Source organism: Streptomyces sp. NPDC052773 (assembly GCF_044547145.1).
Taxonomy (GTDB): Bacteria; Actinomycetota; Actinomycetes; order Streptomycetales; family Streptomycetaceae; genus Streptomyces.
In genome coordinates, this window is record NZ_JBITZX010000004.1 from 452,563 (window position 1) to 510,233 (window position 57,671).

Sequence of the window (57,671 nt, forward strand, 5' to 3'; positions counted from 1 at the left end):
GCCGCCCTCGGCGTCCTCCTCGGCACCGCGATCGGCGTCCTGCCCGGCATCGGCCCCGCCATGGCGGTCGCGCTGCTGCTGCCGGTGACGTACGGACTCGACCCGGTCGGCGCGTTCATCATGTTCGCGGGCATCTACTACGGGGCCATGTTCGGCGGCTCCACCACCTCCATCCTGCTCAACACCCCCGGCGAGAGCGCCGCCGTGGTCGCCGCCATCGAGGGCAACCCGATGGCGAAGTCCGGGCGCGGCGCACAGGCGCTGGCCGCCGCCGCCATCGGCCACTTCGCCGGCGGCATGGTCGGCACGCTGCTGCTGGTCGCGCTCGCCCCGACCGTCGCCGACCTCGCCGTCGGCATCGGCGCGCCCGACTACTTCGCCCTCATGGTGCTGGCGTTCATCGCGGTCACCTCGGTGCTGGGCGCCTCCCGGATCCGCGGCCTCGCCTCGCTGCTCATCGGCCTCACCCTCGGCCTCGTCGGCCTCGACCAGATGACCGGCCGGCAGCGGCTCACCTTCGGCTCGCTCCAACTCGCCGACGGCATCGACGTGGTGATCGTCGCCGTCGGCCTGTTCGCCATCGGCGAGGCCCTGTGGGTGGCGGCCCACCTGCGGCGCACTCCCGGCGAGCCGATCCCGGTGGGCCGCCCGTGGCTGGGCCGCGCCGATGTGCGGCGCACCTGGAAGTCCTGGCTGCGCGGCCCGTTCATCGGCTTCCCGTTCGGCGCCATCCCGGCGGGCGGCGCGGAGATCCCCACCTTCCTGTCGTACGTCACGGAGAAACGCCTGTCGAAGCACCGGGACGAGTGGGGCAAGGGCGCCATCGAGGGCGTGGCCGGACCCGAGTCGGCGGCCTCCGCCTCGGCGGCGGGCACCCTCGTCTCCATGCTGACCCTCGGCCTGCCGACCACCGCCGTCGCCGCGGTCATGCTGGCCGCGTTCCAGCAGTACGGCATCCAGCCCGGACCGCTGCTCTTCGAACGCGAACCCGACCTCGTGTGGGGCCTGATCGCGTCCCTCTTCGTCGGCATGGTCCTGCTGCTCGCCCTCAACCTGCCGCTGGCCCCGCTGTGGGCCAGGCTCCTGCGCATCCCCCGCCCCTACCTCTACGCGGGCATCCTGTTCTTCGCGGCGGTCGGTGCCTACGCGGTCGGCGGGGAGGTCGTCGACCTCGTCATCCTGCTGGTCATCGGCCTCATCGGTTTCGGCATGCGCCGCTACGGCCTGCCCGTGCTGCCCGCCGTCATCGGCGTCATCCTCGGCCCGAACGCCGAGCAGCAGCTGCGCCGCGCCCTCCAGATCAGCGACGGCAGCGTCACCGGGCTGGTCGGCACGCCGTTCGCGGTGACGGTGTACGCGGTGATCGCGGTGCTGCTGGCGTGGCCGCTGCTGCGCGGGCTGACGCGCGGGCGGCGCACGGAGGGGTGACCGTCGTCAGGCCACGCGCCGCACTTCCTGGCTGGTCAGCTCATATCGGGCGCCGACGATTGCCAGCCGCCCGTCCGCCACCCGCTCGGCGAGATCCGGTTCCGCGGCGAGCCGGGACCGGACGAGCCGGACGTTGGCGTCGATCGTCGCGTCCACGCGGGCGTCGCCCTCCGTGGCGCGGTCGATGGCCGGGGCTATCCGGTCGGCCAGGTACTGGATGTGCGCGGGCAGCCGCCCACCGGTCGCGTCGGCCTCCACGGCGGCCCGCACAGCCCCGCAGGACTGGTGCCCCAGCACCATCACCAGCGGTATCCCCAGCTCCAGCACCCCGTAGGCGATGCTGCCGAGCACCGCCTCGTCCAGCACCTCCCCGGCGCTGCGCACGGTGAGCAGATCGCCGAGCCCCTGGTCGAAGATCAGCTCCGGCGGCACCCGCGAGTCGACACAGCCCAGCACGATCGCGAACGGATGCTGGCCCGAGGTCAGGCTCTGCCGCACGGCCAAGGACTCGTCCGGGTGCCGCTCCCGGCAGGTACGCCAGCGCAGGTTCCCGGCGGCCAGTGCCCGCAGCGCCTCCCGCGCGGTGGTGGGCCGCGGGCGGGAGGCGGGCGGTGTCGAGGCGGGCGGGGCCGCGGCGGGTGGGGCCGCTGCGGCGGGGGAGACGTCCAGGGCGAGTCCGGCGCCGGCCACGGCGGCTCCGGTCACGGCGGCGCGCAGCAGCGAGCGGCGCGCGGGAGCCGCGTCGGCGGCTCGGCGAGTGGTGTCGGCGGCTCGGCGAAGGGTGTCATCGAGGGTCACGGCGACGAACGTAGGTCCGAAAACCGGGTCGTTCGCCGGGCGCCGCCGAATCATGACCCGCTCATGACCCGACATGGCCGAGCGCTGGCCGGCCGTTGAGCCGCCCTTGGCGGACCCGAGGGCGGCTCTTGACGACTCAGGACGAACGGCCCGGCGGGCTTCCCCGTTCGTCGTCGGGTTCCGTCTCGTCCCAGGTGCGGGTCGAGCGCGGCTCGGTGTACGGCTCTGCCTCCGGCGGATGGCCTCCGGCGATGGCCCGCTGACGGGCGGTCTCGGCGTCGAACTCCAGGCCCAGCAGGATCGCCAGGTTGGTGATCCACAGCCAGACGAGGAAGACGATGACGGCGGCCATGGTCCCGTACGTCTTGTTGTACGAGCCGAAGTTGGCGACGTAGAACGCGAACCCGGCGGAGGCGATCATCCAGATCACCAGAGCCAGGAAGCTGCCCGGGGTGATCCAGCGCCAGCCGCGCACCCGCGCGTTGGGACTGGCCCAGTACAGCAGCGCGATCATCAGGGTGACCAGCAGCACCAGGACGGGCCACTTGGCGATGGACCACACCGTCAGCGCGGTGTCGCCGAGGCCCAGGAGGTCGCCCGCCCGGCGGGCGAGACCGCCGGTGAAGACCACGATCAGCGCGCTGATGATCGCCATGATCATCAGCGCCACGGTCAGCCCCAGACGCACCGGCAGGATCGTCCACACCGGCCGCCCCTCCGGGATGTCGTAGACCGCGTTCGCCGTGCGCATGAACGCCGCCACATAGCCGGAGGCGGACCAGACCGCCAGGACGAGACCGATGATCGCCATGAGGGAACCGGTGCCCGCGTTGCCCTGCAACTGCTCGACGGCCCGGGTGATGATGTCGCGCGCCGCGCCGGGAGCCAGCGACTCCACGTTCTGCAGCAGCCTGTCCGTCGTCGACCGGCCGGAGATGCCGAGCAGCGACACCAGCACCAGCAGCGCCGGGAACAGCGACAGCACCCCGTAGTACGTCAGGGCCGCCGCGCGGTCGGTCAGCTCGTCGTCCTTGAATTCGCGGAGACTGCCCTTGAGCACCGCACGCCAGGCCCCCTTCGGCAGCCGGGTCGGCGACTCGGGAGCCGCCCGCTCCACCTCCGGCCCGGGTCCGGCCTCCTCGGGGGTCGGCCTCCGGCGCTCGTCGTGCCGCTCCTTGTGCCCGGGACGCCCGGGAAGATGCAGCTTCGTCATGAGCCCCGAGTAACCCCCGGACGGGAGGCTCACTCACCGCCCCCGCACATACGACGGTGGGGCACCCCGCAGGATGCCCCACCGTGTACGTCCGTTCCGGCGCCGTCAGTCCTCGGCGACCAGCGCGGGCGTCGACCCCGTGAGGGTCTTGCCCTGGAAGAACGCCGGGCTGCGCCACCGCATCACGTACATGATCACGACGCCCAGGAGGAGCAGACCCACGCCGATCACGAACACCGAGCCCACGCCGAGGACGGAGGAGCCGCTGCCGTACGCCGGGTCCCACATGTCCACCAGCGTCTTGGCGAACACCGCGCTCAGCAGCACGCCGCCGACCAGCGGGAAGAGGCCCTTGAACAGCAGGTCGCGGCCGGAGCGCAGCAGGTCGGCGCGGAAGTACCAGACGCAGGCGAAGGCGGTGAGAGCGTAGTAGAAGCAGATCATCAGGCCGAGGGCGTAGATCGTGTCGACCAGCACGTGCTCGCTGACCAGCGTCATCACCGTGTAGAACACGCCGGTCGCGATACCGGCCATGACCGTGGCGCGGCCCGGGGTGCGGAACCGCTCGTGGACCTTGGCGTAGGAGGCGGGCAGCGCCTCGTACGTCGACATCGCCAGCACCGTACGGGCGACCGGGATGAAGGTGGTCTGCAGGCTCGCCGCGGCGGAGGCGAGGACGGCGACGAAGAGGGCGATGCCCAGTGCCGGGCCCATCACCGGACCGGCCAGCGCCGCGAAGACGTTGTCGGAGGTGTCGGGGTTGGCGAGGCCCAGCCCCTTGTCGCCGGAGCCGACGATCATCTGCGCCGCGACACCCGTGGCCAGGTAGGAGCCGACCAGCACCACCATGGCGAGCAGCGCCGCGCGGCCCGGGGTCTTGGTGCTGCCCGTGGTCTCCTCGTTGGCGGTCAGACAGGCGTCCCAGCCCCAGTACATGAAGATCGACAGGGACAGACCGGCGGTGAAGGCGCCGAACGACTGCACCGCGAAGGGGTTCAGCCAGGACCAGGAGAAGTCGGCCGAGGTCGGGAAGTCGGCGCTGCCGGCCTTGCCGAAGGCCATCACCACGAAGACGGCCAGCACCGCCAGCTGGAGCCCGACCAGCGCGTACTGCACGCCCTTGGTCGCGGTCATCCCGCGGTAGCTGATCACCGTCGCGATGGCGACCAGCGCGAGGCAGGTGACGATGTGCACCGCCTTGTTGCCGTCGAGGGCCGCCACGTCGTCACTGCCGGTGATCTCCCCGGCGAGCAGCCAGAAGTACGACGTCGCCACGCCGGCGAGGTTGGAGAGCACGATGATCGTCGCGATCACCAGACCCCATCCGCACATCCAGCCGACCTTCGGGCCGAAGGCCTTCACCGTCCAGGTGAAGGAGGTGCCGCAGTCCGGCATCACCTTGTTCAGCTCGCGGTAGGCGAAGGCGACGAGCAGCATCGGCAGGAAGCCCGCGAGAAACACCGCCGGCATCTGCAGACCGACCTCGCCCGCGGTGGACCCGAGGGTGGAGGTGAGGCAGTACACCGGGGCCACCGTCGAGACGCCGATCACGGCGCTGCCGAGCAGCCCGACGGAGTTCCCGCTCAGCCCCTTGGCACGCATGCCGTCGGCGGGGCCCCCGTCGTTGTTTCCGGCCAGCGGCCGTACGTCCAGCTGAGTCATGAACAGGACGTTAAGTGCTGCGGTTTTCGCGGCAACGGTCTGTGACATTCAGGTGTCGAAGCTTCATGATCCGCCTATTCGAGGGTGTGGCTGCCGTCACGGCCTGCGTTTCGAAGGGCGTTTTGGGGCGTGGAACTTCTCTTCCAAAACAGTGGAGCTGCTGTTCGATATTCGGTAATCGCAGCCGAGCCCGGAATGCCCGGTTCCAAACCTTCCTGTGTGAACTGCGTCACATGCTTGCGGTGGCCGATATTCGACGTTCGGTAGCGAGGTTGTTCGGCGCCTGTCGGCATCCGGCCATATCGCCTGTCTCGTCCGTACAGATCTTGGTCTCCTGCGCGCAAGCTTCTCCTCGCAGCATCGGCATGTCCTCGACACCGACGAAGGAAGCGCTTGTGAGAACGCACCGCACGCCGCGCAGAGCCGCCACCCTCGCCCTGGGCACCGCCCTGCTCGCCCTGCTGACCGCGGCCCCCGCCGCGGCCGACGACGACCGGGGCCTGCCGACGGTCACGCCCACCAGCGAGACCCCCGCCCTCTACGACGACGAGGCGGGCGGCAACTCGGACGCGGACGACCCGGCGATCTGGCGTAACGCGGCCGACCCCGACCGCAGCCTCGTCATCGCCACCGCCAAGGAAGGCGGCCTGCGGGTGTACGACCTCGACGCCCGCCTCGTGCAGTCGCTGCCCGCCCCGCGCCCGCCCGCCGAGGACGACGCCCCGGGCCGCTTCAACAACGTCGACCTCGTCACCGGCCTGCGCACCTCCACCGGCCGCGCCGACGTCGCCGTGGTCAGCGACCGCGGCAACGACCGCCTGCGGATCTACCGCATCGATCCGGCCAAGCCCGGCGCCCCGCTCACCGACATCACCGACCCGGCCGCCGCCCCGGTCTTCTCCGCCGACCAGGCCGAGATCAACGACCAGCGCACCGCGTACGGCCTCGCCACCTGGCAGGACAAGGCCACCGGCCGCACCTACGCCCTGGTCAGCCGGCGCGAGCGCACCCGCGTCGCGCTCGTCGAACTGACCCCCACGGCGAACGGCACCGTCGGCTACCGCAAGGTCCGCACCCTCGACCTCCCGTCGGCCTTCCGTCTGCCGAACGGCACCACCTGGTCCCCCTGCGCGGAACCCGGCGAGCTGCCCCAGGTCGAGGGCATGGTCGTGGACCCGGCCACCGGCACCCTCTACGCCGGCCAGGAGGACGTCGGCATCTGGCGCGTGCGCGCCGACCTCACCACCACGCCGGTCCTGGTGGACAAGGTCCGCGAGTACGGCGTCCCCGGCGTCTACGACGAGGCCACCGAGGAGTGCACCGCCGGCGCCGACCCCGGCTACGGCGGCGAGCACCTGTCCGCCGACGTCGAGGGCCTGACCCTGTTCCAGGAGCCCGACGGCGACGGCTACCTCCTCGCCTCCAGCCAGGGCGACGACACCTTCGCCCTCTACGACCGCGAGGTGAGCGAGGACAACGAGTACGAGGGCGGCTTCCGCGTCGGCGCCGCCTCCGCCACCCTCGACGGCTCCGAGGAGTGCGACGGCGCCGCCGTCCTCAACGCCCCGCTCGGCAGCCGCTACCCGAACGGCCTGCTGGTCGTCCAGGACGGCCAGGAGACCCCCGAGGTCCCCGACGGCGAGGGCGGCACCCGCACGGCGACCGGCTTCAAGTTCGTCGACCTGGGCGACGTGGTGGACGCCGCGGACATGTGAGGTCCGCCGCAGACACGTGAGGTCCGGGACCGCGGTCACATGACGTCCACCGCGGCGGTGACACGCCGCACGACCGCCGGGCACCGACACGGGCCCGGCGGCCGTCGCGCGGCGCCGGCCCGGACACCTCCGGGGGAAAACGTTTGACGCGTGCCGGTGCGCGGCGGTCGGATGACCACCCATGAGCACCGCGCAGACGCACCCCGACGGGCTCCCGGCGGGCGCCCTCGTCGACGACGGCCTCGTCCGCCGGCTGATCGCCGGCCGGTTCCCGCGCTGGGCCCGGCTGCCGCTGAAGCGGGTTCCGTCCGGCGGCACGGTCAACGCCATGTACCGGCTGGGCGACGACATGGTGGTCCGGCTGCCGCTGGTGGCCGGCGGGGCCGAGGACGTGGCCCGCGAACGGGACTGGCTGCCGCGCCTCGCACCCCTGCTGCCCACGCCCGTCCCGGAAGTGCTCGCGGCCGGCGAGCCCGCCGAGGAGTATCCGTGGCCGTGGTCGGTGTACCGGTGGCTGCCCGGGGAGAACCCCGTGGAAGGAGCCCTGAGCGAACCCGTCCGGCTGGCCGAGGAGCTGGCCGCGTTCGTGGCCGCGATGCGCGGCGTCGGCCTCCCGGGAGCGCCGCCCGCCCATCGCGGCGGGCCACTCGCCTCACTCGACGCCGAGACCCGCGCCGCGATCGAGGAACTGCGCGGCATCCCGGAGGAAGGCGTCGACTGCGACACCGTGACCGCCGTCTGGGACGACGCCCAGCGGGCCCCCGACCGGGACGGGCCGCCGGTGTGGCTGCACGCCGACTTGATGCCGGGCAACCTTCTGATCGCCGGCGGCCGGCCGGTCTCCGTGATCGACTTCGGCTGCATGGGCGTCGGCGACCCCGCCTGCGACCTGTTCCCGGCGTGGAACCTGCTGCCCGCCGGGGCGCGGAAGGTGTTCCGCGACGCCCTCGGCGAGGACGACGCCTCATGGGCCCGCGGGCGGGCGCGCACGCTCTCCCAGGCCCTGATCGCGCTGCCGTACTACCGGAACACCAACCAGGCGATGGCGCGGAACGCCCGCCATGTGATCCGTGAGGTACTGGCGGAGGTCCGGGCCGACGGACGGGGTGACACCTGATCAGGGCCGAACGGCCCTGGTCGACCGGCCCCCGGGGGACGAGGATCCTGGACAGGGGTCCCGCCCTTTCGGGACCAGGACGAGGAGAGAGCGATGGCGGACGGCGAGCGGCCCGGCCCCGGCGGCCCGGTCCGGGTGTTCCTGCTGGACGACCACGAGGTCGTACGGCGCGGGGTACGCGACCTGCTGGACGACGAACCGGACATCGACGTCGTCGGCGAGGCCGCCACCGTCGAACAGGCGCTGGTGCGGGTGCCCGCCCTGCGCCCGCACGTGGCCGTCCTCGACGTCCGCCTCCCCGACGGCGACGGCGTCACCGTCTGCCGGGAACTGCGCTCGGCGATGCCCGGACTGGCATGCCTGATGCTGACCTCCTTCGACGACGAGGAGGCCCTGCTGGACTCGATCATGGCGGGCGCCTCCGGTTACGTCCTGAAGCAGATCCAGGGCTCCGACCTGGTCACCGCGGTCCGCACGGTCGCCCGCGGCCAGTCCCTGCTCGACCCCAGCGCCACCACCCGCCTCATGGCCCGGCTGCGCGGCGCCGAACAGCCGCCGGACGAGCCCGACCCCCTCCCCGACCTCACCGCGCGCGAGCGGGAGATCCTCGCCCTGATCGGCGAGGGACTGACCAACCGCCAGATCGGGCAGCGCCTCTACCTCGCCGAGAAGACCGTCAAGAACCACATCTCCCGCCTCCTCGCGAAGCTGGGCGTCGAACGCCGCATCCAGGCCGCCGTCATCGCCACCCAGGCCCAGGACCGGCTCCGGCCCGGGGACCGCGGAGGCCTCTGAGCCCGGGCACGCCCGCCCCCGCGGGGACGGATACGGTGGCAGAAGAGGGCGTCCGGCCTGGGACGCGACGGCGAACGGCCTGGGAGGGCACACCGGTGGACGCGGAGTCCCGGGAGGCACGCATACGGCTTCCCCAGCTGCGCCTCGACGAGCTGCTGGAGGAGGTGCAGGCCCGGCTCGACGCGGCGCGCGGCACCCGCGACCGGGTGCACAGCCTGCTGGAGGCGGTCCTCTCGGTCGGCCGCGAGCTGGACCTCGAACAGGTCCTGCGCAGCATCGTGCAGGCCGCCGCCGCCCTGGTGGACGCCCGCTACGCGGCCCTCGGCGTGATCGGCCCCGACGGCAGGCGGCTGTCCGACTTCCACACCGTCGGCGTCACCGACGAGCAGATCACCGAGATCGGCAACTTCCCCGAGGGCCACGGCATCCTCGGCGAGCTGATCCGCCGGCCCGAGCCGCTGCGGCTCGCGAAGCTCTCCGAGCATCCCGCCTCGTACGGCCTGCCGCCCCACCACCCGCCGATGAACACCTTCCTCGGCGTCCCCATCCGGGTACGCGACCAGGTCTTCGGCAATCTCTACCTGACCGAGAAGCGGGGCGGCGCGCAGTTCGACGAGGAGGACGAGTCGGTGCTGTCCACCCTGGCCGTGGCGGCCGGCGTGGCCATCGACAACGCCCGCCTGTACGAGGAGTCCCGGCTGCGGGAACGCTGGCTGCGCGCCAGCGCGGAGATCACCCACAGCATCCTGTCCGGCAGCGACCGCGGCGAGGTGCTCGGGCTGATCGCCGAGCGGGCCCGGGAGATCACCGGGGCCGCCCTCGCGGTGGTCGCGGTGCCCGTGGACGACGCCGACTCCCTCACCGTGGAACTGGCCTTCGGGCCGGAGGCCGACATCCACCAGGGCCTGGTTTTGCCCGTGAACGCCGGCCTGATCGGCCGGGCCTTCGCCGGGGCCACGACCGTGACCAGCGCGGACATCACCCAGGACGACCGGGTCTCGGTCGGCCCGCCGCGGTTCGCCGGGCTCGGACCCGCCGTCGCCGTACCCATCGGCAGCGGCGACGGCGTACGCGGTGTGGTGCTGCTGGTCCGGGAGGCGGGCCAGACGCTCTTCACCGAGCAGCAGACCGAGCCGCTGCAGTCGTTCGCCGGCCAGGCCGCGGTCGCCATGGAGCTGGCCGAGCGGCGCCACGACGCCGAGCGGATCGCGGTGCTCCAGGACCGCGACCGCATCGCCCGCGACCTGCACGACCTGGCGATCCAGCGGCTCTTCGCCACCGGAATGACCCTCCAGAGCGCGGGCCGCTTCATCGAGCACCCGGGGGCCGCCGAGCGCGTCACCCGCGCGGTGGACGACCTCGACGAGACCATAAAGATCATCCGCTCCACGATCTTCGGACTCCGCTCCCGGGAGACCGGCGCCGGAACCGGCCTGCGCGCCCGCGCGGTCCGCGTCGCCGGAGAGGCGGCCCCGGTCCTCGGCTTCGCGCCCGGCCTCCGCATGGACGGCCTGCTGGACACCCGCGTCCCCAAGGAGACCGCCGACCACGCGATCGCCGTCCTCTCCGAGGCCCTGGCCAACGTCGCCCGCCACGCCCACGCCGCCCGCGCGGACGTCGTTCTTGCCACCGACGGCCGCGAACTGCGCCTGGAGGTCACCGACGACGGCGTCGGCATCCCGCCCGAGGGCCGCCGCAGCGGCCTGCGCAACATGGCGGAGCGGGCCGAGCACCTGGGTGGCGAACTGACCTGGACGACACCGGCGTCCGGCGGGACGAGTCTGGTGTGGCGGGTGCCGCTGGCGCCCTGAGCCGCCGGCCGCGCACGGCCGGCGGGACGGCGGCGTGCGTCAGGCGGCGTCCGCCTGCCACAGGTCCGGGCCGAACACCTCGTAGCGGACGCGCCGGGCGGGGACTCCGCGCTCCAGCAGCGCGGTCCGCACCGAGCGCATGAACGGCAGCGGGCCGCACAGGTACACGGTGGCGTCCGTGGGGACCGTCACCTCGGAGAGGTCCATCAGACCGGTGCGGGCGTCGGGGTCGGCGAGGCCGGGGCGCTCGTACCAGAACACGGTCTGCGCGTGGGGCAGACGGTCGGCCAGCCGGCGGGTCTCGGCGCGCAGGGCGTGGTCCTCGGGGGAGCGGTCCGCGTGCAGCACGAGCACGGGCCGGTCGGAGCCAGTCGCCGCGAGCCGGTCGAGCATCCCGACCAGGGGAGTGCAGCCGATGCCCGCCGAGACCAGGACGAGCGGGGTGTCGTCCTCGTCCAGGACGATGTCGCCGAACGGCGCGGACAGTGTCAGTTCGTCCCCCACCCGCACGGTCCGGTGCAGCAGGTTCGACACCTCGCCCGCGGGCGCGCCGTCGCCGCCCGCGACCCGCTTGACGGTGATACGGCGCAGCTGGCCCCCCGGGTCGCACGACAGGCTGTACTGGCGCAGCTGGCGCACCCCGTCCGGCATGGTCATCCGCACGCTCACGTACTGCCCGGCCCGGGCCGCCGGCACGGGCTCGCCGCTGGCGGGCCGCAGCAGGAACGACACCACGTCGGGGGTCTCCTCGCGGCGCTCCACGACCGTCCACGGCCGCCATACGCCGCCCGGTTCCACCCCCGCGGCCCGGTAGAGCCGCGCCTCCCGGGCGATCAGCGCACCGGCCATCAGCCAGTACACCTCGTCCCAGGCCGCCGCCACCTCCGGCGTCACCGCGTCACCGAGCACCTCGGCGATCGCGCCGAACAGGTACTTGTGGACGACCGTGTACTGGTCCTCGGTGACGCCGACGGCGGTGTGCTTGTGGGCGATCCGCTCCAGCAGGGCGTCCGGCCGGGTGCCGGGGTCCGCGAGCAGCGCGCTCGCGAAGCCCGCCACCGCTCCGGCCAGGGCCCGGCGCTGGGTTCCGGCGGCCTGGTTGCCGCGGTTGAACATGCCGTCCAGCAGTTCCGGGCGGTCGCGGAACATAGCGCCGTAGAAGCGCTCGGTGATCTCGTCGAGCGCGCCGGACACGGCGGGCAGGGTGGCGCGTAGGACGGCGGCGGACTCTGCGGACAGCATGAAGCCTCCCTGGACGGGACGGAGAAGACACGGGGACGACCGCCGCGAGCGAGCGGCCGGCCGCCCCTGTATAGCAACCGGATCCGAGTATTCCGGGCCGCTGCGGGGCTCCGACCGGCAACGCGGGACCAGCGGCCCCCGACAAAGGGACCTTCGGCCCCCTGACCGAGGGCCGACCGGGCCCGGGGTTGCGGGCGGGGCCTCGGGACGGAGGGGTCACGGGGCCGGGGGCACCCGGGCCGGCCGGCTGCGGTGCTCCCCGCCGCGGGAACTTCTCCCGGCTGCGGTGCTCCCCCCCCGCGGGAACTTCTCCGGCCGCCGCTCGGGCGGAGCCCAACGGCACCCCACTCAGGGCCGCTCGGCCCAAGCCCCCGGCCGTCCCCCTGCCCGAGGCTGGACGCAGGTGCCGTAGAGCGGCGGGTCGGGGGTCCGGCCGCCGCACGAGGAGGTGCAGTCATGACCACCACGACCACGCCCCGTCTGACCCGGTCCCTGCCCGCCGAACACCGGGGCACGCTGATGGCCCTCGCCCGCGAGGTGAGCATTCCGCAGGGCAGCCGGCTGTTCGACGAGGGCGGGCGGGCCGACCGCTTCTGGATCGTCCGCACCGGGACCGTCGCCCTCGACGTACGCGTCCCCGGACGCCGCCCGGCCGTCATCGCGACCCTCGGGTTCGGCGACCTCGTCGGCTGGTCCTGGCTGTTCTCACCGCGCGTCTGGCACATGGGCGCCGAGGCGGTGACGCCGGTACGCGCCTGGGAGTTCGACGCCGGAGCCGTCCGGGAGCTGTTCCGCGCCGATCCGAGGTTCGCGGAGGCGGTCGCGCGCTGGGTCGGCCTGGTGCTCTCCCACCGGCTCCACGCGGCCCGGGTCCGCCTGCTCGAGCTGTACGCCCCCCACGGCAGCGGCATCCCCGGCTGACCGGCCTCGGTCAGGGCCAGACGCCGGTGAAGTCGATCTCCCGGGCCCACTCGGGGTGGTCGATCAGCGGGTTCCGGTTGCCCTGGAGCTGGGCGATGGCCGCGTTGCGGTGCAGCTCGTACTCGGTGACGGCCTCGGTCTCGTGCCAGCGCAGCAGGACGGGCAGCCGGTCCTTCGGGAACTCGCGTTCGGCGTCGCCGACCTCGCGCGGATAGCGGAGCAGGAAGTACAGGGTGGCGCGGGCGGCGGCGCCCTTGCCGTTCTCGGGCTCGAACCCCACGTTCTCGCGCATCCCGCAGTCGTCCCGGACCGCCTCCATGAAGTGCGGGAAGTCGAAGAACGGGAAGTTGCCGCGGAAACTGTTGCAGCCCACCTCGCACGCGAACAGATGGTGCAGGTCGCCCCGCATCGGCTCGCGGTGGGCGAACCACGACTGCGGCACCACGTGCTCGCAGTTGAACGGCATCGACTTCTCCAGAGCGTCGAACTCCGCCGCGAACTCGGCCGGTCCCGCGGTGCTCTCCTGGAGCAGCAGTTCCCGCACGCGGGCCAGCCGGGCCTTCGCGACGGCCGCGTCGGCGCGGATGAGTTCCTCGGCGGTGAAGGTCCGGCCGGAGTAGATGCTGCGCAGCTTGCGGTCCTTGTGCAGGTCGACCCAGGGATACACCATCCTCGTCGGGTCGTAGCGGGGCCGGGGAGTGTGGGTGCTCGTCAGCAGGTCGGTCAGCGCCCGGCGCAGCGCGTCCCCGTCGCCGGTGCGGACGTCCGCGTAGTACGCCTCGCGTGCGGCGGCGTCCGCGGGCCCGTCGTAGTAGGGGCGTTCCTGCGCGAGCCGGTGGTTGAGGAGGGCCGCTTCCGCGCTCCTGTCGACCGACGACGCGATGTCCGCCGGCCCGGCCGGGGGCGGCGGGGGCGCGGTAGTGGGCGCCGTGGGCGGTGGCGGGGCCTCGGTGGTCAGCGCCGGTGAGGGTGCCGGTGCGCGCAGGGTGGCGAGGAGGGTGGCCGGCGGGGACGTGGGGGTGTCGAAGCCCACGGTGATCCGCAGGGGGAGCGTGAGCTGGGCGGTGCCGTCGGTGGTGCGGGCCCGTTCCCGGGCCTGGCCCTCGGTTCCGTCGGTGCCCGGGAGGGTGGGCGTGAGCGGGGGAGCGGGCGTCGGCGTGGTGGGCGCGGGCGGGGGCGGCGCGGTCGTCACCGGGGAGGCGGTGAGCCCGGCGGTGAACACCTCGTCCCGCAGCCGGGCCGCGTCACCGGTCAGCGTCACCTTGTGCAGCGCCTCGAGGACACGGCTGATCCGCACGCCCTCGTTGGCCCGCCACGCCACCTGCTGCTCGCCCATCTCCGGCCGCCACACCGTGCCGTCGACGCTCAGCGGCCGGCCCTCGGCGTCGGTCTTCGGGACGGCCGAGTGGTGCAGCGCGACGACCTCCCACTGGTCGTTGAAAACGGGAGAACCCGACGAACCCTCACGGGTGTCGGACTCGTAGTGCAGGAACCGCTCCAGCACGTCGACGACCTGGTTGTCGCGCAGCGCGATCTGCTTCGGCTCGCCCCTGGGGTGCTGGATGATGTTGACGAACTCCCCGATGACCAGCTTTCCCTGCGCCTCGCTGACGGTCAGCCAGCCGAACGAGGACAGTGACTCGCCCTGGACACCGCGCGGGGCCACCGCCACCACGCTGAAGTCCAGCGCCCGGTCGGTGACGAAGAACCGCTGCGGCTCCAAGGCGAAGACCGCCGGCACCAGCGGTCTGCCGTCGGCGCAGTCCTGGAACGCGAACGCCACCTTGCTGCGGCTCGCCTCCGGTACCCCGCGCAGCACGTGGTTGTTGGTCAGCAGCAGGGACGGGGACACCATGAAGCCGGTGCCGTGACCGCCGCCCGGCCCGCTGATGGTGATCCGGCCGACCGCGCGGGAGACCTCGACACCGGCCTCCAGGAACGCGACGGGCGTGAGGTTGTTGCGCCCGATGAGCCGCTCCAGGCCCAGCACTTCACTGGTGAAGGTCTCCGGGGGCAGTTGCAGGGTGCTTCCCGCGCTGCTCGCGGGCTCCGTCGGCGTCAGCTCGATCGCCCGCACCAGGGACCAGTCGGCGCCGAGCCGCGCCAGCCGCCTCTCGACGCGCTCCGGAGTGTCCGCGTAGAGCACGCCCCGCGTCTCGAGAACGGACTGGTTTCTCTCCCGCTGCCCGGTGCGGTTCGCATAGCGCGCCGCGGCCATCGTCAGTTGCGACAGATAGGCCGACTCTCGTTCGGAAGCGAGTTCCGCCGTGGCCATGATCCGCCTCCTGGCCTGCTGTGATGTGGCGGTCGCGTCCCGGGGACAGGGTTCTTGGGGGAGTCGTGTCCCGAGGACACGGTTCTTGGGGGACAGGCGGGACGGTGTCCGGTGAAGGCGTCGGGTCTGCCGCTCGGGCGCGCGATGGCGGACCGCGCGCCGTTATTCACACAGGTATTCCTCTTATCGATGCTTGCAGATGTGGGAAACGCCCGCAAAAGAGACGGGGGCACCGCGTCGGAAAACCCCGTCGGCCGGCAGCGGCCCGCGATGTGACGCAGTGATCACCGCGGGGCCGCATTGCCGACGTGGATCTTGGGAATGCATCGGCCGCACCTCGCCCCCAGCCCACAACAGGAGCGCCGAACACAGTGAGCACCCAGGCGACACCCACCCCCACACCGACCGCGCCGGTCTGCCCCTGATCGGCCACGCCCACCATCTCGCCCGCACCCCGCTGCCGTTCATCACCTCACTGCGCGAACACGGCAGCGTCGTCCGCATCCACATAGGCCCCACACCGGCCTACGTCGTCACCGACCCCGCCCTCACCCGCCGCGTCCTGGTCACCGACGCCGCCCACTACACCAAGGGCGGCAAGATCATCGACGCGCTGCGGGTGTTCTTCGGCGACGGGCTGGCCACGGTCGCCGACGGCGAAACCCACCTGCGCAACCGGCGTCTGATGCAGCCGATGTTCAACAAGGCCCACATCGCCACCCGCGGCGAGGCCATGATCGCCCAGGTGCGGGAGATGGTCGCCGCCTGGCCGGAGGACCAACCCCGCGACGTCTACGCGGACATGAACGACATCACCCTCGCCGCGTTCCTCGTCGCCCTGTTCGGCACGGACCTCCCGCCGCGGCTGCGGACCGAGTTCACCGCCCTGATGCCCGCCATCATGAAGGGCACCATCCGCCAGACCGTCCTGCCGTCCTGGATCACCCGCTGGTCGAGCACCGGCTGCGCGCCGAACTCGCCGCCGTCTGCCAGGACCGGACCCTGCGCTACGAGGACGTGGAACAACTCACCTACGCGCGCCGGGTGTTGCAGGAGGCCATCCGCAAGTACGGACCCGCGTGGATGGTGACCCGCACCGCCGCCCGGGACATGGACCTCGGCGGCCACCGCATCCCGGCCGGCGCCGACGTCGTATGGAGCCCCTACCTCCACCAGCACGACCCGGCCCACTTCCCCGACGCCGACACCTTTGACCCGGACCGCTGGCCCCCCGAACGCGTCCAGGCCACCCGAGGATCGTTCCTCGCCGGTGAACGACCGCCCCTCCACCGGGACCTGCGGAGCCGAGGCGCCGTGGAGCGCCGGGCGGGGGCACCGGCGTGCCCCCGCCCGGCGGGCCGGTCAGATACCGAAGGCCGCGGCGTAGCGGACGGTGCCGCCGGGCAGCGGGTGCGCGGGGTCGAGGGCGAGGGCCATCAGGGCCTCGTCCGGGACGTCGATGCTCAGCGCGATGCCGTGGGCGGAGGCGCGGGTGAAGCCGAACCGCGGGTAGTAGCCCGGGTGTCCCAGGACGACGACGTACCGCTCGCCCGCGTCCGTGGCCGCGCGCAGGGCGGCGCGGATGGCCGCCGAGCCCGCGCCGGTGCGCTGCCGCTCCGGCCGCACGGCGCACGGGGCGAGGGCGAGGGCCGGAACCTCGCCGATATGACAACGGGTCAGCAGCGCGTGACCGGCGACCCGGCCGCTCTCGTCCTCGGCGACGACGGACAGTCCGTCGATCCACGCGGCCGGGTCGGCGCGCAGGGCGTCGACCAGGTCCGCCTCTTCCGCGGTGGGGAAGGCGGCGAGAAGGATCTCACGGATGGCGGCGGTGTCGCCGGGTGTCTCGGCGCGCGTGATCCAGGAGGTGTCGCTCATGACAGATACGGATCCGTTCCGTAGAAGTGTTCGTGTGACGGTCCTCGCGAGCTCACGCTCCCGGCGAGGACGGACAGGACGGGGTCAGGCCACGACCCGGGACGTGAGCGGGACCCGGACGCCGGACGCGGTGGCCTCGAACGCGGTCATCCGCCTCACCTCCCAGCTCTCTCTTCGCCCCGATCGACACGAACGGCCCCACCGTACAGACCGTCGCCTTCAGCTGCCAAGCGGTTTCACACGGGCCGCCACCGGCACGTGGTCGCTGCCGGTGCCGGGCAGCGCGCGGATACGTCCGACGGTCGCCGCGCGCGCCATGACGTGGTCGATGCGGGCCAGCGGGAAGGCGGCCGGGTAGCTGAAGGCGAAGCCCCGGCGCGGCACGGCCAGCCGCGTGGTCAGCGGGGCGAGGCCACGGTCGTCGACGGTGCCGTTGAGGTCGCCGAGCAGGATCACCGTCCGCAACTCCTCGGCGGCGACGGCATCCCCCAGCAGCCGGGCGCTCTCGTCCCGCGCGGCCGACGCGAGGCCGCTCGCCCGGACCCGGACCGAGGGCAGATGGGCGACGTACGCGGCCAGCTCGCCCTGCGGCGCGCGCACCACGGCCCGCAGCCCCCTGCTCCACGGCTCCGTGATGGTCCGGGGCCTGATGTCCACCGCCCGGACGTCGCGCAGCGGATACCTCGACCAGATTCCGACGGTGCCCCGGACGGCGTGGAAGGGGTAATCGGCGGCGAGGATCCGTTCGTAGACCCCCAGCGCCGGCGGGACCAGCTCCTCGAGCGCCATCAGGTCGGGCCGGGCCCGGGCGAGGGCGCGGGCGGTGCCCGCCGGGTCGGGGTTGTCGTCACCGACGTTGTGCTGCACCACGAGCAGGCCGCGCCCGCCCGTCTCGGCACCGGGCAGCAGCAGCCCGCCGAAGAGATACGTCCACGCCGCCACCGGCAGCAGCGACGCCACGAGGGCCAGGACCGAGCGGCGCAGCAGCGCGAGGCAGAACAGGAGCGCGGCCACCGCACCCAGCCACGGCAGGAACGTTTCCAGCAGACTGCCCATGCGGCCCACGGAGTTGGGTATCGCGCGGTGCAGAAGCAGCAGCCCGGCCGTGAACACCGCGAGCCCGGCGAGCACCCGGCCTTCCCTCGAAACCCGCCACCGCACCCTGCGCCCCCCGCCCCCCGTTTACGACGCGTCGGTCCCGCCCGGCTCCGGCTGCCGGGCTCTGCGCTGGACCTCCGCCTCCACCTTGCTCCGCGGTGTGCCCTCGGCCTCCGCGTGCTCGGTGACGGCCAGTTGCACCTGGCGGGAGAGGTCGCTCCAGGCCCGCCAGGCAGTCTCCCACTCGGTGTGCTGCTCGGCGGCCCACCTGCCCTCGGTCGGCTTGCCGAAGGCGTCCCGGATGCGCTGCATCTCGGCGTATGCGGCATTGGCTGCCCGCTGTAGCTCCACGAGCTCGTCGATGGTGTGTGCCACGCCGGGATCCTATGGGGATCACGGGGCGGTCCCGGCCGCGACACGGGGACGATCCGACCGGGTCCGAGGGGTGTGTATCCGTTCCCCGAACGCGCGAAGTAGCGTGTGAACTGGCTTGCGATCGAGGCGGGGGGAGAGGCGGTCACCACGTGCGTGTGGGCGGGGAACGGACGGTCGGACGGGCACACCGCCCCGCGATGCTCGCGCTCGCGGTCGCCCTCGTCGCCGCGTGCGGAGACGGCCGGGGCGATCCGCCACCGCGCCCGACGGCCGGACCGGCGATCGCCACCTGCGTGACAGCGTCCGGCGGCCTCGTCGCCGACTTCGACGGTGACGGTACGGCCGACCACGCCTCGAAGGCCGACCTCACCGGCGCGGGCCTCACCCTCACCTTCGGCGCGAAGGACGGCGCACGCGACGGCGACACCGCACGCGACGGCGACGGCGAACGAGACGACGACGGTGAAGGCGAACGCGACGCCGACGGCACTACGGTGCGCCCCAGGGACCTCGTAGGCGACCGCGGCGAGGACGCCAAGGACGTGCTCGCCGTCGTCGCCGACTTCGACCGCGACGGCTGGATGGACCTCTTCGTCGCCGCCACCGGCGAGTTCCGGGGCGACGACCCGATCGAGCCGGACGTCTCCGAACTCCGCTTCGGACCGTTCTCGTCGCGCGGGCGCGGACAGAGCGACCGCCACGTCGACCTGAACGAGCCGCGCGCCGTGGCCGTCGCCGACTACGACGGGGACCGGTACCCGGACCTCGCCGCCTACCGCCACCAAGGCGACGGCGTGTACGCGACCGAGGCCCGCCTCGGCGGCGAACACGGCCTCGACCGCAAGCTGGACTCCGGGAACCGGCGGTACGTCGTCGTCGCCGAGGAGACCGACGACCCGACCCCGTCGGCCATGCACCGCGCGGACCTGACGGCCTTTCACCCTCCCTGCACCAACGAGGGGTCGAGATGATCGCCCCATGGACGCAGAGATCGCTCGGGCCGGCACAGTGTCTTCGGCTTCGTCACCCCGGACGCGACCAGTTACGGCGCATCTGATCACCGTCCGGGACGACGCCCGGGGTACGGGCTCGGGCGGCGTCTGTACGCGCGTTCGAACAGGCCGCGCGGCGGCAGGGCGCACGGCGGCTGAAGGCCATCCCGTCCATCGGGAACACCGGCTCCGTCGCCTTCCATCGCAGCCTCGGCTTCGAGGCCCGGATCGTGGAGGACTACGACGGCCCCGGCCGCACCATGGTCGTCTTCGAACGGCCGTTGCCCGCGGCGTCCTGAGCCCGCGGGCAGTGCCGCCGGGGCGGGCGGACGGCTGAACCGCCCGTCGCAACACAACCGTTGCACAACGCCGGGTGCGGCGTCCGCGCCGCAGGTCACGCGCCGTGCCGTCGGCTTCCGCGAGGGCGGCGCCCCGGCGATCGACGGCGCCCGGCGCGACATACCCGCCCCCGAGACCTTGACGCGCTCTCCGCGCGGCTATTAACTCACGCCATAAATTAAGTCGGTACGGCGACCTGTCGCGGGGCGCTCGCCGTGCCGGTTCGCCACGCCGTTTCCCCGGAAGGGTCCCAGGAGCATGCGCAGACTCAGAGCCGCACTCACCGGTGCCGTCACCTTGTCCCTCGCGCTCACCGCCACGGCCTGCGGCGGTGGCAGCGCGACCGGTGAGGGCTCCAACGACTCGCCGAAGACCCTCACGTACTGGGCCTCCAACCAGGGCGCGAGCATCGAGGTCGACAAGAAGGTCCTCCAGCCGGAACTCGACAAGTTCGAGAAGCGGACCGGCATCAAGGTGGAACTGGAGGTCGTGCCCTGGTCGGATCTGCTGAACCGGATCCTCACCGCCACCACCTCCGGCCAGGGCCCGGACGTCCTCAACATCGGCAACACATGGTCGGCGTCCCTGCAGTCGACCGGCGCGCTGCTGCCGTGGGACGAGAAGAACTTCGCGAAGATCGGCGGCAGGGACCGCTTCGTCGACTCCGCGCTCGGCTCGACCGGTGTATCCGGCGAGGACCCGGCCGCGGTGCCGCTGTACTCGATGGCGTACGCCCTCTACTACAACAAGAAGATCTTCGCCGACGCCGGCATAGCCCGGCCGCCCGCCACCTGGGCCGAGCTGGTCGACGCCGGGAAGAAGATCCAGAAGCAGGGCAAGCAGGTCCTCGGTGCCGAGGGCGCCAACGTCGCGGAGAACATCCACCACGTCTTCGTCTTCGCCAAGCAGCACGGCGCCGACTTCTTCACCCCCGACGGCAAGCCGGACTTCACCAACGAGGGCGTGGTCAAGGCCGTCGAGCAGTACGTCGACCTGATGGCCGAGGACGAGGTCATCCCGGCGGGCAACGCCGAGTACGCCCAGAACCAGTCCGTCAGCGACTTCGCCAAGGGCCGTACCGCGATGCTGCTGTGGCAGTCCGCCTCCGCCAACCTGAAGTCGCAGGGCATGAGCGAGGACGCCTACGGCGTCGCCCCCGTGCCCGTGCAGTCCGGCGCCCCGGGCAGCGGCACCCAGGTCAACTCGATGGTCGCCGGTATCAACCTCGCCGTCTTCAAGAACACCGACAACCTCGACGGCGCCACCGAGTTCGTGAAGTTCATGACCAGCGACGAGGAGCAGAAGATCCTCAACAAGGCCTACAGCACCATCCCGCCGGTCAAGGCCGCCCAGTCCGACCCCGCCTTCGACACCCCCGCGAACACCGTCCTGAAGGACACCCTCGCGCGCAGCGCCGCCGCCCTGCCCCAGGTGCCCGACGAGTCGCAGTTCGAGACGGCGGTCGGTACGGCCGTCAAGGAGCTGTTCGCGGACGCCGCCGCCGGCCGCCCGGTGACCGCGGAGTCGGTGAAGGCGAAGCTGGAGAAGGCCCAGCAGCAGATGCCGGCGAAGTGAGCGCGATGACCACCACCACCGCCGAGCAGGCGGTGCGCGAGAGCACCCCCGGTGCGGCGCCTCCGGGCACTCCCCGCCGCCGCACCGGGCGGCTCCGCCGCATCGGACTGCCGTATCTGCTCCTGCTGCCCGCCCTCGTCCTCGAACTCCTCGTCCACCTGGTGCCGATGGCCGTCGGCATCGTGATGAGCTTCAAACAGCTCACCCAGTTCCACATCCGCGACTGGGGCGCCGCCCCCTGGTCCGGCCTCGACAACTACACGGTGTCCGTCGACTTCGACGCCCCGGTCGGCGAGGCCCTGCTGCACTCCTTCCTCGTCACCGTGGGCTTCACCCTGCTGTCGGTCGGCCTGTGCTGGCTGATCGGCACGGCCGCGGCGATCTGCCTCCAGGACGCCTTCCGCGGCCGGGGCCTGCTGCGCGCGCTCTTCCTCGTGCCGTACGCGCTGCCCGTCTACACGGCGGTCATCACCTGGGTGTTCATGTTCCAGCACGACAACGGCCTGGTGAACCACGTCCTGCACGACCAGTTCGGCCTCACCGACAAGCCGTCCTTCTGGCTCATCGGCGACAACAGCTTCTGGGCGCTGCTGACCGTCTCGGTGTGGAAGGGCTGGCCGTTCGCCTTCCTCATCGTGATGGCCGGATTGCAGAACATCCCACGGGAGCTGTACGAGGCCGCCGCCCTGGACGGTGCCGGGACGTGGCAGCAGATCCGCCGCATCACCCTGCCGTCGCTGCGCCCCGTCAACCAGGTGCTGGTGCTGGTGCTGTTCCTGTGGACGTTCAACGACTTCAACACGCCGTACGTCCTGTTCGGCAAGGCCGCCCCGCAGGCCGCGGACCTCATCTCGGTCCACATCTACCAGGCGTCCTTCGTGACCTGGAACTTCGGCACGGGCTCGGCGATGTCCGTTCTGCTGCTGCTCTTCCTGCTGGTCGTGACGGGCGTCTACCTGGCCGTCACCTCGCGCGGACGGAGGACCGCCGATGCCTAACCCGACGACCGCCAAGGCCAAGGCCACGGCCACGGCCACCGGCACGGTCACGGCCACCGCCACCGGCCGGACCCGCAGGTCGCCCATGGCGCCGCCCCGTTCGTTCCTGTGGACCCGGCGGATCTTCCTCACCCTGCTCGCCGGCTTCGTGCTCGTGCCGGTGTACGTCATGGTGTCCAGCTCGCTCAAGCCGCTCGCGGACGTCTCGGGGCAGTTCCGCTGGCTGCCCAGCGGCCTGACGATCCGGCCGTACATCGACATCTGGTCGACGGTGCCGCTCGCCCGGTACTTCGTGAACTCCCTGATCGTGGCGGGCGCGGCCACGGTGTGCTCGGTGGTCATCGCCGTGTTCGCGGCGTACGCCGTCAGCCGCTACTCGTTCCGCGGCAGGCGCGTGTTCACGGTGACCGTGCTCTCCACGCAGATGTTCCCCGGGATCCTCTTCCTGCTGCCGCTGTTCCTGCTCTACGTCAACATCGGCAACGCCACCGGCATCGCCCTGTTCGGATCGCGCGGCGGGCTGATCCTCACCTATCTGACCTTCTCGCTGCCGTTCTCGATCTGGATGCTCATCGGGTACTTCGACTCCATCCCGCGCGACCTGGACGAGGCCGCCAAGGTCGACGGATGCGGCCCGGTCGGCGCGCTCTTCCGGGTGATCGTCCCGGCGGCGGTGCCCGGAATCGTCGCGGTCGCCGTCTACGCCTTCATGACCGCCTGGGGCGAGGTCCTCTTCGCCTCCGTCATGACGAACGACACCACCCGCACCCTCGCCGTCGGCCTCCAGGGCTACTCCACGCTCAACGACGTGTACTGGAACCAGATCATGGCCGCCTCCCTCGTGGTGAGCGTCCCGGTCGTCGCCGGATTCCTGCTCCTGCAGCGGTATCTGATCACCGGCCTGACGGCGGGCGCCGTGAAGTAGTGAACGCGGCGCCGTAGCAGAGCACCGGCCCAAGGCCCCCGCACCCGCCTCCTGCCTCCCTCCCGAAAGGTTCTCCGTGTCCGAATCCGCAGCCCCGCACGCCCTCGACCTGGCGGCCTTCCCCGCCGACTTCACCTGGGGCACCGCGACATCCGCCTACCAGATCGAGGGCGCGGTGGCCGAGGACGGCCGCGCCCCGTCCATCTGGGACACCTTCAGCCACACCCCCGGCAACGTCGACAACGACGACCACGGCGACATGGCCTGCGACCACTACCACCGCTGGCCCGAGGACATCGCCCTGATGAAGCAACTGGGCACCAACGGCTACCGGATGTCCGTGGCCTGGCCCCGGGTCGTGCCCGGCGGCGACGGACCCGTCAACCCGGCGGGCCTCGACTTCTACGACCGGCTCGTCGACGCCCTGCTCGCCGCCGGCATCACCCCGTCGGTCACCCTCTACCACTGGGACCTGCCCCAGGCCCTCCAGGACCGCGGCGGCTGGACGCGACGCGACACCGCCGAACACCTCGCGGCCTACGCCTCCGTCGTCGCGGACCGGCTCGGCGACCGGGTCACCCAGTGGGCCACCCTCAACGAGCCGCTGTGCTCCGGCTGGATCGGCCACCTGGAGGGCAGGATGGCTCCCGGCCTGACCGACCTCACCGCAGCCGTCCACGCCTCCTACCACCTCCTGCTCGCCCACGGCCTGGCCGTCCAGGCGGTGCGCGCCGCCGCCCCCGGCGCCCGGATCGGCCTGGTCACCAACCACTCCACCGTCGAACCGGCCTCCGCCCGTCCCGAGGACGCCGCCGCGGCCGTCCGTCTCGACGGCCACACCAACCGCTGGTGGCTCGACCCGGTCCACGGCCGCGGCTTCCCCGCCGACATGCGCGATCTGTACGGCGTCGAACTGCCCGAACGCCCCGGCGACCTGGAGGTGATGGCGACCCCGACCGACTGGCACGGCCTCAACTACTACTTCCCGGCGGTGGTCGCCGACGACCCCGAGGGGCCCGTTCCGTACGCCCGCGAGATCAAGGTGCCGGGCGTGCCGCGCTCCGGCATGGACTGGCCGGTCGACGCGGCGGGCCTGGAGGGCATGCTGCTGCGGCTGACCGAGGACTACGGGGTACGCCGCATCCTCGTCACCGAGAACGGCTCCGCCTACCCGGACACCGTCGCAGCCGACGGCACCGTCCACGACCCCGAGCGCATCCGCTACCTGGAGGACCACCTTGCCGCCTGTGCCCGCGCGCTGCGCAAGGGCGTCCCGCTGGCCGGGTACTACGCGTGGTCCCTGCTGGACAACTTCGAGTGGGCGTACGGCTACGACAAGCGGTTCGGCCTGGTCCACGTGGACTACACGACGCAGAAGCGCACCGTGAAGAGCAGTGGCCGTCGCTACGCGGAGATCATCCGCGCCCACCGCGAGGCCGTGTCCTGAGCGGACGGGCCGCCGCGCGCGCCCCCGCACACCCGCTGCCACCAGCACCAACGGCAGCGGGTCGGTCGCGTTGCAACCGGCCGCGAGGAAGCTGAAGAAGGCTTAAGGCAAGCCTAAAGAAAAGTGTGCCGCGATGCTTGACCGTTCACCGACAGGGCGGCAAGGTTCCCGGAGAGCGCTCTCTCAACTCTCCTTCTCCCCTCCCCACTTGAGGAGCCCCCCATGCCATCAGCAGCCAGACGCGCCACCGTCGGCGCCCTGGTCTCGACCCTGCTCGGCACACTGCTCTCGCTCGTCCCGGCGACCACCGCCCACGCCGAGCCCGTCCTGCTCTCCCAGGGCAGGCAGGCCACGGCCTCCTCCACCGAGGCGGCGGCCTTCGCCGCGTCCGCCGCGGTGGACGGCAACCTGACGAGCACTCGGTGGTCGAGCCAGTGGAGCGACAACCAGTGGTTCCAGGTGGACCTGGGCCGCAGCGCCCAGATCAGCCGCATCGTGCTGACCTGGGAAGCGGCGTACGGCAAGGCCTACGACATCCAGCTGTCCGACAACGGCACCGACTGGCGCACCGTCAGGTCGGTGACGGCGGGCGACGGCGGCACCGACGACCTCGCGGTCTCCGGCACCGGCCGCTACGTCCGCCTCCAGGGCGTCACCCGCGCCACCGGCTACGGCTACTCCCTCTGGGAGTTCCAGGTCTACGGCAGCACCGGCGACACCCCCCAGCTCCCCGGCGGCGGCGACCTCGGCCCCAACGTGCACGTCATCGACCCGTCCACCCCCGACATCCAGGGCAAGCTCGACGCGGTCTTCAAGCAGCAGGAGTCCGCGCAGTTCGGCACCGGCCGGCACGCGTTCCTCTTCAAGCCGGGCACCTACAACAACCTCAACGCCCAGATCGGCTTCTACACCCAGATCGCGGGCCTCGGCCTGAAGCCCGACGACACCCTCATCAACGGTGACATCACCGTCGACGCGGGCTGGTTCAACGGCAACGCCACCCAGAACTTCTGGCGCGGTGCCGAGAACCTCGCGGTCAACCCGGTCAACGGCACCAACCGCTGGGCGGTCTCCCAGGCCTCGTCCTTCCGCCGGATGCACGTCAAGGGCGGCCTCAACCTCGCCCCGAACGGCTACGGCTGGGCCAGCGGCGGCTACATCGCCGACTCGAAGATCGACGGCCAGGTCGGCAACTACTCGCAGCAGCAGTGGTACACCCGGGACAGCTCGATCGGCGGCTGGTCCAACTCCGTGTGGAACCAGGTCTTCTCCGGCGTCGAGGGCGCTCCGGCGAACAGCTTCCCCGAGCCGCGTTACACCACCCTCGCCACCACCCCGATCTCCCGCGAGAAGCCGTTCCTCTACCTCGACGGCAACGAGTACAAGGTGTTCGCGCCCGCCAAGCGCACGAACGCCCGCGGCACCACCTGGGCGAGCGGCACCCCGCAGGGCCAGTCCATCCCGCTCAGCCGCTTCTACGTCGTCAAGCCCGGCACCACCGCCGCCACCATCAACCAGGCGCTCGCGCAGGGCCTGCACCTGCTGTTCACGCCCGGTGTCTACCACGTCGACCGGACGATCGAGATCAACCGGCCCGACACCATCGTGCTCGGCCTGGGCCTCGCCACCATCATCCCGGACAACGGCGTGACCGCCCTGCGCGTCGCCGACGTGGACGGCGTACGCCTCGCCGGCTTCCTCATCGACGCCGGACCGGTCAACTCGCCCACCCTGCTGGAGGTGGGTCCGCAGAACGCCTCCGCCGACCACTCCGCCAACCCCACCACCGTCCAGGACGTCTACATCCGCATCGGCGGCGCGGGCGCCGGCAAGGCCACCACCAGCATGGTCGTCAACAGCGACGACACCATCATCGACCACACCTGGGTATGGCGCGCCGACCACGGCGACGGCGTCGGCTGGGAGACCAACCGCGCCGACTACGGCGTCCGCGTCAACGGCGACGACGTCCTGGCCACCGGCCTGTTCGTCGAGCACTTCAACAAGTACGACGTCGAGTGGTACGGCGAGCGCGGACGCACCGTCTTCTTCCAGAACGAGAAGGCGTACGACGCCCCCAACCAGGCCGCCATCCAGAACGGCACCACCAAGGGCTACGCCGCCTACCGTGTCGACGACTCGGTGAACACCCACGAGGGCTGGGGCATGGGCAGCTACTGCTACTACAACGTCGACCCGACGATCCGCCAGGACCACGGATTCAAAGCCCCGGTGAAGCCCGGCGTGAAGTTCCACAGCCTGCTCACCGTCTCCCTCGGCGGCAACGGCCACTTCGAACACGTCATCAACGACGTCGGCGCTCCCACCCAGGGCACCGAGACCATCCCGTCGACCGTCGTCTCCTTCCCCTGACGGTCCTCACCCCGGGACGCGCCGCCCACCCGCGGCGCGTCCCGTCGACGCACCGACTGGTGGCAGGCGGCCGAGCCGGCCTGCGTCGAGCTTGTTGGCCGGCCGCTCGGCGGTGGTTCCCTCCTCGCAGAGGCCGGCGTAGCGGCCGACGGGCCGACCGTGACCGCCTTCGCGCTGTCCCCGAACGCCCCTGAGCGGTCCCCGACCCGACCCGGAAAACCCCCTGACAGGAACGCCGCACCGACGACGGTGCCCCTAACGTGACGACAGTGCCCCGGCCGGGTCCGCACGCCTGACACAACCGCTCTCTCCACGAGGAGGACCCATGCCGTTCAGGGGCAGGTCCGCACCGCGGCGCACCGCCACGCGAGGCACGGCCATGGCCGTGGGAGCCGCCATGGCCGCACTCACCGGCCTCGCCGCCGCTCCCGCGGTCCACGCGGCGCCATCCGCCACCGGCGCCCTGCGGTGGGCACCGTGTGACGGCCCGGCGAAGCCGGGAGCAGAGTGCGCCACTCTTTCGGTGCCGGTCGACTGGGCCCACCCGGACGGGCCGACACTCGACCTGGCCGTGGCCCGCCGCAAGGCCACCGACCCGGGTGCACGCGTCGGCTCGATGGTGTTCGGCCCCGGCGGGCCGGGGGACTCGGGTGTGAAGACGGTCGTGGACCGTATCAGCCGGTTCAGCCCCGAGGTCCGCCGCAGGTTCGACATCGTCAGCTTCGACCCGCGCGGCGTGGGCGACAGCAACCCGGTGACCTGCTCCGGCGACCTGCTTGCCGAGCGGCCGTCACCGGACCTGAAGAGCCAGGCGGACTTCGACGCCACCATGGCGTACAACAAGCGGCTCCGCGCCGACTGCCGGGCCCGTACCGGCCCCGTGTTCGACCACCTCGACACCGCCCAGACGGTCCGGGACCTGGAGACCCTCAGGGCCTCCCTCGGCGAGCGGAAACTGACCTTCCACGGCAGCTCGTACGGCACGCTGCTCGGCGCCCAGTACGCCGAGACCTACCCGCGCCGCGTGCGCGCGATGGTGCTGGAGAGCGTCATGGACCACAGCGTCCCGACCACCCGTGACTTCCTGCGGTCCGAGGCGGCCGCGGCACAGGACTCGTTCCAGGAGTTCGTGAAGTGGTGCGACGGTGCCCCGGACTGCGCGCTGCACGGCCGCGACGTCCGCGACGTCTGGCAGGGCTTGCTGGCCCAGGCCGGGCGCGGCGAGCTGGAGGACCCGGCGAAGCCGGGCACCTCGCTGTCGCCCTCGGATCTGGTCAACAAGATCGCGTTCCGGAAGTTCTACGGTGCCGACTACGCGGGCCTGGCCACGGCGATCGCGGGTATGGACGCGAGCAAGCCACTGCCCGCGTCGCCTACCTCGACAGCGCCGCTGCCCTCTGCCACGCCGGTCTTCTGCTCGGACTGGCACCTGCCCGTGCGCGACTACCGGCAGTACGCCTCGCTCGTCGCCATGATGAACAAGACCGCGCCCGACCTGCCGTACCTCCTGCCGATCCACATGGCAGCGGCGTGCCTGGGTGCGCCGACCGCCAACCCACAGCACCGTCTGGACGCACGCGGTGCGCCGCCGATCCTGGTCTCCAACGCACTGCACGACCCTGCCACCGGCTACCCGTGGGCGGTCTCGGTGGCCCGGCAGCTCGGCCGCAGCGGCGTGCTCCTCACCTACGAGGGCCACGGGCACGGCAGCGTCACCAGCGGCCCGTGCATGGAGGAGACCGTGGACGGCTACCTCACCGACCTGGCAGTTCCACCACGGGGCACCAGGTGCCCCGCTGTGCCGTCCTGAACAGCTTGCGAAAAGGAAGGCCCCGGAGTGTCACGGACTCCGGGGCCTTCCTGCTCCGGGTCGCTTTTTGCAGGCTCTGCAAGTTTGCGTAGTATGCAGAACGTGACAGAGGACAGTGCCCCGCAGGGCGGGCTGCGTGAGCGCAAGAAGCGGGCGACGCGTGCCGCCCTCGTGGAAGCGGCGGTCCGGCTGGCGGCGGAGCACGGGGCGGAGAACGTCACCGTCGAGGCGATCAGCGAGGCGGCGGGGGTGTCTCCCCGCACGTTCTTCAACTACTTCGACTCCCGTGACGACGTCTTCGTGATGATCGGCGCCGACTCGCGCACCCGGATCCAACACGCCGTCCTCGCCGCCCCCGCGGACCTCCCACCGCTCCAGGCACTGCGCGCGGCCATGGCCGCCGAGCTGGCGGAGGTGGAGCACCAGCACGAGCTGTGGCGGCTCCACGCGGAGGTGCTGCGCCGGTCACCGCGGCTCCTGGTGCGCAGCCTCGGTGTGTACGCCTCCGACGAACTCGGGCTGGCCGAGACCCTCGCCGAACGGCTCGGCGGGGGCGCCCCCGCCGAACCGCCCGCCGGACCCCCCGCCGACGACGACAGCCGCAGACTCGCCCTGGACCTGTATCCGCGACTGCTGGCCGCCGTCGGCGTGACCGCCGTCCGGGTCGCCTTCGAGCACTGGTGCGTGCGGCAGGAGGAACGGCCCTTCGCGGACGTCTTCGAGGAGGCGTTCGACCATCTCGCCGCCGGTCTGCGCGCACCGTCCGGGACGACCGGACAGGCCTGACGCCCTCTCATCGGCCGCCGTCCCTTCGGACGGCACCCCACCCCCATATGTCCCCGGGCGCGCCGCGCCGTCGCCGGCGCCTGCCCGGACCTGTCGTGAACGCCCCTGAACCGAGAGAGACCCCCGTGAACGCAACACCGGCGCCTGAGCAGGCGCCTCCCACCGCCATGTCCGACCGGCAGATACTCCAGGCGATGTCCGGGCTGATGGCCGGCATGTTCGTCGCCATCCTGGCGGGCACCGTCGTCTCCAACGCCCTGCCCCGGATCATCGCCGACCTCGGCGCCAGCCAGTCCTCGTACACCTGGGTCGTCACCGCCGAACTGCTGGCCATGACGGCGACCGTGCCGCTGTGGGGCAAGCTGTCCGACCTCTACAACCAGAAGCTGCTGCTCCAGCTCTCCCTGGGCATGTTCGTGGTCGGCTCGCTGCTGGCCGGGTTCTCCCACGAGGTGGGTCTGCTCATCTTCAGCCGCGTCGCGCAGGGCATCGGCGCGGGCGGTCTCACCGCGCTCGCGCAGGTCGTCATGGCGGCCATCATCCCGCCGCGCCGACTGGGCAAGTACTCCGGCATCTTCGGCGCCGTCTTCGCCGTGGGCACCGTCGCCGGGCCGCTCATCGGCGGCGTCCTCGTGGACACCTCGTGGCTCGGCTGGCGCTGGTGCTTCTTCATCGGCGTCCCGTTCGCGCTGCTGGCCATCGTGCTGCTCCAGCGCACCCTGAAGCTGCCGGCCATCCGCCGCCGCGACGTGAAGATCGACTACCTGGGCGCCTTCCTGATCGTCTCGGGCATCTGCGCGCTGCTCATCTGGGTCTCGCTGGCCGGCAACCGGTTCGCCTGGGCCTCCTGGCAGACCGCCGCCCTGACCGGCGCGGGTGTCGTCCTGCTCGCGATCGCCGTGTACGTCGAGTCACGCGCCGCCGAACCGATCATCCCGCTGGGCATCTTCCGCAACCGCACGGTCACCCTCACCACCGTCGCCAGCCTCCTCGTCGGCGTGGCCATGTTCGGCGGCACCGTCTTCCTCTCCCAGTACTTCCAGGTCTCCCTGGGCAAGTCCGCGACCATCGCGGGCCTGATGAGCCTGCCCATGGTGCTGGGCCTGCTGGTGTCCTCCACCATCGCCGGGCAGATCATCAGCGCCACCGGCAGGTGGAAGGTGTACCTCGTCGCGGGCGCCGCCGTGATGACCGCCGGCCTCGCCCTGCTCTCGACGATCGGAACCGACACCCACTTCGCCCTGCTCAGCCTCTACATGGCCATCCTCGGCATCGGCGTCGGCATGCTGATGCAGAACTTGGTCCTCGCCGCGCAGAACGACGTGCCCGCCGCCGAACTCGGCGCCGCCACCTCGGTGCTGTCGTTCTTCCGCAGCATGGGCGGCACCATCGGCACCAGCGTGCTCGGCGCGATCCTCGCCAACCGCGTCACCGACGAGATCACCAGGAGCCTCGCTGAGACCGGCACCCCCACCGGCACCGGACAGGCCGCCGGGCACGGCGGCGTCCCGGACATGGCCACCCTGCCGGCGCCGATGCGGGCCATCGTGGAACACGCCTACGGCGTCGCGACCGCAGACCTCTTCCTCGTCGCCACGCCCTTCGCGCTGCTCGCCCTCGTCGCCGTCCTCTTCGTCAAGGAGAAGCCGCTGAAGACCACCAGCGGCATGGAACGGCTCGCGGAGGAGTCCGCCACCACCACGGCCGGCGCGCGGCAGCCCGCCGACCAGGTCGGCTGAGGCCGCAGCGCACCCGCCGCGGGAGCGGGGCGGAGGCCGCCGTCACGGCCGCCGACGCCCCGCTGCGGCCCACGGCACCTCCGGTCGCCGGGACTGGTGATTTACGCGGTCCGGCGTCCCCACCGCGGGACGAGACTGCACGGGCCATGTCGTCGAGCCGCACCCGAGGTGCCGATGTCCGGTTTACTGAGAAGGTATCTGACAAGGAGTCACACACTGCTGCTGTCCGGCGTGCTGCTGCTGTCCGGCGCGCTGCTGTCGGGAGCGCCGCCGCTGTCCGCCGCCGGGGTGGCCGCCGCCGCTCCCGCCCCTGCCGCGGGCGACGGCCCGACGGTCGCGACCCGGTACGGACTCCTGCGGGGCAAGACGGGCGAGACCGCCCACTCCTACCTCGGCATCCCGTACGCCGTGCCACCCGTCGGATCCCTGCGGTGGAAACCGCCGGCCCCGCCCGCCCGCTGGTCCGGCGTCCGCGACGCCACCACCCCGGGAAACCCCTGTATGCAGCAGCCCTCGTCCACGCCCTGGGGGAACCTCGCCGGACCCGGCACCCCCAGCGAGGACTGCCTCTACCTGAACGTGCACACCCCCGCCCAGCCCTCGCCGCGGCAGCGCCCGGTGATGGTGTGGATCCACGGCGGCGGCTTCACCGTCGGCTCCGGCTCGTTCTACGACGGCGGCACCCTCGCCGCCAAGGGTGACGTGATCACCGTCCACCTCAACTACCGGCTCGGCGCGTTCGGTTACCTCGCCCACCCCGGGCTAGCGGCGGAGTCGCCGCGAGGGCTGTCCGGCAACTACGGCCTGCTCGACCAGCAGGCCGCACTGCGCTGGGTGCGCGACAACATCGCGGCGTTCGGCGGCGACCCCGGCAACGTCACCGTCTTCGGCGAGTCCGCGGGCGGCGGCAGCGTCTGCCAGCACCTCGTCTCACCCGCTGCCACCGGCCTGTTCGACCGGGCCATCGCCCAGTCCGGCTGCGGCTTCCCGCTGCCCACCCAGGAGTCGCAGCAGAACAACGGCAAGGCCTGGGCCGACACCATCGGTTGCGCCGACATCGCCTGTCTGCGCGCGAAATCCGCCGCCGAACTGCTCGCCGCCTCGGCCCGCCCCACCGCCCGCTGGGTGCCCAACGTCGACGGTGCGATCCTTCCGTCGCAGGTGACGGACGCGCTGGAGAGCGGACGTCTCCACCGGGTCCCCGTCCTCCAGGGCACCACCGCCGACGAGGGCCGGCTCACCGTCGCGACCACCTACGACCTCGCCGGCCGCACCCTCACCCCCGAGGGCTACCCGGCGGCCGTCCGCGCGCTGTACGGCGGCCGGACGGACACGATCCTTGCCCGCTACCCCCTGTCGGAGCACGGCTCACCCGCCGAGGCGCTGGGCGCGGTCCTCACGGACTCCCAGTTCGCCTGCCTCCAGTCCCGCACCGCCGGCCTCATGGCCGAGCACACCCGGTCCTACCAGTACGAGTTCGCGGACCGGCACTCCATGGACTATCTGAACCTCCCGGTCGGCTTCCCCCTCGGCGCACCCCACGGCTCTGAGATCCGCTACGTCTTCGGCGGCGTCACGGGAACCCCCGCCCAGACCGCCCTGTCCGAGAAGATGCTCGGCTACTGGACCAACTTCGCCAGGACCGGCGTCCCGTACGCCGCGAACGCGCCGCACTGGCCCCAGTACCCGAAGGTCCAGACGCTCGCACCGGAGGGCATCACCGCGGTGGACACCTTCCCGCGGGCCCACCACTGCGACCTGTGGAACGGACCGGCTTCCTGAACGACACCACCCAACCGCACGAACCGCCCCCACCCGCACCGTCTCCGGTGCCGGTGGGGGCGGCTGCGCGCTGTCCCTACCCGGCGTAGGTCTCGTACTCCGCGATCTGCGGTGTGCCGCTCGAGCCGGTGATCTCGAAGGTGATCTTGCTCAGTGTGGTCCGGGGCACGGCGATCACCCCGGCCTTGCTGCCGGTGGCCAGGACTGCCCCCGTATCGGCGTTGACGACCCGCCAGGAGCCGATCCGGCCCGCGGCCGCCGCCGTCTCACGGATGTTGATGGTGGACACCGTGGTGGGAGAGCCCCACTTGACCGAGATCGCACCGGTGGAACCGGCGGGCGACCAGTAGGTGCTCAGGTTGCCGTCCCGCACGTTGCCGTAGCTCGTCCCGTCGGCCTTGCTGGAGCCGTCGGCGCCCGCTCCGATGGAGAGGTTGGTGCCGGTGGGCTGGGTCGGCGTCGGCGCCGGGGTGGTCGGCGTCGGAGTGGGCGTGGTGGGGGTCGGCGTGGGGGTGGTCGGCGTCGGTGCCGGCGTCTGCGGCGTGCAGTTGCCGTCCGACTCCCGCAGCCCCTTGTTGGCGCCCGCCGTCTGGCTCACGACGCCCGGCACGCAGCTCGCGGCGTCGAGGCGGTAGGAGTACGGGATGCCGACGGTGGTGTTGGACTGGGGGTTCGGCCCGGCGGGGTTGTTGTCGGTGCCGGGCTCCGACCACGTCACGTTGTCGAAGATGTTGCCGCTGACCTGCCAGTAGCCGGCCGCGTCGGTGTAGAAGGTGCCCAGGACGTCCTTGGAGTCCTCGAAGTAGTTGTTGTCCACCTTGGCGCGGGCACCGGCCCGGGAGTTGATCCCGGACTCGTTGAGGCTCACGTAGTGGTTGTTGTACATGTGGGCGATGCCACCGCGCAGCAGGGGCGCCCGGGAGTCGATGTTCTCGTACTTGTTGTGGTGGAACGTGACGTACCCGTTCGAGACGTCGCTCTCGCTGGAGCCGATGAGCCCGCCGCGCCCGGAGTTGCGCAGGACGCTGTAGGACAGGGTCACGTACTGGGTGTTGTCCTTCATGTCGAAGAGGCCGTCGTAGCCCTCCGACTCCCCGCCCGACGCCTCCAGGGTGACGTGGTCCACCCACACGTTGCGGACGTTGCTCTCCATGCCGATGGCGTCACCGCCGTTGGACGTCGGCGAGCCGGACTTCTTGACGTTCCGGACGGTCACGTTCTGGATGATGATGTTCTTCGACTCGCGGATGTGGATGCCCAGTTGATCGAAGACCGCACCACTGCCGACCCCGACGATCGTGACGTTGCTGATCTGCTTGAGCTCGATCACCCCGTCCGCGGTGCTGCAACTGGCCCCCGACACCTTGCTGGTGTTGCCGTGGTTGATGGTCCCCTCCACCTCGATGGTGATCGGGGTGCTGCTGCTGGCCCGTCCGCACAGGGCCTGGTGGATCGCGGTGCCCGTCGTGGCCCGCACGGTCTGCCCGCCCGCGCCGCCGGTGGTGCCGCCGTTCTGCGTCGCGAAACCCGTCGCGCTGCCGGTCGCCGCCGCCGACGCCCCCGGCGCCGACAGAACCGCACCGGTCGCGGCCGCGAGGGCCATCGTGCCCAGCGCCGCGTAGAGTCGCAGGGCCGCTGGTCGTCTCATGGTCGTCTCCCCATTCGTCATGCGTCATCGAGCGCCGGGCGATACCCGGACGCACTGCTGCACTCGCTTCGTCAGCGGCCCCGCACGCCACTGGGGAAAGCGCTTTCTGACGGGGGAGGATAGGGCGCGCCCGGGGCAGTGGCAAGATCTGAGGCGTTTTCAGCAGCGGGAAAAGACCGCGTGCCGAGCCGCGCCGGAAACCGCGTGCGGAGCCGCGCCTGAAGGCGGGTGCGGGAGGCGCGCCTGAAGGCGGGTGCGGGAGGCGCCTGAAAACCGGGTGCGGCGCCGTGCCCCCGCTCGTTACAGTCGCTGTCGTGCAGGTGCGCAGGTCGCGGATACTTCGCCTCTCAAGCGGGTAACGCGGGTTCGAATCCCGTCGCCGGCTCGTGCCGGTGTCGTCCAGTGGCCTAGGACGCCTCAAGTTCTCCGCTGCCGACTTGGATCTCTGCACACTTCAGCGGACGGTCGGCGCGCGCCGCGCCGGGCGCTGGCGGGACGGCGGTGTCACCCGTCCGTGCCGCAGCAGTGTGACGGCGTGTCCCCCGGCGCCGGCCCGGACGTGTCGGTGCGGCAGAAGCAGGACGCGGTGACCGGGACGTCGGCGAGGGCGGTCGCGAAGGTGAGCTGCTGGGCGACGATCGCCGCCTCCGCGGTCCTGCCCTGCCGCAGCAGGCACTCGTGGAAGCCGTGCAGGGACCAGACGTTGCCGGGGTGCTGGCAGGGGCGGGGCAGCGTGTCGTCCAGGCCCAGGTCGGCGCGGTAGACCGCCTCGGCCTCGGCGATCCGACCCCGCTCCAGGAGGAGGGCGCCCAGGGCGTGCCGGGTGGGCTGCATCCAGCCCCACGGCTCGTCGTAGGGGAGACCGTCGTCCAGGGCGACGGACCGCTGCAGCGCGGCGAAGGCCGCGTCGAAGTCGCCCTTGCGGTAAGCGAGTTCGCCGTCGAGCATCGCGGAGGCGACGGCCAGGATGTCGGCGCAGGTGTTGTTGAACAGCGTCCGCGTCCCGGGAACCCGGTCGACCGCCGCGCGGAACAGCTCCCGCTCGGCCTCCGCCTCGGTGACCCGGCCGGTCGCGGCGAGGGCGACGCCCCGGGCGTAGTGCAGCATCGCCGTGGTGACGCTGTACAGCTCGCGGTCCTCGGGCAGCGGGAGCGCGAGGATGTCGGCCCAGCGGCCGAACCGGATCAGCACGTGCACGCGCATGGCGAGGAAGCCCTCCAGCCAGTCCGCCATGGGCGGGCTCTGCACCCGCAGCAGTTCCTCCGGGATGGACGCCTCCAGTCGTGCCGCCGCCTCCAGGGCGACCTCGGACTGGCCGAGGAACATCGCGCCGTAGATCTTGAAGTGGTGGTTGTGCGAGCGGTACAGCGTATAGAAGTTCATCGCCCCGGCCCGCGCGTGGAACTTCTCGTCCGCCGCGATCGCCGCGCTGTTGTCCGCGACGACCCGCCGGTAGTCCCCGCACAGCACTTCGAGGTGTGAGGGCATGTGCAGGAGGTGACCGGCGTCCGGGACCAGACCGCGCAGCCGGTCGGCGGCCGGCAGCGCCGTCTCGGGCGTCGGGGACATCTCCATCAGATGGACGTACAGATGGAGGACACCCGGATGGTCGCGTCCACCCGGCGTGCCGAGCGCCCGTTCGAGGACCGCCCGGGCCTCCCGCGTGCGGGCGCCCTCGGCGGGCTCTCCGGTGCGCACGTCCCACAGCTGCCACGGCGTCAGGTTCATCAGCGCGTCGGCGTACAGGGTGGCGACGTCCAGGTCGTCGGGGGCGAGGTCGTAGACGGCGCGCATGCTGTCGGCGTACGGCGCGTTCCACACGGAGCAGTCCTCGGCGGGCCGCTCCTGCGGGTAGCGGGCGCGCAGCGCGCCGATCAGCGCCCGCTCGACGGGCGTGGCACCGCCGGCGGCCCGCTCGTGCGCCCGCTCCACGGCGGCATGGGTGCGCTCGACGGTCCGCGTGAGCTCCCGCTCGTCGAAGAACTCCCACGGCTTGTTGTAGTTGGGGCCGAGGGCGTAGGCGATGCCCCAGTACGCCATGGCACACCCGGGATCGGCCGCCGCGGCGGCCTCGAAGCAGCGGACGGCCTCCTCGTGGTGGAAGGCGTACGTCCACACCAGGCCGCGGTCGAACCAGAGCTGCGCCTGGGCGGACGTGGTCGTCACCGGACGGGTGTGGGTGCCGAGATCGTAGTAGTCCATGGGTGCCTGCCTCCCGAACCGTACGGCCGCCGCCCGGCCGTACGGACCCGCCGGTGCGTCGCGCCCCAGGCACTCAGCGTAGGGGCGATCTCACGCCCGGCGACAGTACGCCGACGCGCGCACACCCTCCTCCCGGCGGTCCGTGACCAGGAGCATGCGAGCAGAGCGCATCTGACATTCCTTCCGCCGACGGCCGAGCAGCTGGCACTCAGTCAGCTGACCAACCCGGCCTCGACGTGCTCAACCGTCGGCCAGTCGGGACCAGGACTCCTCCAAGGACTCCTACGCTGACAAGGAGTCCTACGGGGAGAAGGACTCCTGGGGCAGCGGTCACGACAAGCCCCGCGGCGGCATGCACACCGGCGGCGGCGCCCTGTCCGCCCCGACGGTGACCGCGGGTGGCCTGGGCGTCCTGGCCGCCGCCGGTCTCGGTCTGTACGCGGCGCGCCGGAAGAGGTCGGTGGAAGGCGCGGTCTGAGCGCGGTCCGACCCATGCCGGACGCGAGCGCGGTCCGACCCATGCCGGACGCGACAGCCGCCGCGCCCGCCACGCGCGCGCCGCGTGGCGGCCCGCCGACTCTCCCGTGGCGTCGCTCGCCCGGCCGCCCGGCCGGCATCCTCGGGTGCGGGCGTACGCCGCTCACCGCAGCGCTGCCGCGACCAGCCTGCGCACCTCCTCCTCCCCGACGCGTCCACCGTTGACCAACCGGTCGAAGACCAGCCCGTCGACGCACGTCAGCAAGGTGTCGGTGCGTTCCTCGGCGTCGCCGACGCCCTGACCGGCGAGGAAGGCGCGTACGGCCTCACGTGCCGTGTTCTCGCGCGGCACGAGGATCTCCCGCAGCTCGGGATGGCGCACGCTCTCGATGGCGCACGCGTAGCGGGCCAGGGAGCGCCGCCGGCCGTCGCCGGTGAGGCGCTGCTCGGTGAAGGCGGTGATACGGGCCGCCAGTTCCCCGGCGTCGCGCGGCACCGGCAGGGCGCGCCCGGCCTCCTCCAGTTCGGCCTGGTCGACCTCGACCAGACGCCGGACCAGCGCGGTCAGCAGCGCCTGACGGGTGCGGTAGTAGGCGGACGTGGTGCCGGACGGCAGGTTCGCCGCCCGGTCCACGGCGCGGTGGGTCAGTCCCCGTATCCCCGTCTCGGCGAGCACGGTGATGGCGGCGTCGGCGAGAAGCGTGCGTCGTTCGGTGGCCACCCCCCATTTCTACACCTGTAGAGGGCATCGAGTACGCTCCTTCTACATCTGTAGAAGCACAGGGGAGTGGACGAAGGGGGCCGGCATGGGTGGCAGCGCGGTGGTGGTCGGGGGCGGCATCGGAGGGCTGGCCGCTGCCCTCGGCCTGCGGCTGATCGGCTGGGAGGTCACGGTGGTCGAACGCGCCGCCGCCCTCGCCGACGCCGGGGCCGGCATCTCCCTGCACGCGAACGGGCTGCGCGCCCTGGACACCCTCGGGGTCGGCGCGGCGGTGCGCGCGGCGGCCCGCCCGCAGTACACCGGAGGCACCCGCACCCCGAAGGGCCGCCTGCTGACCCGGATGGACGGCGCGGCCCTCGAACGCGCCCTCGGCACCCCCATCGTCGGCATCCCACGATCCGTCCTGCACCGTCTGCTGCGCGAGGCGCTGCCGCCCGGATGCCTGCACATCGGAGCCGAGGCCACGTCCGTCGACCGCACCGTCCCCGACCGGCCCCGGGTGTCCGTGCAGGGCCGGGTGCTGGAGGCGGACCTGGTCGTGGCGGCCGACGGCGTCAACAGCCGCCTGCGCGCCCGGCTCTTCCCCCACCACCCCGGCCCCGCCTACAGCGGTTCGACGGTCCTGCGCGCCATCACCGAGCACCCCGTCGACCTGGCGGACGACTTCCAGATCACCTGGGGCAGGGGCGCCGAATTCGGCCACATCACCTTCGCCGACGGCCGGGCGGAATGGCACGCCGTCCTCAACGCACCCCCCGGCGTACGGCACACCGACCCGCTGGACGCCATGCGCCGCCGCTTCGCTGACTGGCACGACCCGATCCCCGCGCTGCTCGACGCGACCCGCCCCGAGGCCGTCCTGCACCACGACATCCACGAACTGACCACGCCGTTGCCCACCTTCACCGCCGGGCACGTCGCACTCCTCGGCGACGCCGCCCACGCCATGACGCCGAACCTCGGCCAGGGCGCGTGCCAGGCGCTGGAGGACGCCGCCACACTCGCCGCCGCCCTCGCCGCCGGACCCACCGTCGGATCGGCCCTGGCCCGCTACGACGCCGAACGCCGCCCCCGCAGCCAGGCCGTGGCACGCGCCGCACGCCAGGCCGGCCGCATGGGCCAGCGACTGGCCCACCCCGCGGCCGTCGCCCTCCGCGACACCGCCCTGCGCGTCACCCCGTCCCGGGCCATGATCCGGGCCATCCTGCGGCACGCCGACTGGACCCCGCCGGCGCTCGGCCTTGACCATCGAACGCCTTAACCGGTCGGCCCCGCCCGTGATGTGATCGGACCGCGCCCGCTGCCCGCACCCGGCGGGGGAGCGGGGAGAACGCGAGGCAGCAGAGCGAAGTCCGCAGCGCCCGCGCGCCGTCGCCACCTCCTGCATGAACGCCCGGTCTGGGAGGCCGCCGTGCCCCTCGCCCCGCTGCGGGCAGCGCCCTCGCCCACGCTCGTCGTCTGCGGCACCCGGCAGGACGCCCCGGAGCCGTACCGCACCTACGCGGGCGAGCCGCTGACCGCCTGCGCCGAAGCCGTGGCCGAAGCGGTCGACGGGCAACTGCTGCGCGTCCCCGGCCACTACCCGCACACCCGGCAACCGGCCACCGTCAACGCGGCCCTGCGCCGGCTGTGGTCCTGGCCCGCGTCCCCGTCACCCGGGCGTCGGTCGTGCCGCCCCCCACCGGAATCCGCTTGTCCGCCCTTCCGGCACCCCACTACCGTGCCGACGGTGGATCTCTTCTCACGCTCGTGGAACGCGCTGCGCACCGCCGTCGCGGAACTCCCCGACGAGGACTTCTCCCAGCCCTCCGGCTGTACCGGCTGGCTCGTACGGGATCTGGTCTGCCATCTGGTCATCGACGCGCAGGACGTCCTGATCACCCTGGTCACCCCCGCCGACACGGAACCGACCCGCGACGCGGTGACCTACTGGGAGGTCGCCGGGACACCGCCCACCGGTGACGACCCGCTCGACGCGCTGACCGTCCGGCTGGCCGCCGCGTACCAGGAGCCGTGGCTGCTGAAGTTCCACCTCGACGACGTCGGCTCCGCCGCCGGCCGTGCCGCCGAACTCGCCGACCCCACCCTCCGGGTCGCCACCCGCGACCAGGTGCTCACGGCAGGCGACTACCTCTCGGCATACGTCCTGGAGTGGACCCTGCACCACCTCGACCTCACCGCACACCTCCCGCACGTGGCCGGACCGCCCGCGGACGGGCTCGCCCGGTCACGCCGGATGCTGGAGAGGATCGCCGGGGCCGCGTTCCCCGCCTCGTTCTCCGACCGGGACGCGCTCCTGGTGGGCACCGGCCGCCGCACCCCGACCGCCGCGCAGAGGACCGAACTGGGCGACCTGGCCGCGAAACTCCCGCTCGTCCTCGGCTGAGGGCGCACGGCAGGGAGGGCACGTGCGGGCGGGTCCAGGTTTTACCCGACGGTCGACCAACGGCGCACCGTCGTGCCGTAGCGTCACACGCATCCCTCGACGACGATCGCGGACGTCCCCGGCGCCTCACTCGGCGCCCGCCGGGACGGCCCGCCAGGAGGCATGCCATGAAGACCGACATACGCACCGCGGCGGCCGGACTGCCGGACGCCTGGAGCTCGTCGCTGCTCGGACGGATCGGACCCACGGCGGTGAAAGTCCTGCGGATGGACGGACGCCCCCTGGAACCGGAGTCCCATGACACGGCTGAGGCGCTGCTGGTACTGGACGGCACCCTGCGCCTGCTCGCCGGCGGCACCGAACTCGACGTCCACGCGGGGGAGATGTACGTCGCCGAGGCGTGCGTGGAGCACGCCGTACGCCCCGGCAGCCGAGGCACGCTCGTCATCGTCGAGCACCTGGCACCCCACCGCCCACCGCGCGGAAACGGCCTCGCCGGAGGCTGACCCCGGGCTGCGGCGTTCGCAGGTGGCCAACCTGGCTCAGTCGCGGGACCGGGGCCGACGGGGCAGGCGCAGGTCCTCCCACAGGGTGCGTGTCGCGGACCCGGGGTCGTCGTGCACGGCCGGCTCACCCGCGCCGAGGCGCAGGACGGACCGCCGCGTGCCGTACGCGGGCCAGGGCGGCAGCGCCTTCCCGAAGCCGGGGCGGCCGGTGCGGGCGAAGGAGATCCACGCTTCCCGCATCCGGTCGGACAGGTCCCGTGGGGCGTCCGGGCCGAGGAGCGGGTCGGAGAGGGTGCCGAAGACGAAGCCGACATCCGCCAGGTGGCAGGCGCCGAGAGCGCCGTCCACCGCGGGCGACGGCCACGCGAACTCGTACACGAAGGTCTCCGCTCCGTGCGCGGCGCGCGCCTCGGCCACCCGCAGGGCGGGGATGCGGTAGGCGTGGTCGGTCATGGCGGCGGAGAACAGATCGCCGGGAGTGGCGCCGGGGTACGCGGCGGCGTAGACGGCGCGGGCCTCGGCGGGGTCCAGGCCGAGCCCGGCGAGGAGGCCGTGCAGCACCTCGTCCGTGATGCGCGGGGCGATCCCCAGGGGCACGAGGAAGAGCCGGAACTCGTCGGTGGTCGTACCGGTGAGCAGATCGATGTCCCGGCCGGCCCCGCCGGCGATGGCGTCGACCGGCCGCTGGGGGAGTGTCGCCCCGTCGACCACGGGCAGCACGGTGGTGCCGCCGCCCGCCGACTCGCCCCACAGCGTGGGGTCTTCGGCCTGTGCGATCTCCCGGCCGAGGGCGCTGTCGGCGGCGATCAGCCGCTCAGGCGGTACGGCGGCCAGCCCCTCGCGCGTGGGCTCCGCGCCGACGAGTTCGGCGAGCCGTTCCGTGACGCGCCGGGCGATGTCCTCGGGGTGGGTGTGGTGCCCCGCACCGCTCTGGGTGATCGCCCGCCGGAACAGCCCGCGGGCTCCCGGCATGGCCATCAGGGCGGTGATGCCGATGGCACCCGCGGACTGGCCGAAGACGGTGACGTTGTCCGGGTCGCCGCCGAACCCGGCGATGTTGTCCCGGACCCACTCCAGCGCCGCGATCTGATCCAGCAGCCCGAGGTTGGCCGTACCGTCGGGCAGCAGCAGGAAACCCTCCGCGCCGAGCCGGTAGTTGAGGGTGACGCACACGACGCCGTCGGCGGCCAGCCGCGCACCGTCGTAGGCGGGCAGCGAGCCGGCACCGTTGCGGAACGCGCCGCCGTGGATCCACACCATCACCGGCAGCCGCCCTCCGGTACGGCCCGGCGCGGGCGTCCACACATTGAGGTTCAGACAGTCCTCACCCTGCTCCTTCGCGTCCCCGAGCAGAGCGGCCATCGCGGGAAGGTAACCGGGCTGGGGCGCGGCCGGGCCGTACGCGAACGCGTCCCGCACCCCCGACCACGGCTCCGGCGGCTGCGGTGGCCGCAGCCGCCGCGGTCCGAACGGCGGCGCCGCGTAAGGGATACCGGCGAACACCGTGACCTCGCCCGTTCGACGCCCGCGGACCGGGCCTGCTGTGGTGGGCACGGTGACATGCATGGATGAGCCTCACAACGCTTGTCGATCTCGTGGATCCCAGGGATCCCGTCGATCTTGTCGATCTTGTGGGGTCATCCTCACCAGGGCCGAAGACGAGCGGCAACTCCTTTTGCCCGCCGCCGGGACGGGTGTGCCGGGCGCCCATCCCGCCCCGTTCATTCACTCTGATCGGTGACCGCCTGAGCCTCGGTTTCCCGTCCGGCGGTGTCGGGTGCCGTGTAGAAGACGGAGTTGCCCTGCTTGGTGCGCTGCGCCTGGCCCTTGGCGACGAGGCTTTCGAGAGTGGTGCGTACGACCGTCGTCTTGATGTCACGGTCGGGGTGGACCTGACCGAGCGCGGAGGCGACCTCCGCGGCCGAGCGCGGCTCGCTGACCTCGCCGAGGTGGCCGCGCACGAGGTCGACCAGAGTGGGCTGGTCCGCCGTCTTGGTGGCGGTGGCCGAGGACTTGCGGGCGGTCTCGTCGCCCGACTTGCCCTTGCCGGGCGTGGCCGCGGCCGTGGCCGTGGTCTTCTTCGCCCGCGGCTGCTTCGCCTTGCCGGACGCGGCGGCCTTCTTGGTGGTGGCGGGCGCCTTCTTGGTGGTCGCCGTCGCCTTCTTGGCGGAGGAGGCGGTCTTCTTGCGGGGAGCGGGCACCACGGGCGCCTCGGCCGCCGGTGCCGTCTCGGCGAGTGCGGCCGAAAGACCGAGCGCCTGCCGCATGTTCGTCAGGACGGCGTGGTCGCGCTGCAGCCCGGCCAACTGCTCTTGCAGCGCCTCGATTTCGGCGCTCACGCGTTCTTGCTCTTTGACGTTGCGCTCGAGGTCGGTGGTCACCTGGGCGGCGTACTGCGATGCCAGGTTGCTGGACACGGTGGTGTTCTCGGTCATGACGTTCAGCCTTTCCTCGGACCGGTCGACGGCCGTAAAGCTGCCGTGCAGCGTGAGATAGCGATAGTACGGCTGACACGGAGCCGCGTCGGCGCAACAGCCGACGCGTACACGAGGGGACTGACCACCGGAGGGACTGACGGCACGAGGGCAGTGACTCAGTCCGACGGCGCCGAGCACTTCCGCAGAAGGGAGTCGAACGCGTCGCCGACGGACTCGGCGGCGAACGACTGCACGACGGTGACGCGGTCCGGCGCGGTGATGACGTACCGCCGTGCGAGACAGGAGAGACCGCCCCAGCTCTCCCGGTCATGGGCGCGCATCAGAACCCGGCCGCACCTCGTGCAGACGATCCACGGCACGAGCACGAGATCGGCCAGTGCGGGCTCGCCGCGGACCGGCGCACCGTCGACGGTGGAGCCATCGAGGGTGGCGCCATCGAGGGTGGCGCCATCGAGGGTGGAGCCGTCGTCCTCGAGCAGCTTCACTGCGGTGGCCTCGCCGTCCGTGCGACAGCGAAGGATTCCGGGGGTGAGTGCCTCCCGCTCGCCCCAGTCCTCCGCGAGCACGGAGAGCCGGGCGCGGACCGTCTCGCTGATCGCCCTGCGATGGGTGAGGATGCCGGAGACGAGCAGGCCGAGCGCCGCCTCCTGCTCCCCGATGGACCGGCACTCCCCGACCTCCTCGGCCTCGGCCTCCGGCAGCAGGGCGGCGAGCCGGTTCCAGACGTCGTCGTCAGTCATGTGCCGCCTCACCATGAGCCTCGCGGACCAGCGTCTCCATCACCGGGCGCGGCAGCGACGGGTTGGCCGCCGCCGCTTCGCTCACCGCCTCGTCCGCGTGGTTCAGCAACTCGACGACGAGGTGCGGGGGCAGGGCGGGGTGACCGGCGGCGACGGGCCTGGCCCGGTCGTCCGCCAGGCAGGCGGCGAGTGCCGTGGCCGTCGCACGCGGGTGCCGGGCGATCGCCCGGAGCGCCTTCTTCGCCGGGGGCCGCTGCCGGGACAGCTCTTCGAGCAGGGAGGGGGAGGCGTCGGGATTGGCCGCGACCATGGCGGCGACCTGAACGCCGTACCGGTCCACCATGGCGCGCAGTCTCGCCTCGGACAGACCCGGGTGGGAGGCGACGGACTTGACGACCTTCGCGTCGGGGTCGGCGGCGAGCGCGTCGCGTATCCCGTCCGGCAGATCCCGGCGGGCCGCCAGGAACATGCGCACCGTCGGGTGCGGTGACGCGGCCAGTTCCACGACCTCCGCGGCGGTGGCGGCTTCGATGCGGGGGAGCAGCGTCGGCCCGATCCGCGTGGCACCGGCCAGCCGGGTCAGCACGTCGAGCGGCACCTGCGGGTGGTGCGCCAGACTGCGCCGCACCTCGGGGTCCCGGTCCGAGGCCAGCATCCGTATCAGGGCCTCGTCGGTCGCCGGGTTCTCCGCCAGGGCTGCGCGCACACCCGGCACGGGGTCGTCGGCGAGGCGCCGGGCCACGTGCGGGGGCAGGTCGTGCCGGGCGGCGAGTTCGGTGCGCAGCAGCGATGAGGGGTCGTCTGCGAAACGTACGACGGCCTCGGTCGGGGTGGCCGGATTGCGCAGCGCCAGTTGCCGTGTCTCGTGCACGGTGGACCGGTGGGAGCCGTCGCACGCGGCGCCCGCGCGGAGGTCGCAGTCGGGTCTCGGGCAGTGGGGGTCGTGCACGAACGGTGGCACTTCACGGTCGCACACCGGACACCGCCGGGCGGGGGCGAGCCCTTCGCCGCCGATCAGCAGGGACAGTACGGCCGGCGGGGTCGCCTCGTTGGCCGCCACCGCGCGGCGCACCTCGGCGTGAGGATGCTCCGCGAGCCGCGTGGCGGCCTCCGGGGTGGTCCACAGCGCCAGCTCCGCGACGACCCGGACGTCCGGGTCGGCGGCGAGCCTCTCCACCACATCCGCCGGAAGTCCCGGGCAGGCGGCCAGCTTCTCCCGGTGCCGGACATCCGGGTCCGCCGCGAGCACCCGCGCCCACTCGGGGCGGCCCGCGCCCTCGTCGAGGAGTGCGAGAGCCGCCTGGGGCTGGGTCAGCGGGTCGACGTCGGCGTCCGTCAACCGCCCCGCGTACGCGAGCTGTACGGCGACCTCCGGGCCGCCCGCGGCCAGCGCACGTGCCTGCGCGCGGCTGAGGTCCGCACGCTCGGCGAGGGCGGAGGCGAGGTCGGTCGCGAGGTCCCGAGAAGGGTCGGCCGCCAGGCCCGAAGTAAGGCCGGTCGCGAGGTTCGGACGAACGTCGGCGACCGCGATCTCGATCAGCCGGTCGACCAGTTCGGCGGGCAGGGCCGGGTTGGCGGCGAGTCCGTGCAGGACAGGGTTCACGGGCTCATCCTGCCAGCGGCCCTACGAGTCCGGGCGGGCGCCCGCACGCTGCGGTACCCCTGCTCGCCGACCACCTCGGGCGACCTCATAGGGTCGGATCATGGTGAGTGGATTCAGCGACGCGTTCCTCCTCGAGGCCGAACGGCACGCGGCCTGGGGCGCGGCCCAACTGAACGCCCTGACGGCGTTCCTGCCCGAAGCCCCGTGGACCGCGGACCTGCCGACCTGCCTGTACCGGCAGGGCGGTCTGGAAATGCGCGTGGCCGTGCTCGGCACGTACGACATGGACGAGCAGTCCTGGATGTGGGGATGGGCGAACCCCGGCCTCCAGGGCACCGAGGTCGTCGCCCTGACCACCGCGGTCCAGCGCTACGGGCAGGCTCACGGCATCCCCGAACTGACCGAGGAGATGATTCCGCTCGCCGGCTTCGACGACCCGCGCCACGCGGCGGAGCTGCTCGCCTTCACCGGCATGGGCGTGGCCGAGGCGCCGGGATACATCGGCGTACCCGCGGGACCGGCCACCCAGGTGTACTTCCTGCCCGACGACCCGCAGGTGCCCCGCGCCGCCCTCGACCCGGTCACCCTGCCGCGGACGCTGCTCACCGGCGCCGGACTGATCGGGTACGCGGCCCGGCAGGTCGTCGGCGGATACTTCGACCACTACGGCGTACCGCAGCGCACCGAGGGCGACCGGATCGTCGCCGAGCTGCCCGGCGGGGGCCCGGTCGAGGTGGAGTTCGACGCGCACGGACGGATCGCCGGCGTGTCCCTGAAGGTCGGCGGCTGACCCGGGAGGGCCACGGCGTACGGCCCCCCGCGTGAAGGGCGTCTCGTCTGGGCAGGCATCTCCGGCGACACAACGCCGTGCCCGCGCCGAAGGGAGACGCCCGTGCCCGTGGCCCCACCGAACGGAACGCCCGACCGGAGCGCGCGATGACCGCCTCCGCCTCCCCTGCCTCCGGCCACGACGGTCTGCTCGCCGAGGCCCGTACGCTCCTGCCCGAGATCGTCGCCGTACGACGCCGTCTGCACCGCGCCCCCGAACTGGGCCTGCGCCTCCCGCGCACCCAGCGCGCGGTGCTCGACGCGCTCGACGGGCTGGACCTGACGGTGACGACGGGGGAGCGGCTCAGCTCGGTGACGGCGGTGCTGGAGGGCGACCGACCGGGGCCCACCGTGCTGCTGCGCGCGGACATGGACGCGCTGCCCCAACAGGAGGAGACGGGGCTGGAGTTCGCCTCCGAGGTGCCCGGTGCCATGCACGGCTGCGGTCACGACCTGCACACCGCGATGCTCGTCGGCGCCGCCCGGCTGCTGGCCGCGCGGCGGACACGGCTGGCGGGGCGGGTGGTGTTCATGTTCCAGCCGGCGGAGGAGAGCGACGGCGGCGCCCAGTACATGATCGACGAGGGTGTGCTGGACACTCCCGACGGCGCCGGGATCGTCGCGGCGTTCGCCCTGCACGTCACCACGCGCTTCGCCGGCGGCACCCTCCATCTGCGTCCCGGCCCGACGTTCGCCGCCGCCGACCGGATCCACCTGACCGTGCGCGGCCGGTCCGGGCACGCCTCGTCGCCGCACCAGGCGCTCGACCCGGTGCCGGTGGCCTGCGAGATCGTGCAGGCCCTGCAGACGATGGCGACCCGTACCGTCGACGTCTTCGACCCCGCCGTGGTCACCATCGCCTCCGTCCACGCGGGGACCACCACCAACATCATCCCGGAGACCGCCGAACTGCACGGCACCTTCCGCACCCTCACCCCGCGGACCCGGCACCGGGTGCGGGAGGGGATCGTCCGCGTCGCCCGGCATGTGGCCGCCGCCCACGGCGCGACCGTCGACATCGAGCTGCCCGAGGGGTATCCGCCCACCGTCAACGACGACACGGTCACCGGCACCGTCCGCGAGACCGCCGCCGAACTGCTCGGCGCCGACCGCGTCCACCGACTGCCCCAGCCCTTCATGGGCGCCGAGGACTTCTCCTACGTCCTGCGCCGCGTACCCGGCACGATGGCGTTCCTCGGCGCCCGCCCGCCGGGTACGGACGGCGAGGACACCCCCGACTGCCACTCCAACCGCGTCGTCTTCGACGAGCAGGCCCTCGCGGCCGGCGCCGCCCTGCACGCGGCGGTGGCACTGCGCTATCTGGCCACCTAGCACGGACTTGGCGGAAACGAGCGCTACAGCGGCGCGGCAACCGCCGGACCGGTGACGCACGATGAGGACGGCCCGGAAGCAACCGGCCGCGGAGCCATGGCCGTACAGCCCAGTGAGGTGGAACCCATGAACGTCGTCGACCTGGCCGCCCTCGGTGAGTCGTTCACCCGCGACCCCTACCCCGTCTACGCCCGGTTACGGGCGCAGGGACCGGTGCACCGCATCCGGATGCCGGAAGGGGGCGCCTTGGCCTGGCTCGTCGTCGGACACGAGGCCGGGCGGGCCGCGCTGGCGGACCCACGGCTCTCCAAGGACTGGAGCAAGGCGTCGCCCTCGCTGCCGCTGGGCGCCGTCTCCTCCGGGCCGCACATGCTCCGGTCCGATCCGCCGGAGCACACGCGGCTGCGGAAGCCGGTCGCCCGGGAGTTCACCGCGCGCCGCGTCGACGCACTCGCGCCCCGCATCCAGAAGACCACCGACGAACTCCTGGACCGGATGCTCACCGCCCCCGACGGGCGCGTCGACCTCGTCGAGGCGCTGTCCTTCCCGCTGCCCATCTCCGTGATCTGCGAACTCCTCGGCGTCCCCGACCTGGACCGCGACTCCTTCCGGACCTGGTCGAACGACGCCCTCGGCGCCACCGACCCCGGCGTCCGCACGGCCGCGGCGGCCTCCATGGCGCGGTACATCACCGAACTCCTGCGGGACAAACGGCAGCGGCCCGGCGACGACCTCATGAGCGCGCTGATCCACGGCTCCGACGACGACGGTGACCGGCTGTCCCCCGAGGAACTCGCCGGCATGGCCTGGCTCCTGCTCGTCGCGGGCCACGAGACCACCGTGAACCTCATCTCCAACGGCGTCCTCGCCCTGCTCACCCACCCCGGGCAACTCGCCGCGCTGCGCGCCGACCCCGCCCTCATCGACAACGCGGTCGAGGAGATGCTGCGCTACGACGGACCCGTGGAGACCCCCACCTACCGGTTCACCACCGAGCCGGTGACCATCGGCGACACGGTCGTCCCCGGAGGCGGCGAACTGGTCCTCGTCGCCCTGGCCGACGCCAACCGCGATCCCGCGCGCTTTCCCGCACCCGACCGCTTCGACATCTCCCGCGACCCCCGCGGCCACGTCGCCTTCGGCCACGGCATCCACTACTGTCTGGGCGCGCCCCTGGCCCGCCTCGAAGCCCGCATCGCGATCGGCACCCTGCTCGACCGCTGCCCCGACCTGGCCCTGGACATCCACCCGGCGGCGATCACCTGGCGCCCGGGCATGCTGATCCGCGGCCCGCGGAGCCTGCCGATCCGCTTCGGCTCCTGAACCACCGCGAGCCGCGGATCCGTGGCTCCCGGAGCGTCCCGTGATCGAGTGGAGGGCCGTGCCGGGGCGGCGTACGGTCGAATGGTGGCGCACCGGCCACGTCCCCTCGCCGACGGCGCGATGCCATGAGCAATCCCGAGCCGACACCGCAAGCACCGGCCATACCGCGGGAGAACGAGCCTGGCGATGGCCGTGGGAACGGCATGGCGCTGCTGGTCATCGCGTCCTGTCAGCTGATGGTGGTGCTCGACATCACCATCGTGAACATCGCGCTGCCGGACATCCAGCGCTCCCTCGACTTCTCCACGACGAGCCTGTCCTGGGTGGTCAACGCGTACACGCTCACCTTCGGCGGTCTGCTGCTGCTCGGCGGCCGGGTGGGCGACATCCTCGGCAGACGACGCGTCTTCGTCTTCGGCGTACTGGTCTTCGTCCTCGCCTCGTTGCTCGGGGGCCTGTCCCAGAACGACTGGCAACTCCTCGCCGCCCGCGCCCTCCAGGGCGTCGGCGGTGCCATCGCGTCCCCGACCTCCCTCGCCCTGATCAGTACGACCTTCCGTGAAGGCCCCGAACGCAACCGGGCGTTCGGTGTCTTCGCCGCGGTGTCGGCGGGTGGCGGCGCGATCGGCCTGCTGGCGGGCGGCATGCTGGTGGAGTGGCTGAACTGGCGCTGGGTGCTGTTCGTCAACGTGCCCATCGGGCTGCTGATCGTGCTCGCCACCCCACGCTGGATCCGGGAGTCCGAACGCCATCCCGGGCACTTCGACCTGACGGGCGCGCTGACCTCCACCGTCGGCATGGTGCTGCTGGTGTACGGGTTCATCCGGGCCGCGCAGGAAGGCTGGCGGGACGGCCTCACGCTGGCCGCGTTCGCGGCGGCCGTCGTCATCCTGCTGCTGTTCGTGCTGATCGAGCGGCGCTCCCGGCAGCCCATCACACCCCTGCACATGTTCGCGGACCGCAACCGCGCGGGCACCTACGGCATGATGCTGAGCCTCGCCGCCGCCATGCTCGGCATGTTCTTCTTCCTCACGCTCTTCGTGCAGAACGTGCTCGACTTCAGCCCCCTCCAGGCCGGGCTGGCCTTCCTCCCGGTGAGCGCCGTCATCGCCGTGGGCGCGGGGCTCGCCTCCCGGCTGCTGCCGAAGTTCGGGCCCAAGCCGTTCATGGTCACGGGTGGGATCCTCGCCGCGACGGGCCTGGCCTGGCTGACGCTCACCGACGTGCACTCCACCTACGCGGGCAGCATCCTCGGCCCGATGCTCGTCTTCAGCTTCGGCATGGGCATGGAGTTCGTGTCCCTGACCCTGATGGCGCTGTCCGACGTGGCCACCCGGGAGACGGGTGCCGCCTCCGGCCTCCTCAACGCCACCCAGCAGGTGGGCGGCTCCCTCGGCCTGTCCATCCTCGTCACGATGTTCGGCACGGCCGGCAACAACGAGGCCTCCCGGCAGATCCCGGCGTTCCTGGCCCAGGCGACCCCCGATGAGCGGCTTCGCTTCGAACGCACCGGCCGGCTCCCGCCGCCGTGGGCCGACGAGATCCTGGCCTCCGGCGTCTCGGCCGCCTTCGTCATTGCCGCGATCTTCGCCGCGGTCGCCGCGGTGATCGCACTCCTCGTCATCCAGGTCCGTCCGTCCGACCTGGAACGGCTCCAGGGCGGGGGACTGCCGACGCCGCCCTGAGCCGCCGGCGGCGGACCCACGCGCAGGTGGATCCGCCGCCGTCCGGCCTCAGTCGAGGACCTTGGCGGACTCGATGACGACCTGCTCCTTGGGCACGTCCTGGTGACCCCGCAGGCTGCCGGTCGGAACCTGCTTGATCCGGTCGACGACGTCCTGGCCCTCGGCGACCCGGCCGAAGACGGCGTAACCCCAGCCGTTCGGGTTCTTCGCCCGGAAGTCGAGGAAGTCGTTGTCGGAGACGTTGATGAAGAACTGCGCCGTCGCGGAGTGCGGGTCGCCCGTGCGGGCCATCGCCACGGTGTACGCGGTGTTCTTCAGCCCGTTGTCGGCCTCGTTCTCGATCGGGGCCTGGGTGGGCTTCTGCGCCATGTCCGGGGTGAAGCCACCTCCCTGGATCATGAAGCCGTTGATCACCCGGTGGAAGATCGTGTTGTCGTAGTGCCCGTTGCGGACGTACGATAGGAAGTTCTCGACGGTCTTCGGCGCCTCGGCGTCGTTGAGCTCGAGAACGATGCGGCCGAAGTTCGTGGTCAGCTCGACCCTGGACATGTAAATCGTCCCTTTCCGATGGGGCATGATCGATACATCGTGCATCTTGTCACGCACGTCCCCGAGGGACGCGGAATGCCCGGTGGGAGCACTGGGGCGGGCTGCTCGATCCGAGCACCCGTGCGCCCTGCTGACTCCCTCCTCCACCCGGCCCGGCCCGCCGCACAGTCGAACGCATGGCGGACACCGGGGAGCGGGAGTGTGTGGGGCGTGACGACGAGACCCAGTGCCCCAATGCCGGGGTGGTGCAGGTCCTGCCCGGGCACTGGATGTGCGAGCAGTGCCAGGAACACGAGGGACTGGACCACTTGGTTCAGGGGCGTGGCATGCCGGACGACTCGCTGACGCGGCCGATGGGGGACCCGGGCGAGGTCGGGAAGGAAGACGCTGCGTAGGGCCCTCACGGCGGCGAGGGGCCGGCTGCCTCAGCCCTCGGCCGGTGACCTCCGCCCGAGCGCGTCGGCGGCGGAGTGCAGGAACGTGATCAGCTCGCGGACGAGCGCGGTCGGGCGTCGGCGGTGCACGACGCTGATCTCGCGCGCCGGGGCCTGCCCTCGCAGACGGTGGACCGAGACCCGGGAGCGGTCGGCGCCGGCGAGCATGCTCTCGGGGACGAGCGCGCTGCCCAGTCCGGCGCCGACCAGCGCCAGGATGACGTGGTAGTCGGCGGATTCGTAGGCCACGCGGGGCTCGATCCCGGCCTGCTCGGCGAGGGATTCCAGGCAGGTCCGGTTCGGGATGCCCGGCGCGCCCGAGATCCATGTCCCGTCCGCCAGCCGGTCCAGGCCGATGCCGCCGCGCGTACCGCGCCGGGCGAGGCGGTGGCCGGCCGGCAGCACCAGGCGCAGCGGGTCGTCGAGGAGCGGCTGCCGGTCGAGTCCCGGATGGGGAGTGGGCGGGACGCCCGGGTAGCGATGGGTGATCAGCACGTCCAGGTCGCCCGAGGTCACCAGGCCGTAGCCCTCGGGGGGTTCCAGGTCGACGAGGGACAACTCCGCCCCGGGATACCGGCCTTGCAGCGCGGCCAGGGCCGTCGGCACCAGCACTTGCGCCGCGGTCGCGAAGGAACCGAGCGCGAGGCGCTGCGGCTGTGCCCCGATCGCGTCCTCGACCGCGGCGCGTGCCTGCCGCAGCTCACCGATGACGCGCTCCGCGTGCTCCACCAGGACGGCACCCACGGGTGTCAGGGCGACACCGGTCGGGCGGCGCTCGAGCAGACGCGCACCGAGCTCGGCCTCCAGCTTGGAGATCTGCTGGGACAGCGCCGAGGGCGTGAAGGCGAGCCGGCGCGCCGCCTCCGCGATGGACGCCGAGTGCGCCACCTCCATCAGCACGCGCAGACGGTTGACGTCCAGCTCTCGCACCATGCGGCCATCGTAAGCGCCGCTAACGGCGGCTTACCGATCGTCGCTGGCGCTAATGGCCGGGCGGCCTGAAGCATGGGGTCTCGTGCAGACCGAGACCCCCCTCCTCACGGCCGCCGATGTCCGTATCGCCGCCGACAGAATCCGCCCCCACGCCCGCCGTACGCCGCTGCTCGAGCTCGAGATCGACGACCGGCGGGTGCTGCTGAAGCTGGAGTACCTCCAGCGCGGCGGTTCCTTCAAACTGCGCGGCGCCCTCAACGCGTTGCTGTCCGGCCCGCTGGACCGGCACGTCGTCGCCGCGTCCGGCGGCAATCACGGCCTGGCGGTCGCGACGGCCGCGTCGCTGCTCGGCGTGTCCGCGACGGTCTACGTGCCGAAGACGGCCCCGGAGGGCAAGACCCGCCGCATCGAGGCCCGCGGCGCCCGCCTCGTCCGGCACGGCGCCACCTTCGCCGAGGCCGCCGTCGCCGCGGCGGAGACGGCCGCGCGGCCGGGACACCGCTTCCTCCACCCCTACGACGATCCGGCCGTCGTCGCCGGTCAGGGCACCGTCGCGGCGGAGATCGTGGCGGACGCGCCCGACGTCGACACGCTCGTGGTGGCGGCCGGCGGCGGGGGACTGGCCGCCGGTACGGCCCTCGCCGGTGCCGGGCGCCGGGTCGTGGCCGTCGAACCGGAGAACTGCCGCTGCCTCCACGACGCGCTCGCCGCCGGGAAGCCGGTGGAGTCGGCGGTGGACTCCGTCGCCGCCTCCGCGACCGGGGCGAGCCGGGTCGGGAACATCCCCTTCACCGTTCTCGCGGCGCGCGACGAGGTGTCGTCGGTGCTGGTCGGCGAGGAGGAGATCCTGCGGGCACGCGACCGGCTGTGGGAGGAGTGCCGTATCGCCGTCGAACCGGCGGCGGCCCTTCCGTTCGCCGCATGGCTGGCCGGCCGCGTTCCGGGGGACCTGCCCTGCCTGGTCCTCTGCGGCGCGAACACCGACTGGGCGGCCGGGTGACCCTCCCCGGCACGTGGGTCACGCCGGCGGTGGCGTTCAGCGCGCCGGGTCCGCCGGCACCCGGCGGGCGACGGCGCGCAGCTCCTCGTCGTCACGGACGATGCGGGTGTGGCTGCCCGAGCCCACGACGCGGCGGTCCCCGTCGGCGATCGCGCGCACGCGCGCGAGCTGGTCGGGGGTGAACGCGCCGGGGCCGAGGGCGGCGAGGGCTTCCAGGGCGGGCAGCGCCGAGTGCGGATACGCGCCCGGCTCGAGCGCCCGGAGGACCCGGTCGACGAGGTCGGTCAGCGGCACACCGCCCGGCCGGTCGCTGCCGGGGTCCGCGGCCACCAGGGCCCGTACGGCCGCCGCGGCCGTGTCCGCCCGGTCGAGCAGCGGCAGCAGGTGGGGGACGGCGGGCCGCGCGGCGGGGCCGAGGAGGGCGGCGAGCCCGGCCGCCTGGCTCGCGACCTGGTGCCCCCACGGCCTGGGTGCCCACGCGAGGCCCTCCAGGATCATGGGCAGTACGGCGTCCTGATCGCCGGTCAGCTCCCACACCGCCCCGGCGGCCGTCAGCGCAGCGCGGACCGGGGGAACGGTGGCCCGTGTCTCCGCGGGTTCGGCCAGGACTGCCAGAAGGCGGGGGAGCAGGGGGCGGGCTTGCTCGCCCAGTGCGGCGGCGGCCTCCACATACGAGTCGCGTCTGCCGTTGGCCTCGCCGAGCGCGGGCTCCAGCACGGCGAGCAGGGGGCCGGCGTCGCCCGTCAGGGAGTGCAAGGCGCTCGCCGCCGCCTTGCGGTCCGCGCGGGGACCGGTCTCGGCGCAGGCACGCAGGGCGGTGACCGCCTCCGGGTGCAGGCGCGCGTCGGCGACGGCGGCGAGCGCCCGGCCCACCGGGAAGGGGTGATGCGGCAACGCGGCCACCAGCTCGGGTATCGCGGCTCGTGCGCCGGCTTCCCAGCCGGCCAGGAGACCGGCGAGATGAACCGGCTCGTTGAGGGCCGCGAGCCCGCCCGCCACCGCCGGGGACCGTCGCGGGCGCTGGTGTGCGTCCGGGGCCGCCGCCTCGGCGGTCAGGGCGGCGAGCCGCGCGCGGACCGCGTCGAGCAGCGCCGGTGTGCAGGGCAGCGGAGCCGACTGCCGCCCCGTGGTGCGGTCGAAGGCGGCCTCCAGAGCCCGCGGCCGTTCGGTCAGATGCCGTGCCAGGAGATCCGACGCCTCGGGCGCGCCCTGGGACACCAGGGCGGCCAGGGCCCGGTCGGCCCACTCGCCCGTCCCCTCGGCGAGGCGGACCAGCGCCGTGGACGCCTCCGGAACGGGCTGCGCCCAGTCGCGTACGGCGTCCATGACGTCACCGGCCGTGGCCGGAGTGTCCAGCAGCGGCAGCATCTCCGGCAGCAACCGCGCCGGTGCGGTCCTGGAGCGCAGGACGAGCGACCGGGCCGCCCCGGTCGCCTCGGCGACGACCGCCGTCCCGGTGTCCGCACCCGCGCGTACGGCCGCCACGGCACGCCGCAGCGCCGACGCGACGGCCTCGATCGCCCCGTCCACGTCGCCCCGTGCGTGCAGACGGAGGGCGAGCGCCTTCAGCGGCTGCCGCTCCCACCGGCTGCCCTCGGTGTGCCGCGCGAGCGGCGTCAGCGCCACCACGGTGTCCGCGAGCCGCCCGTCCCACGGCAGGCCGGCGTCGACACCGGCGAGGAGCGCGGCGACGCGCACGGACGGGGGCTCCGCCGCGCGCAGGGCGGTCGCGCGGAGCTGGTCGGCCGCCTCGGGATCGACCAGGACGCACGCGGTCAGCACATCCGCGCGAACCACGGGATCGGCCTCCGCCTCCCAGCGCCGCCGCAGCGCCCCGCGCGCGTCCGCACCCGCGCCCGGTCCGCACTGGGCCACCGCCCAGGCCGCCCACTGCCGCACCTCCGGGTCGCCGTCCGCCAGCAGCGGCAGCAGGAGCGGGAGCTGCGCGACGACCGCCGCACGCGCCGCACCCGGCGGTTCGACATCGTGCTCGTCCGTGCTCTCGGCGATGGCGCCCACCATCACCAGCAGGCCCGTACAGCGCACACCCGCCGCCGCGAGGCGCGCCAGGAACGGCACGGCCGCCACCGTGGCCCCGTACACCGTGCCCTGGTGCACGATGCTGCTCCACAGCTCGCGCTCGGCCTCCTCCGCCGCTTCCCGGTCCGCACCGGACAGCGCGCGCAGCAGGTCGGGAACGTCCTCGGCGGGGCCGTGGGCATGGGGCAGTTCCGGCCAGGCGATCCGGTCGAGACCTGCGAAAACGGCGGCAAGATCCATGCGCGGGATCCTGCCACAGGGGCGCGTGCTCCCGGCCGGGCGGGTGGGCCGGATCCCGACCCCCCGACGGTTGCCGCCGCGCAGGAAGGGAAACCCGCCCGGGTGATGCACGGGTGTGCCGACGGACGGAGGCTGGGCGATGGTTTCCACGACGGGAGAGACGCGGGCGCCGGCGGTACCGGCCGATCTCAAGCTGCCGGGAATCGTGCTGGGCGTGGGCCTCGGCGGATTCGCCGACGGCATCCTGCTGCACCAGCTGCTCCGCTGGCATCACATGCTCACCAGCACCGACCAGGACCGTATCGGCTTGAAGTACTACGACCCCGACACGGTGCCGGGACTGCAGATGAACACCCTGTGGGACGGCGTCTTCCACGTGGTGTGCTGGCTCGCCGTCCTGGGCGGGCTCGCCCTGCTCTACTCACGCGTGACCCGCGACCGGCGCCGGGTGTGGGCCTCGCGGGTGCTGTGGGGGTGGATGCTCGTCGGCTGGGGACTGTTCAACCTCGTCGAAGGCGTCCTCGACCACCACATCCTCGGCATCCACCACGTGTACGCCGGTGACGGCCAACTCTGGTGGGATCTCGGCTTCCTCCTCCTGGGCGCGCTCCTGATGGCGGGCGGATGGCTGCTGCAACGCGGTGGCGGGTGGTCAGGGCGACGGAGCGCCTGATGAACCGCCACCACCCCGCCGCACACCACCCCGCCGCACACCACCACCCCGCACACGACCATCCCGTGCCCGGCCGGGAGGCGGGCGGCGGACTGGCGGAGACCGCGGAACTCGTGCTGCCCGCACTGGCCCTCCTGGCCTGCGCGGCGGCCTACCTGTGGCTGGCCCGCCGGGCCCGGCGCCGCAACCCCGTCCAGGGCTGGAGCCGCCGGCGCGCCGCGAGCTTCCTCACGGGGCTCGCGCTGCTGCTCACCGCGCTGCTGCCCCCGACGGCGACCGCCGCACACCACGACTTCCGGGCGCACATGGTCCAGCACCTGCTGATCGGCATGTACGCCCCCTTGGCCCTGGTGCTCGGCGCCCCGGTCACCCTCCTGCTGCGCACGCTGCCCGCTACCCGCGCCCGCCGTCTCACCGCGGTACTCCACAGCCGCCCCGCCCGGCTCCTCGCCCACCCGGCCGTCGCCCTGACCCTGTCCGTCGGTACCCTCGCGGCGCTCTACTTCACCCCCCTCTACAACACCGCCACGGCCTCACCCGCCGGCCACTGGCTGCTGCACGCCCACTTCCTCCTGGCGGGCTGCCTGTTCGCCTACGTCATCGCCGGCCCCGACCCCGCGCCCTCCCGCCCTGGCGTACGCACCCGACTCGTCTACATCGGCATCGCGATCGCCGCACACGCCGTCATCGCCCAGCTGATGTACGGCGGCTTCTGGACAGACATCGACGCCCCCGTCCACGAGATCCGGACAGGCGGAGAGATCATGTACTACGGCGGCGACATCGCCGAACTCCTCCTCGCCGGCGCCTTGTTCGCCA

Annotated in this window: 45 protein-coding genes and 2 pseudogenes (2 of these 47 only partly in view); 29 read left to right on the top strand and 18 right to left on the bottom strand. The window is 72.6% G+C overall.

The window, feature by feature from the left end; translation table 11 throughout:
- On the top strand, positions 1-1,428 hold the 3' portion of the coding sequence (locus ACIG0D_RS12495; protein WP_399799094.1) for a tripartite tricarboxylate transporter permease. It extends 66 nt beyond the left edge of the window; only the last 1,428 of its 1,494 coding nucleotides appear in the window; its start codon lies beyond the left edge, outside the window; the stop codon is at positions 1,426-1,428.
- Positions 1,429-1,434: 6 nt separating this feature from the next.
- Here the strand turns inward: ACIG0D_RS12495 and ACIG0D_RS12500 are convergent, their stop codons facing one another.
- The 3 genes from ACIG0D_RS12500 to ACIG0D_RS12510 all read right to left on the bottom strand — a co-directional run bounded on the left by ACIG0D_RS12500 (position 1,435) and on the right by ACIG0D_RS12510 (position 5,101).
- Positions 1,435-2,226, bottom strand: a complete 792-nt coding sequence (locus tag ACIG0D_RS12500; protein WP_399799097.1) for a carbonic anhydrase — start codon at positions 2,224-2,226, stop codon at positions 1,435-1,437.
- 136 nt (positions 2,227-2,362) lie between these two features.
- Positions 2,363-3,439 (bottom strand): YihY/virulence factor BrkB family protein, encoded by a 1,077-nt coding sequence (locus ACIG0D_RS12505; RefSeq protein ID WP_399799100.1) that lies wholly within the window; start codon positions 3,437-3,439, stop codon positions 2,363-2,365.
- 105 nt (positions 3,440-3,544) lie between these two features.
- Complete coding sequence (locus tag ACIG0D_RS12510) at positions 3,545-5,101, bottom strand: APC family permease (protein WP_399799102.1); 1,557 nt, start codon at positions 5,099-5,101, stop codon at positions 3,545-3,547.
- A 395-nt stretch (positions 5,102-5,496) separates the two neighbouring features.
- Between ACIG0D_RS12510 and ACIG0D_RS12515 the strand changes: the two genes are divergently transcribed.
- The 4 genes from ACIG0D_RS12515 (at position 5,497) to ACIG0D_RS12530 (ending at position 10,539) form a co-directional block, all read left to right on the top strand.
- Entirely contained in the window at positions 5,497-6,816 is a 1,320-nt protein-coding gene (locus ACIG0D_RS12515; RefSeq protein WP_399799105.1) for a phytase, read from the top strand.
- A gap of 181 nt (positions 6,817-6,997) precedes the next feature.
- On the top strand, positions 6,998-7,933 hold the full coding sequence (locus ACIG0D_RS12520) for an aminoglycoside phosphotransferase family protein (protein WP_399799108.1): 936 nt from the start codon (positions 6,998-7,000) through the stop codon (positions 7,931-7,933).
- Positions 7,934-8,026: 93 nt separating this feature from the next.
- The gene (locus ACIG0D_RS12525) at positions 8,027-8,728 is read left to right on the top strand and encodes a response regulator (protein WP_399799110.1); all 702 of its coding nucleotides are present in this window, start codon (positions 8,027-8,029) and stop codon (positions 8,726-8,728) included.
- Between the two features lie 95 nt (positions 8,729-8,823).
- Positions 8,824-10,539: a GAF domain-containing protein gene (locus tag ACIG0D_RS12530; RefSeq protein WP_399799113.1), complete on the top strand. Its 1,716-nt coding sequence runs from the start codon at positions 8,824-8,826 to the stop codon at positions 10,537-10,539.
- 39 nt (positions 10,540-10,578) lie between these two features.
- Here the strand turns inward: ACIG0D_RS12530 and ACIG0D_RS12535 are convergent, their stop codons facing one another.
- The gene (locus ACIG0D_RS12535) at positions 10,579-11,781 is read right to left on the bottom strand and encodes a globin domain-containing protein (protein WP_399799116.1); all 1,203 of its coding nucleotides are present in this window, start codon (positions 11,779-11,781) and stop codon (positions 10,579-10,581) included.
- 456 nt (positions 11,782-12,237) lie between these two features.
- On the opposite strand from ACIG0D_RS12535, the gene ACIG0D_RS12540 reads away from it, so the two are divergent.
- Positions 12,238-12,702: a Crp/Fnr family transcriptional regulator gene (locus ACIG0D_RS12540; protein WP_399799119.1), complete on the top strand. Its 465-nt coding sequence runs from the start codon at positions 12,238-12,240 to the stop codon at positions 12,700-12,702.
- Positions 12,703-12,712: 10 nt separating this feature from the next.
- On the opposite strand, the gene ACIG0D_RS12545 is transcribed toward ACIG0D_RS12540, so the two are convergent.
- Positions 12,713-14,977 (bottom strand): endonuclease, encoded by a 2,265-nt coding sequence (locus tag ACIG0D_RS12545; RefSeq protein ID WP_399799121.1) that lies wholly within the window; start codon positions 14,975-14,977, stop codon positions 12,713-12,715.
- 199 nt (positions 14,978-15,176) lie between these two features.
- On the opposite strand from ACIG0D_RS12545, the pseudogene ACIG0D_RS12550 reads away from it, so the two are divergent.
- Together ACIG0D_RS12550 and ACIG0D_RS12555 are read left to right on the top strand one after the other, a co-directional pair.
- Positions 15,177-15,770 (top strand): annotated as a pseudogene (locus ACIG0D_RS12550) (cytochrome P450); the annotation flags it as partial.
- A gap of 170 nt (positions 15,771-15,940) precedes the next feature.
- Positions 15,941-16,162 (top strand): annotated as a pseudogene (locus ACIG0D_RS12555) (cytochrome P450); the annotation flags it as partial.
- Positions 16,163-16,339: 177 nt separating this feature from the next.
- On the opposite strand, the gene ACIG0D_RS12560 reads toward ACIG0D_RS12555, so the two are convergent.
- From ACIG0D_RS12560 to ACIG0D_RS12570, 3 genes are all read right to left on the bottom strand, one after another.
- Positions 16,340-16,855: a GNAT family N-acetyltransferase gene (locus ACIG0D_RS12560; RefSeq protein WP_399799124.1), complete on the bottom strand. Its 516-nt coding sequence runs from the start codon at positions 16,853-16,855 to the stop codon at positions 16,340-16,342.
- A 219-nt stretch (positions 16,856-17,074) separates the two neighbouring features.
- On the bottom strand, positions 17,075-17,986 hold the full coding sequence (locus ACIG0D_RS12565) for an endonuclease/exonuclease/phosphatase family protein (protein WP_399799126.1): 912 nt from the start codon (positions 17,984-17,986) through the stop codon (positions 17,075-17,077).
- Positions 17,987-18,037: 51 nt separating this feature from the next.
- Positions 18,038-18,328 carry a hypothetical protein gene (locus ACIG0D_RS12570; protein WP_365766366.1) on the bottom strand — a complete coding sequence of 97 codons (291 nt, stop codon included), beginning with the start codon at positions 18,326-18,328 and terminating at the stop codon, positions 18,038-18,040.
- A 197-nt stretch (positions 18,329-18,525) separates the two neighbouring features.
- Here ACIG0D_RS12570 and ACIG0D_RS12575 point away from each other — a divergent pair, with 197 nt between their 5' ends.
- The 10 genes from ACIG0D_RS12575 to ACIG0D_RS12620 all read left to right on the top strand — a co-directional run bounded on the left by ACIG0D_RS12575 (position 18,526) and on the right by ACIG0D_RS12620 (position 33,094).
- On the top strand, positions 18,526-19,299 hold the full coding sequence (locus ACIG0D_RS12575) for a hypothetical protein (RefSeq protein WP_399799128.1): 774 nt from the start codon (positions 18,526-18,528) through the stop codon (positions 19,297-19,299).
- Positions 19,300-19,917: 618 nt separating this feature from the next.
- On the top strand, positions 19,918-21,234 hold the full coding sequence (locus ACIG0D_RS12580) for an ABC transporter substrate-binding protein (protein WP_399799131.1): 1,317 nt from the start codon (positions 19,918-19,920) through the stop codon (positions 21,232-21,234).
- A gap of 5 nt (positions 21,235-21,239) precedes the next feature.
- Entirely contained in the window at positions 21,240-22,232 is a 993-nt protein-coding gene (locus ACIG0D_RS12585; protein WP_399799134.1) for a carbohydrate ABC transporter permease, read from the top strand.
- Positions 22,233-22,317: 85 nt separating this feature from the next.
- Complete coding sequence (locus ACIG0D_RS12590; RefSeq protein WP_399799300.1) at positions 22,318-23,157, top strand: carbohydrate ABC transporter permease; 840 nt, start codon at positions 22,318-22,320, stop codon at positions 23,155-23,157.
- Between the two features lie 76 nt (positions 23,158-23,233).
- On the top strand, positions 23,234-24,604 hold the full coding sequence (locus tag ACIG0D_RS12595) for a GH1 family beta-glucosidase (RefSeq protein ID WP_399799137.1): 1,371 nt from the start codon (positions 23,234-23,236) through the stop codon (positions 24,602-24,604).
- 222 nt (positions 24,605-24,826) lie between these two features.
- The gene (locus ACIG0D_RS12600) at positions 24,827-26,977 is read left to right on the top strand and encodes a discoidin domain-containing protein (protein ID WP_399799140.1); all 2,151 of its coding nucleotides are present in this window, start codon (positions 24,827-24,829) and stop codon (positions 26,975-26,977) included.
- A gap of 325 nt (positions 26,978-27,302) precedes the next feature.
- Positions 27,303-28,787: an alpha/beta hydrolase gene (locus tag ACIG0D_RS12605; protein WP_399799142.1), complete on the top strand. Its 1,485-nt coding sequence runs from the start codon at positions 27,303-27,305 to the stop codon at positions 28,785-28,787.
- Between the two features lie 93 nt (positions 28,788-28,880).
- Positions 28,881-29,573 (top strand): TetR family transcriptional regulator, encoded by a 693-nt coding sequence (locus ACIG0D_RS12610; RefSeq protein WP_399799144.1) that lies wholly within the window; start codon positions 28,881-28,883, stop codon positions 29,571-29,573.
- Positions 29,574-29,740: 167 nt separating this feature from the next.
- Positions 29,741-31,312 (top strand): DHA2 family efflux MFS transporter permease subunit, encoded by a 1,572-nt coding sequence (locus ACIG0D_RS12615; protein ID WP_399799147.1) that lies wholly within the window; start codon positions 29,741-29,743, stop codon positions 31,310-31,312.
- Positions 31,313-31,486: 174 nt separating this feature from the next.
- On the top strand, positions 31,487-33,094 hold the full coding sequence (locus ACIG0D_RS12620) for a carboxylesterase/lipase family protein (RefSeq protein ID WP_399799150.1): 1,608 nt from the start codon (positions 31,487-31,489) through the stop codon (positions 33,092-33,094).
- A gap of 76 nt (positions 33,095-33,170) precedes the next feature.
- On the opposite strand, the gene ACIG0D_RS12625 is transcribed toward ACIG0D_RS12620, so the two are convergent.
- Both ACIG0D_RS12625 and ACIG0D_RS12630 read right to left on the bottom strand, forming a co-directional pair.
- Positions 33,171-34,742, bottom strand: coding sequence for a polysaccharide lyase family 1 protein (locus tag ACIG0D_RS12625; RefSeq protein ID WP_399799153.1), 1,572 nt, complete (start codon positions 34,740-34,742; stop codon positions 33,171-33,173).
- Between the two features lie 504 nt (positions 34,743-35,246).
- On the bottom strand, positions 35,247-36,944 hold the full coding sequence (locus ACIG0D_RS12630; RefSeq protein ID WP_399799155.1) for a tetratricopeptide repeat protein: 1,698 nt from the start codon (positions 36,942-36,944) through the stop codon (positions 35,247-35,249).
- Positions 36,945-37,296: 352 nt separating this feature from the next.
- Between ACIG0D_RS12630 and ACIG0D_RS12635 the strand changes: the two genes are divergently transcribed.
- Positions 37,297-37,422: a hypothetical protein gene (locus ACIG0D_RS12635; protein WP_399799157.1), complete on the top strand. Its 126-nt coding sequence runs from the start codon at positions 37,297-37,299 to the stop codon at positions 37,420-37,422.
- Positions 37,423-37,584: 162 nt separating this feature from the next.
- On the opposite strand, the gene ACIG0D_RS12640 is transcribed toward ACIG0D_RS12635, so the two are convergent.
- On the bottom strand, positions 37,585-38,142 hold the full coding sequence (locus ACIG0D_RS12640; protein ID WP_399799160.1) for a TetR/AcrR family transcriptional regulator: 558 nt from the start codon (positions 38,140-38,142) through the stop codon (positions 37,585-37,587).
- 85 nt (positions 38,143-38,227) lie between these two features.
- Between ACIG0D_RS12640 and ACIG0D_RS12645 the strand changes: the two genes are divergently transcribed.
- The 3 genes from ACIG0D_RS12645 (at position 38,228) to ACIG0D_RS12655 (ending at position 41,034) form a co-directional block, all read left to right on the top strand.
- Positions 38,228-39,403, top strand: coding sequence for an FAD-dependent monooxygenase (locus tag ACIG0D_RS12645; RefSeq protein WP_399799163.1), 1,176 nt, complete (start codon positions 38,228-38,230; stop codon positions 39,401-39,403).
- A 468-nt stretch (positions 39,404-39,871) separates the two neighbouring features.
- Positions 39,872-40,528, top strand: a complete 657-nt coding sequence (locus ACIG0D_RS12650) for a maleylpyruvate isomerase N-terminal domain-containing protein (protein ID WP_399799303.1) — start codon at positions 39,872-39,874, stop codon at positions 40,526-40,528.
- Positions 40,529-40,695: 167 nt separating this feature from the next.
- Positions 40,696-41,034 carry a cupin domain-containing protein gene (locus ACIG0D_RS12655; protein ID WP_399799166.1) on the top strand — a complete coding sequence of 113 codons (339 nt, stop codon included), beginning with the start codon at positions 40,696-40,698 and terminating at the stop codon, positions 41,032-41,034.
- A 36-nt stretch (positions 41,035-41,070) separates the two neighbouring features.
- On the opposite strand, the gene ACIG0D_RS12660 is transcribed toward ACIG0D_RS12655, so the two are convergent.
- The 4 genes from ACIG0D_RS12660 to ACIG0D_RS12675 all read right to left on the bottom strand — a co-directional run bounded on the left by ACIG0D_RS12660 (position 41,071) and on the right by ACIG0D_RS12675 (position 45,815).
- Positions 41,071-42,588 carry a carboxylesterase/lipase family protein gene (locus tag ACIG0D_RS12660; RefSeq protein ID WP_399799168.1) on the bottom strand — a complete coding sequence of 506 codons (1,518 nt, stop codon included), beginning with the start codon at positions 42,586-42,588 and terminating at the stop codon, positions 41,071-41,073.
- Between the two features lie 167 nt (positions 42,589-42,755).
- On the bottom strand, positions 42,756-43,469 hold the full coding sequence (locus ACIG0D_RS12665) for a hypothetical protein (RefSeq protein ID WP_399799170.1): 714 nt from the start codon (positions 43,467-43,469) through the stop codon (positions 42,756-42,758).
- A 158-nt stretch (positions 43,470-43,627) separates the two neighbouring features.
- The gene (locus tag ACIG0D_RS12670) at positions 43,628-44,212 is read right to left on the bottom strand and encodes a hypothetical protein (RefSeq protein WP_399799172.1); all 585 of its coding nucleotides are present in this window, start codon (positions 44,210-44,212) and stop codon (positions 43,628-43,630) included.
- Positions 44,205-45,815, bottom strand: coding sequence for a hypothetical protein (locus ACIG0D_RS12675; RefSeq protein WP_399799175.1), 1,611 nt, complete (start codon positions 45,813-45,815; stop codon positions 44,205-44,207). Before ACIG0D_RS12675 ends, ACIG0D_RS12670 begins: the two co-directional genes overlap by 8 nt.
- Before the next feature lie 100 nt (positions 45,816-45,915).
- On the opposite strand from ACIG0D_RS12675, the gene ACIG0D_RS12680 reads away from it, so the two are divergent.
- The 4 genes from ACIG0D_RS12680 (at position 45,916) to ACIG0D_RS12695 (ending at position 50,983) form a co-directional block, all read left to right on the top strand.
- Complete coding sequence (locus ACIG0D_RS12680) at positions 45,916-46,605, top strand: DUF6882 domain-containing protein (protein WP_399799178.1); 690 nt, start codon at positions 45,916-45,918, stop codon at positions 46,603-46,605.
- Positions 46,606-46,751: 146 nt separating this feature from the next.
- Positions 46,752-47,975, top strand: coding sequence for a M20 family metallopeptidase (locus ACIG0D_RS12685; protein ID WP_399799181.1), 1,224 nt, complete (start codon positions 46,752-46,754; stop codon positions 47,973-47,975).
- Positions 47,976-48,101: 126 nt separating this feature from the next.
- Positions 48,102-49,298, top strand: coding sequence for a cytochrome P450 (locus tag ACIG0D_RS12690; protein WP_399799184.1), 1,197 nt, complete (start codon positions 48,102-48,104; stop codon positions 49,296-49,298).
- 203 nt (positions 49,299-49,501) lie between these two features.
- On the top strand, positions 49,502-50,983 hold the full coding sequence (locus ACIG0D_RS12695) for an MFS transporter (protein ID WP_399799187.1): 1,482 nt from the start codon (positions 49,502-49,504) through the stop codon (positions 50,981-50,983).
- Between the two features lie 48 nt (positions 50,984-51,031).
- Here ACIG0D_RS12695 and ACIG0D_RS12700 read toward each other — a convergent pair whose 3' ends face one another.
- Both ACIG0D_RS12700 and ACIG0D_RS12705 read right to left on the bottom strand, forming a co-directional pair.
- Positions 51,032-51,532, bottom strand: a complete 501-nt coding sequence (locus tag ACIG0D_RS12700) for a peptidylprolyl isomerase (RefSeq protein WP_399799190.1) — start codon at positions 51,530-51,532, stop codon at positions 51,032-51,034.
- 425 nt (positions 51,533-51,957) lie between these two features.
- Positions 51,958-52,899 carry a LysR family transcriptional regulator gene (locus tag ACIG0D_RS12705; protein ID WP_399799192.1) on the bottom strand — a complete coding sequence of 314 codons (942 nt, stop codon included), beginning with the start codon at positions 52,897-52,899 and terminating at the stop codon, positions 51,958-51,960.
- Between the two features lie 82 nt (positions 52,900-52,981).
- Between ACIG0D_RS12705 and ACIG0D_RS12710 the strand changes: the two genes are divergently transcribed.
- Complete coding sequence (locus tag ACIG0D_RS12710) at positions 52,982-53,899, top strand: serine/threonine dehydratase (protein WP_399799195.1); 918 nt, start codon at positions 52,982-52,984, stop codon at positions 53,897-53,899.
- 36 nt (positions 53,900-53,935) lie between these two features.
- Here ACIG0D_RS12710 and ACIG0D_RS12715 read toward each other — a convergent pair whose 3' ends face one another.
- Positions 53,936-56,179, bottom strand: a complete 2,244-nt coding sequence (locus tag ACIG0D_RS12715; RefSeq protein WP_399799197.1) for a hypothetical protein — start codon at positions 56,177-56,179, stop codon at positions 53,936-53,938.
- A gap of 139 nt (positions 56,180-56,318) precedes the next feature.
- Between ACIG0D_RS12715 and ACIG0D_RS12720 the strand changes: the two genes are divergently transcribed.
- Positions 56,319-56,852 (top strand): DUF2243 domain-containing protein, encoded by a 534-nt coding sequence (locus tag ACIG0D_RS12720; RefSeq protein WP_399799199.1) that lies wholly within the window; start codon positions 56,319-56,321, stop codon positions 56,850-56,852.
- Positions 56,852-57,671, top strand: the 5' portion of a protein-coding gene (locus tag ACIG0D_RS12725) for a cytochrome c oxidase assembly protein (RefSeq protein ID WP_399799203.1). The gene runs 68 nt beyond the window's last position; the window shows 820 of its 888 coding nt (coding positions 1-820); it begins with the start codon at positions 56,852-56,854; the stop codon falls past the right edge of the window. The genes ACIG0D_RS12720 and ACIG0D_RS12725 overlap by 1 nt, the downstream gene beginning before the upstream one ends.

Bases quoted from the DNA above. Each gene is read 5' to 3' on its own strand.
- ACIG0D_RS12505 (WP_399799100.1), bottom strand. From the start codon at position 3,439: ATGACGAAGCTGCATCTTCCCGGGCGTCCCGGGCACAAGGAGCGGCAC.
- ACIG0D_RS12510 (WP_399799102.1), bottom strand. From the start codon at position 5,101: ATGACTCAGCTGGACGTACGGCCGCTGGCCGGAAACAACGACGGGGGC.
- ACIG0D_RS12520 (WP_399799108.1), top strand. From the start codon at position 6,998: ATGAGCACCGCGCAGACGCACCCCGACGGGCTCCCGGCGGGCGCCCTC.
- ACIG0D_RS12525 (WP_399799110.1), top strand. From the start codon at position 8,027: ATGGCGGACGGCGAGCGGCCCGGCCCCGGCGGCCCGGTCCGGGTGTTC.
- ACIG0D_RS12535 (WP_399799116.1), bottom strand. From the start codon at position 11,781: ATGCTGTCCGCAGAGTCCGCCGCCGTCCTACGCGCCACCCTGCCCGCC.
- ACIG0D_RS12540 (WP_399799119.1), top strand. From the start codon at position 12,238: ATGACCACCACGACCACGCCCCGTCTGACCCGGTCCCTGCCCGCCGAA.
- ACIG0D_RS12545 (WP_399799121.1), bottom strand. From the start codon at position 14,977: ATGGCCACGGCGGAACTCGCTTCCGAACGAGAGTCGGCCTATCTGTCG.
- ACIG0D_RS12560 (WP_399799124.1), bottom strand. From the start codon at position 16,855: ATGAGCGACACCTCCTGGATCACGCGCGCCGAGACACCCGGCGACACC.
- ACIG0D_RS12575 (WP_399799128.1), top strand. From the start codon at position 18,526: ATGCTCGCGCTCGCGGTCGCCCTCGTCGCCGCGTGCGGAGACGGCCGG.
- ACIG0D_RS12580 (WP_399799131.1), top strand. From the start codon at position 19,918: ATGCGCAGACTCAGAGCCGCACTCACCGGTGCCGTCACCTTGTCCCTC.
- ACIG0D_RS12585 (WP_399799134.1), top strand. From the start codon at position 21,240: ATGACCACCACCACCGCCGAGCAGGCGGTGCGCGAGAGCACCCCCGGT.
- ACIG0D_RS12590 (WP_399799300.1), top strand. From the start codon at position 22,318: ATGGCGCCGCCCCGTTCGTTCCTGTGGACCCGGCGGATCTTCCTCACC.
- ACIG0D_RS12600 (WP_399799140.1), top strand. From the start codon at position 24,827: ATGCCATCAGCAGCCAGACGCGCCACCGTCGGCGCCCTGGTCTCGACC.
- ACIG0D_RS12605 (WP_399799142.1), top strand. From the start codon at position 27,303: ATGCCGTTCAGGGGCAGGTCCGCACCGCGGCGCACCGCCACGCGAGGC.
- ACIG0D_RS12610 (WP_399799144.1), top strand. From the start codon at position 28,881: ATGCAGAACGTGACAGAGGACAGTGCCCCGCAGGGCGGGCTGCGTGAG.
- ACIG0D_RS12615 (WP_399799147.1), top strand. From the start codon at position 29,741: ATGTCCGACCGGCAGATACTCCAGGCGATGTCCGGGCTGATGGCCGGC.
- ACIG0D_RS12620 (WP_399799150.1), top strand. From the start codon at position 31,487: ATGTCCGGTTTACTGAGAAGGTATCTGACAAGGAGTCACACACTGCTG.
- ACIG0D_RS12625 (WP_399799153.1), bottom strand. From the start codon at position 34,742: ATGAGACGACCAGCGGCCCTGCGACTCTACGCGGCGCTGGGCACGATG.
- ACIG0D_RS12630 (WP_399799155.1), bottom strand. From the start codon at position 36,944: ATGGACTACTACGATCTCGGCACCCACACCCGTCCGGTGACGACCACG.
- ACIG0D_RS12635 (WP_399799157.1), top strand. From the start codon at position 37,297: ATGCACACCGGCGGCGGCGCCCTGTCCGCCCCGACGGTGACCGCGGGT.
- ACIG0D_RS12645 (WP_399799163.1), top strand. From the start codon at position 38,228: ATGGGTGGCAGCGCGGTGGTGGTCGGGGGCGGCATCGGAGGGCTGGCC.
- ACIG0D_RS12655 (WP_399799166.1), top strand. From the start codon at position 40,696: ATGAAGACCGACATACGCACCGCGGCGGCCGGACTGCCGGACGCCTGG.
- ACIG0D_RS12665 (WP_399799170.1), bottom strand. From the start codon at position 43,469: ATGACCGAGAACACCACCGTGTCCAGCAACCTGGCATCGCAGTACGCC.
- ACIG0D_RS12670 (WP_399799172.1), bottom strand. From the start codon at position 44,212: ATGACTGACGACGACGTCTGGAACCGGCTCGCCGCCCTGCTGCCGGAG.
- ACIG0D_RS12680 (WP_399799178.1), top strand. From the start codon at position 45,916: ATGGTGAGTGGATTCAGCGACGCGTTCCTCCTCGAGGCCGAACGGCAC.
- ACIG0D_RS12685 (WP_399799181.1), top strand. From the start codon at position 46,752: ATGACCGCCTCCGCCTCCCCTGCCTCCGGCCACGACGGTCTGCTCGCC.
- ACIG0D_RS12690 (WP_399799184.1), top strand. From the start codon at position 48,102: ATGAACGTCGTCGACCTGGCCGCCCTCGGTGAGTCGTTCACCCGCGAC.
- ACIG0D_RS12695 (WP_399799187.1), top strand. From the start codon at position 49,502: ATGGCGCTGCTGGTCATCGCGTCCTGTCAGCTGATGGTGGTGCTCGAC.
- ACIG0D_RS12700 (WP_399799190.1), bottom strand. From the start codon at position 51,532: ATGTCCAGGGTCGAGCTGACCACGAACTTCGGCCGCATCGTTCTCGAG.
- ACIG0D_RS12705 (WP_399799192.1), bottom strand. From the start codon at position 52,899: ATGGTGCGAGAGCTGGACGTCAACCGTCTGCGCGTGCTGATGGAGGTG.
- ACIG0D_RS12715 (WP_399799197.1), bottom strand. From the start codon at position 56,179: ATGGATCTTGCCGCCGTTTTCGCAGGTCTCGACCGGATCGCCTGGCCG.
- ACIG0D_RS12720 (WP_399799199.1), top strand. From the start codon at position 56,319: ATGGTTTCCACGACGGGAGAGACGCGGGCGCCGGCGGTACCGGCCGAT.